Genomic DNA, 55938 nt, shown 5'->3' with positions numbered 1-55938 from the left:
ACGTAGTCCTCCCGCATCCACTGCGAGAGATAGAATACCGGTAGAAAATGATGCTTTTGCGGGTCGTTCATCGGCGCAGTGATAGGCTTCGCAGACATTCATAAAGTCGACTTACACGGCTTCATTTCGAAATAGAGGTTCGCTACATTACACAGTCTGTATTGAATTCCGTCAGTCGTTGTTGAGGGCAAGATGGCCGGCGAATCGAGTTTGACCCCGCTCGAGAAACGTATTGTGAAGGCGCTTCTGGAACGGGGAGAGCGCAGCCAGGACATCCACGCCCTCATCAATTACGAGCGATTGCCCACCGTCAATTTCGGCCGAATTTCAGGGGTCAAGAATGACAAGAAGATAAAGGCAGCCACTGGCGAGGAAGTCGAGTACTTCAAGAGGCGGAAGCAGTCCTTCGACCCGGTTACGGGCCTAAATCTTTACGACGACGAGCGGTTGATACGGGCGCGTGAGGCCATGATTCTCGCGGTGACCATCTTCAACAGCAGCACTTACAAATTCAAAACCGGCATGTTTGCCATTCTGGCGAACATAGCCTGGACGTACCTCATGCACGAGTTCCACCAGCGCAAGGACGGGAACATCCTGAACAGCGACGGCACGACCTTCGCCCTAAGCCATATGCTGAGCAAGCCTGATTGCCCGCTCTCCAAGGGCATTAGGAACAACCTCGAAACCATCAAAGCCATCAGGGACGAGGTTGAGCACAAGCTGTTGGGGCGAAGTGATCCGCGTTGGCTGTCCATTTTCCAGGCGTGCTGCCTCAACTTCGATAAAACCATCGTTGAGTGGTATGGTCCCCGGCTGAGCTTACAGAACGAGATTTCGGTCGCCCTGCAGTTCGGGAAGCTCCAGATCGACCAGGCAGCCCAGCTCCACCAGTTGGACGTGCCCCAGCATATTGCGGCCCTGGACGCCCATCTGACCTCCAAACTCAGCGAAGAGGAGTTGAACGACCTCGAATATCAGTTCCGGGTCGTCTATACCTTTGATAGTGCTTCAAAGGGGAGCGCTCACATCCAGTTTCTGACGCCGGACTCTGCCGAGGGAAAGAGCGTTCACAATGTCCTGCAGAAGTATAAGATTTCCGACGACCTCTATCCCCATAAACCGGGTGAGGTGGCTCAGCTTGTGAGCCGAAAAATCGGCCGGCGCTTTACGATGAGCGATCACACAAGCGCATGGAAGCAGCACAAGGTGCGACCTCCCAAGGGGGACAAGACCAACCGCAAATATTGCATCTACCACAAGGCGTATGACAGTTACACTTACAACGATGCCTGGGTAGACCTACTCGTTACCGAAAACGCGAGGTCACCTCGGCGCTCGAGGCATTTGGAGGCCCCCGATCTTTTCCCGGCGAGTGAGATAGCCGAGACCGTCAACGAAGAGCTCACGGCACACATGGCTCTAGAGCCACCGCCCCCTAAAGCCAAGGCTTAGCGGCGCTTCTTCCGCCATTTATCCTAGCGGCTGCATTGCTACGGTTGAGCTTATGGTAGGTCTCGCCGCCGAATTCGGCTGGCATCGCTTTGGCTTGCTCAGGCTCTTTGAACCGTAAAGCCTGGTACTCTCTATTATTGCGGCTGATGTATTGGCGGCGGCTGGCCATGCCCAACTCAGCGCTGCGCATCTGGGCTTTGTCGTAGGCCCCTCGTCCAACGTCTCCCACGGGATGGCGGCGTGATGCGGCCAACAACGGACCAGGTAGGCATCCGTGGGATGCCTTTTGACGGGGCATGGGATCGTCTCCAGTTCTGCAGGACAGGAACATTTTCCTGCTTTGTTCAGGAGGGTCAACCCGTTCAGTCCTGCAAGTTGTGGCTTGCTAATAAACAGGAACGGAATGGCAACAGATTCTTTCTTCACTATGTCAAATGTAGCAGATAGCCGATTTGCGAAGGCCCATGGTGCCCTGGTCAGCGCCACTGTATGGGCGTCGCTGCTGAGAGCGACCATCATTCTCTCGCCCACCACCAGGGAGGCAGAGAGATGCAAAGGCACCTCAATCAACGCGCTTGTTTCAATCCCGAAGACCTGGACGTGCTGAAGCGCGCGTTCGACGTGCTGTGCGGAGCGTGGTTGTCAGCCAGGCTCACCCGATGCTGAAGCTACGGCGGTCTTGCTGGTCAACCTGTTCGAATCCGGCCGGACGGCCGAGGAAGAACTGCTGGATGCGGCGCGACCGGCCCAGGCCTATCGGCAGGCTAGTTAGCGCAGACGAATCTTGCGCAGCAACCTCTTCGCGTCAGCAGGGATCGTAGGGGATTTGATCCCAAATACGCAGTGTGACCCGTGTGACCCATTTGGTATCGTCAAAAAAGCGGCACCGTCGTGGGCTGCATGACCCTGGGTGAAAGACTGCGAGCGCGCATGAGAAAATGTCACTCATCCCGCCATATCACCCGCTTCTCCCAACGAATCTGAACCAGGCGCGGTAGCGGATCGTGTGCCGAGCGCGCACAATGGTGGATGACTATCCTTGTAGCCGCTGGGCTCATCGGCGGAGCGCTGGCAATCCAGATTGGTCCCGAATTTACCAGCTGTAATATCAAGGCAAAAACATCAGCTACTACGGTAGCCAACACATCTACCATATACCGGGCCAAGAGTGTTACAGCGAGACGCGGATCAACCTGCTTAAGGGCGAGCGCTGGTTTTGCGGCGAAGCCGAGGCGCGAGCGGCCGCCTGGCGGCGAGTTAGGCGATGATGCGCACCCGTGTGTTTAAGCCGAGTGCGCCGACCTGTCACGAGTGTCGTGGCGGGCCTTCAGCCAAACGTCGAATCCTGCGAAGATATTCGGGAGGTGGGGAGACTTCAGTTGGCCGCGCGATCAGCAACCGTTACCATCCCAGATATAGAGGCGATGTCCGATGAAGAATTGGGCGAATTCGCCTTCATGCGAGACGGTAGATGGAGCAGTCAGACGAAGGCTCTACTGCGCCGGTTTAAGACCGAACGTCTGAGTCTGAACCGAGCATGGGCGGCGACTTGGCACGGCTGGGCATGTCCATGCTGCAAGCGCACGAAGCCGCAGATTGCGCGGCTCAATTCGGCCGGGGTGCTCCTATGCGAGCTTGAAGTGCATCACGATCACCTCGCCGATTGGGCGGGGAAGCTGTTCGAGGAATTGAACCCACTCACCGAGGACAGGGAATTCGCCGTTCAACGGTCAAAGGCCAAGACCGCCTTGCTCCAGTTTGTCGAGCGGTTCGAACGGACGCCCGTCTGCATCGATTGCAATCTGGCGGACAACCGGGCGAAGACGCTCATCGGTAAGGAGGTCGATGAGAACTTCACGTTCTCGCCGAAGGAAATAGCGACCTTCATCAATGTCACGAACAACTACGTTCATGGGATCGACGTGGACAAGGCTCGCGTGATTTGGACCCGCGTGAAGCCGGATTTCGACGATCGACTCGACTTCACGGAGCGCATGGCAAAGCGATTTGCCAACGGAAAGAACCGGCGCGAGATTGCACCGGCGCGGGTGAATTTCTGGATGGACGAAACATCGCTCCTCTGGGAACAGTTTTCTCGCGCCACGCCGGGTCGCGGGAATAGCGTCGGCTGGCGATTGATCGAACGATCCATCTCCAGAGAGGCAGTAGGTAAGTCGGCCAAGCGTAAGGTGATCGTTCCGGGCCAGCCGCCTACCGATGAAGAGTACGCGCGGGTCAATATCCAGAACAGGGAACAGAAGCATTGGCCGAAGGTCGGCGATGACTGGAAATGCGGATGCTGCCAGCGATCGAAACGAGAGATATGCCGCAAATCCAGCAACTCCGGGAAATGGACGGCAAGAATCCATATCCTGTACGACTGGGTCGCCGAAGAAGACCCCAGCGCGCTCTATTGGCGTGGGGCTGAGGCCATTGCGCACATGGTCATCGGAAGCCACGTGCTAGTGCTCGTCTGCCAAGACTGCCGGGAGGTTCAAACTCAGGCCAGCAAGCTCACGGGGCTAAGTTCGTGGTCCCTCACCGTACAGGACATCAACGCGGCGATCGCGAGCGTCACGCCTTACCAGCGGCACGAGGTGGATGAAGCGTTGGCGAAGGAGGCCGCAGAAAACAACCGGGAACTGGTCGCTGCCGTCACCGACTACCTCGAACACGAACGACATGCGCGCGCCAAGCTAGGCCGCGCCAAGTGGCTCGCCAAGCTGCACAGGTGTTCGGCTGAAGACATCCTCCCCACGCTTGCATACGAATATGCCGAAGCCGTCGAAGTCGAGATGAATGAAGGCCAAGCCTACATCACTTGGCTTCTCGCAGAAGGGCAACGTTTTGAACGGTTGCGTTCTGCGGAGCAGGTAACCGTCGCGTCGCAGAATGCGACCCGCCTCAGCCGCGCTTCGCGGGCAACCACATCTCCCCAATCAAGCGGCAAGTAAAAGGTACGCGCATCCCCACAATTCACAACTACCCGTAACGCTTGGGAAATTCCCACTTGTTTATGTTTCGTTCCTCATCATGTGATATGTACATTGCATAGCGAACCGAGTCGGAGACTTTGGACCGATGAAGAAGCGTCACGAAGAGTGGTACAAGCTGACAGGTGAAACCAAGCCGAAAGCTGCGAACACGGCATTGCCTCCTATCCGTGTCCTCGACCTGCCCGGCTTTCAGGGAATCGAAGACAAACTTTGCATCTACACCCCGACCCGTGGCGCGCTGTCTCCAGAAATGGACGCCATGATTGATGACCTTTCGACGGCAACGTTCGGCATCACCGCGAACGACACTCTGTTCGCACTTCCTGAGATTTACAGCCGACTTCCTGAATGGTCGGACGAACGGATAGAAATCGAGGACCGCTACTACGACCACGAAGACCAGTACGAGACGGCCGAGGCCGCCGATGATGAGGCGGTTGCGATCTTGCTGTTGCGTGGCTTTGACTTTCGCGATGCGCGGGGTCAGCCTCTCCGGTGCACTCTCCATTTCAGCCGTCAGGCCGAGGCCGTTGCGAAGGGCATCATGGGTAAGATGCCGGATCGTGCGGCTGCTGGGCTGGAATCGTGGACCAAGAAGCTTGAGCAGGAAGCGAAGCTGCACTTGCAGAGGAAGCGAACCGGTTAATCGTCGCAAGTGCTCAGGGCTGCCCTGGTCCAACGAAGGGAATGCGTTTCATACTGTTCCGGTCGCAATCCGACGCCGCACAGAACAATGCGCACCTTTTGAGGGCCTTGACGGCGTCGCCGAAAACAACAGTCGGGGGAAACGGCGTGACCGGAAGCAAATGGCCGCGAGGCGCGGAGTGGCGGAAGTGGGACCTGCACATCCACAGCCCGGCATCGCACGGATTCATCGGCGACTATAACCAGTTCATCATCCAGCTGGGCAATGCCGATTGCGATGTGATCGGCATCAACGACTATTTCTCGGTCGCGGGCTACCGCGAAGTGGTCCGCCGGCTGGCCGATCCTGCCGGGGACACGGAAGGCAACGCGGCCTACCGCGACGCCCTCGAAAAGCTGCGCTGCAAGATCCTGCTGCCGGTCGTCGAGTGCCGCATGACCAACGTGCTGATGAACAAGCAGGGCAAGGGCGGCCAGCGTCTCAACTTCCATCTGATATTCGACCCGGCGCTCGATCCGGAAGATATCGAGATGTTCCTGAAGAATCAGCAGGCGGGCGGCAGCTCGATCGGCGGTCGGTACGCCAACAGCGAGTTCCTGCTGAGCGTGCAAGTCGATTTCAACGAAATCCTGAAGAAGCTGGGCACGGACGGCAGCTTCCGCGGGCGGTATCTCGTCTGGCTGCCCTATGACGAATATGGCGGCATCGACAACATCGACCCAAATACCGATGCGATGCTCAAGCAGCACCTGATCCGCGACGCGGATATTCTGGGTTCGGCCAACAAGGCGCAGGCCGACTTCTTTCTATGGAAAAACACTAAGTACGGCGAGGACTCCTACCGCGAGTGGTTTGGAAACCGGAAGCCGTGCGTCAAAGGCAGCGATTCCCACAACGTCAACGACGAGCTCGGCAAACTCAAGGATCAGGACTCCCGGCCGACCGACAAGTATTGCTGGATCAAGGCCGATCCGACCTTCGCCGGACTGCGCCAGATCATCAACGAGCCGGAGGACCGCGTCTATATCGGCCGCATGCCGCCCAAGCTCGAAGAGGTGCGCGGCAACGCCACACGGTTTATAGACCGGCTTCACATTCGGAAGAACGCCGACGCCGACACGCCGGATACCTGGTTTGACAGCGAACTGTCGCTCAACGCCGACATGGTCGCCATCATCGGCAACAAGGGCAGCGGCAAGAGCGCGCTTGCCGATATCCTCGCGCTGGCCGGCAACACGCACTGCGACCCGGTGCATTTCTCGTTCCTCGTTAAAGACCGCTTTTGCGAGCGCAGCGGGAAGCTCGCAAAGCAGTTCACGGTCCGCCCCGTCTGGGCCGACGGCACCGAAACGGCGCTGCCGCTGAACGCGAAGCCCGACACCACCGGCGTCGAGCGCGTGCGCTACATTCCGCAGACCTATCTGGAGAAGGTCTGCACCGAGACGGAGCCCGGCCAGCAGAGCGAATTCCAGGCCGAGCTGCGCAAAGTCATCTTCTCCCATATCAGCGAAGCCGACCGGCTCGGCCGGCAGACGCTCGACGAGCTGATCGAATACAAGACCGAGGAACTGAAAGGGCAGATCGACAACGCGCGGCGCGAGATCGAGCGGATGAATGGCGAGCTGGTCCGCCTTGAAGAAAAAGCGGCCCCCGCCTACACCGCGCGTATCGAGGCGCTGCTGCGGCAGAAGCAGCAGGAACTGAAGGCGCATAAGGAGATCGAGCCGGCAAAGGTCGAGCAGCCGAACGAAGTAAGCCCCGAACAAAAGGCGGCCTACGACGCCATCGCGGAAAAACTCGCCGCCGAACGGACCACGCTCAACCGGATCGACATGGAGACGGCGGAGAAGACGCAGCAGCAGAAGACGCTGACGGAAAAGATCGCGCTCACCCGAAAAGTCGAGGGCAAGATCGACAATTTCGAGAGCGAGTACGCCCGCCTCGACCGCGAGACTGCCCCCGACCTCGAAAAGCTGGGATTGTCGCTCTCCGCGCTGGTCTCGCTTACCGTCGACAAAGCGGCGCTCACGACCGTGCGCGACAAGCTCATTGCCGAAAAGACGCTCGTCGATGCTGCGCTGGATGATGCCGGCGCCGGCAGCCTTCCCGCGCAGAAAGCAGCGTGCCTGCAACGTATCGCCGGGCTTCAGGGGCAGCTCGATGCGCCGAACAAGCGCTTTCAGGAGTACAACGAGGCCCTGCGATCCTGGCAGGAGAAGGGCCTGCTCATCGAAGGAGCGGCCGACAAGCCCGATACGCTGAAAGGCTATGAAGCGCAGCTCTCATACCTGAAGACGGGCCTTCCCGGCGATATCGAGAAGCTGCGCACGCAGCGCTGGGACATCGCCCGCGGCATCCACAAATGCGTCGCCGCGATCCGCGACGCGTACAAGGAACTATTCTCTGCGGTGCAGGAGCTGATCGGCTCCAGCGTCATCATCAAGGAAGGATTCAAGCTCACCTTCGAGAGCAGCATCATCGAGCGCAACCTCGAAGGTGACCTCTTCGACAAATTCGTTTCAACGGGCGTCGCCGGCTCATTCTACCGAAAGGAAAAGGGCACGGCACTCGAAGAAATCCGTACGGATTTCGACGTAAACGACGAAGACGAGGCGCTCGCCTATGTCGAGAAGATCATCGCCTATCTCGAACGCGACATGCGTACCGCGCAGCAGACGCCCACGGGCGTCGCCGGTCAGCTACGCAAGAACGTCGATGTAAAGGCGCTCTACGATTTCCTCTGGGGCCTCGGCTACCTGGAGCCGGAATATTCGCTGAAGCTGGACGGCAAGGACCTGAGCCACCTCTCGCCCGGCGAGCGCGGCACGCTCCTGCTGGTCTTCTACCTGCTGGTCGATAAGAGCAACAAGCCGATCATCGTCGATCAGCCAGAAGAGAATCTCGACAGCCAGACCGTGTACCGGCTGCTGATCCCGGTCATCAAGGACGTGAAAAAGCGCCGCCAAATCATCATGGTGACGCACAGCCCGAACATCGCGGTGGTCTGTGACGCGGAACAGATCATCCACGCCCATATCGACCGCGCGGCCGGCAATGCTGTCATTTACACGATGGGCGCCATCGAGTCGCCGGCCATAAACCGCTTCCTCGTCGATGTGCTGGAAGGCACACGACCCGCCTTCGACAACCGCGACGCCAAGTATTTCGTTTCGTAGAGCGGCGGTTATGGCAAAGCGGAAGAGACCGGGGAGGCTCTACAAATCGCGCGTTCAGCAACCGCACACTCGACGCGCTGATCGCGGACCAGATATTCCTTGCCGACGCCGGAACCTTCAACGACCCGCTCGACACGAGGCCTACTCTCGATACGGATATCGATGCCGACGCGCTGGCGGCAATCCTCGCGTGGCTCTAGGTGGCGATCTGGCGATGAGCCTGATCGCTGCGGGCCAGGAGATGCGCTTCCCGCGCGGCCGAGCCAAACCCGATGGATTCTGTTGATTAGGACGCGATCCTTTTTGGTCGCGGCGACGTGTGAAAGGACGTACTCGACTGTATATAGACAAGGCGGCGCGCAGCCGCCGATCAAAGTGCGAGCGAACAGGCGGTAGCGATGGATGACGACGACAGTGCTGGCGGCAAGCTCCCCCGCGACAAGCTCTCGAAAATCGCCCGCGGCGAGCCATTGACGGCTGCCGAAGAGATCGCACGCAGCACGCGCGAACTCACGGCCGAGCGCATCGCCCGCGATTATCTGGAATCGCCGTCGCTCAAAATGGCGCGGGCCCTTAACATTGTCCCTCCGGCAAAGCTGGCTCGCGATTATGCCATTTCGCCTGCGCAGCAGGTCGCGCTCGGGCTTAGCTCGGCCTTTGGAGGGGCCGAGGCCGCGCGCATGGAAGCGATGCGCAAGATGCTTGAACCGTCCACGGCGCTGGCCGCGAAGCTCAATGCGATCCAGCCATTGGCAATCGACCATGCCAAGCTCGCCTCGATCGGCGCAATCATCCCGTCGATTGATCCAAAGTTGATTCCGGCGATCCAGGGCGTGCGACCGCTCAAGATTGATCCGTTGTTGGCAAGCACCGTGAGCCAGGCGCAGCGGACGTTCGAAGAGGCAATGCGACCGCTCGGCGACATCGGATCGGCGATCAAGCAGTTCGAAGAGCAGCAGCGTGCCGTCCAGAAATCGCTGCTCGCCGCTCTTGCCGGGCCGTTCGGTGATATCGCCAAGACCTCGCAATGGGCGAGCATGCTCGGCCGGGTCTACCCCTCCGATATCACCAAACTGCTCGGCGAAAGTCTTGGCACGGCTGTCGGCGGCATGCGGAACGCGATCGCCAAGAACTTCGTCCGTTCGGCCGCGATCGATCAGGCCAAGATGAGCACAATGCTCGGGCTGACCGCCCGGTTCGAAGCCGATTTCGCGGCGACCCAGCTCAAGATGTCGGCGCTCGCCGGCATTGGCGAAGTGTTCGACCGGCGCAGTCATTACCAGATCGACGCTTATCATTCGCTCTTTGGTGAGTGGCGCACGCGCGACGATCTACCAGAAAATTTCTGGCGTGACCGGCGTGTGCGCAAGCGCATGTATCGCGAGGCCAAAGTCGATGAAGGGCTGATTGTCGCCCAGCCAGGCATGGCGCTCGAGATTATGATCGGGAGCGGGCTGACCATCGGGCTTCGTTCGGAAGCCAATGCCGTGGCGGTCGTGACTCTTGGCGAAGTATCGATGATCGTGCGGTCGCGCGGCACCAGCAAGGATGCCTATGCGTTAGTCGGGCGGTTCGAGCAGGAGCTGCGCGCTTATGTCGAGCGCAAGCTCGAAGAACGCTTCGGTCCGGACTGGTTCAAGCTGCGCGCGTCGAACCTGATCGGCAAGGCGAAGGAGATTCGCAAGGTGGCGATGGCGCGCGGTGAAGCGTTCGCACCGCTGGTCAACTTTACCGAATTGGGTGAGCTGTCGGGGATCATCCAGAACACGAAAAACTGGGATGAAGTGTTCGGCAGTGTGTTCGTCGAGAAGACCGAATTCGACCATGACATGCAGAAGTTGATTGCAGTCCGGCGCCCGACGATGCACATGCGCCCGATCGACGGCGTGCGCCTCGTAGAGGTGATCTGTGTGATGCAGCGGCTGTCCGAGCAGATGGCGGACGATGGCGCGTGGAAGCTCGCGGCCGAGTCCGATCGCTAGGCAAGCTACTCGGAAGTCCGCCCAGCGTTTGGCGGGCAGGAGTCGCGTTGGCGCTCCTAATTGTACGACCGATTCCGGGGTCGGCGATTTTCCGCCCGAACGACAACAACCGAGGTGCAAAGCTGCCATTCGCGTCATGGAGACGGGCGTCGGCTTCGGGTCGGATTTGCCTCGCCCGCTGGTCTTTGCCAGTTCCTCACGCCCAACACCGGAGGAAATATCGCGGGGTTTCCGAGTGGGAGGAAAGGCGGTAGCGCTCTTGTGCTACCAAATGCTGCAATAGACCGAGAACACTATTCCGGCTTCCGGAGCGGTTACTACGGCGACGGCTCGGGGAACGCTGCCATTGCGTTCGACCCGTCCTGGGATTTGAGGCGCATCAGGCCGCATTTCTTTCCCGCGCGGCATCAGTCGTCTTCGGCGCCAGAGCAGAACACACCAAAACCATGCAAGAGGGCGAGGGTACTTGGTCGGGACGCAAGATGCCGTTGAAGACAGAGATTTGGAGCGGGCGGTTGGCCAAACCGAACATGTCGTGGCAAGAAGCTGCCCCAAGCCTTTCACGTAAGTCCGGAGAGGTGAAAGTCGTCGGTCAACGAGCATGGTCCCCTTACGCCCTGCATTTACACAGGGCGCGATATTCGCACCGCGCATGGCGTTCGTAGTCGAGGAGCAACCCGCATCTTCAATAGGCGTGCCTGCCAGTCGTAAGGCGATAAAGTCTTCAAGAAGCGCCCAAGAGAACAAACCTTGGAAGGAGTTGCCCGACCTCACCGGAGTGCTCGAGTCCGAATTTGTCCGGCCGTTCTACGCCGGTGACAACACGTATCCATACCGAACCGGGGCGCAGCAGATCGTCGTTGTCCCTTGTGGGAGGAGCGGCATAGTCCCAGCAGCCCAAATCGGATTGCATCCAGGGTTGAGCCATTGGTGGGATCGCGCCGAATTGTATTTTTCGATGGGACACCCCGGCCGGATGTCTAATGCCGTCGCATGCCGTCTAAATCAATAGCATCCTGCATGATGGGCGTTTTGGCGGGTAAATTCCGAAAGTTACTATAAGTTTTTGATTTTATTGATGATATGGCGGAGAGAGCGGGATTCGAACCCGCGTTACGGTTTCCCGTAAACACACTTTCCAGGCGTGCGCCTTCAACCACTCGGCCACCTCTCCGTCTTAGCATCTCGCGTCGGCCGGTTTCGCCGCGCGGGTTGGGGAGATGCTCCCGTGGGAAGTCCTCGACGGACATCTGGTGCCTTCAACCGGCGGGCAACCTTCCCGGCACCGCTAGCCGTCTAGGCAAACAGGCGCGGGGCTCATCTAGTCGATCCGAAAGCGAATGCCAAGCCATATTGGCGTTGCCGCGGCTTTTGCCGTGTATGGCGCAAAGGCGGGTTCGGGAGGGCGATGCGTTCGAATGATGTGTACAGGCCGATCGTGGCGCGCCGGTGATGCTTGACTTCGGCTGCGCCCGGCTGTCGACTACCGTTAATCATGCAATCCCGGTGAACGGTTGCGGGCTTTCCTGGGAATTGCCGGTTCGGTTTTGCAATTCCGACGAAAGCCGGCAGGCGGCCTTCCTGGAATTGCTTGGGCGAGGGGCATCGTCCTGACATGGCATCGATCGACCGGCAACCCGCGGGGCGGCCTGACAGCGGGCTTTCCTTGATCCCGGTGGCGTGGCTCGTCATCGTCATGGGGCTGTCGGCCTACGGCCTGATCGCAAACTGGCGGCTGATCGGCGACTTCAGCCTGCCGGAAAATGCATTCCTGCTCGTCTATGGCGGCTTGACCGGCGGTGTGATCACCATCCTGTGGGGATTGTACCTGCTTGGCCTTGCCTTCAACCGCTCGGCCCGCTTCCCGCGCCATTACACGATCTGGCAAATCGCCATCATCGTCTGGCTCGTCGTGCGCCAGGCCTATGTGTTTTACAGCTTCGCCTTCTGGGCCGAAGCGCTGGGCTTCACCGTGGCCGAGATCGCCATCGGCCTGCTCTGCATCTATCTCCTGCGCAACGGGGCCGGCGCGGACACGATCTACGCCAATCCGGAGACCGAGCGGCCGCCGGTCTTCGTCTCGATCCTTGCCGCGCTGCTCGGCATCATCCTTGGCGGCGTGATCGGCGCCTGCGCCGGGTTCTTCGCCGGCTCGCTGATCGCGGACCTGACGCATATGAGCTGCTTCGAGGGCGCCTGCGGATTTTTCGCGGCTTTTGTCGGCCTGGGCGGCCTGATCGTCGGCGCGATCGCCGGCGGTATTTTCGCCGTCTGGCGGGCGAACCGGCGCGGACCGGCGCGGGCTCGCTAATTTCACGGGCCGCGATTGCGCGCGAACCACGCACGCTCTATGTCGATTGCGGGGTAGACGGAGAGCGTCGATGTTGCGTTTCATCTTTCGGCTGGCAGCCATGGTTGCGCTGTCGATCGCCGTCATCATGGCGGTGATCGACACGACACGCTCGGTCGCAGCGTCGTCGCTGGTGATGACGCCGCTCAACGCGAGCTGGCTCGCGGTGTCGCCCGATACCCGCGCGGCTTTCGAGACTTTCGTGCGCGGCAGGGCAAACCCTCTGGTGTGGGACGGCGCGGTCGCCTGGGTGCTCGCGCAACCCGGTTTCGCGGTGTTCGCGGTGCTTGCCTTGCTGCTCTACGCCATCGGTTACCGGCGCAAGCGCCGCGGCGCGGAATTCGCTCCAAGCCCTTGAAGGCTTTTGTTCTGACGCAATTCCGCACGCAAACCGCAGCACATTTTTCCTGAGATTGCTTTTAAGAGACGTGCCGGATCGCCGGTAACCGCTTTTTCCAACAGGTCAAAATTCCACGTGAATTTTGTTTCGCGCCGTGCCAGATTGACCGGGAGCGGGAGGGGTCAAACACTTCCTGCCTGGCGCCGCAAGCCCGCCGGAGAACCGGGCGCGCAGGCGGTGCAAAAACGGAAAAATAACCGACAGGGTGTGGATCACATGAAACGTATCGTTCTCGGCCTTCTGGCCGCAACCGCAATGGTTCTTCCGGCTTTCGCCGCGGACGTGCAGCCGGCCATCCTCTACGATCTGGGCGGCAAGTTCGACAAATCCTTCAACGAGGCCGCCTATAACGGCGCCGAGAAGTTCAAGAAGGAAACCGGCGTCGCCTATGTCGAATTCGAAGTCTCCAACGCCTCGCAGCGCGAGCAGGCGCTGCGCCGCTTCGCCGAGGACGGCCGCAACCCGATCGTCATGGCGGGCTTTGCCTGGGAGGACGCGCTGAAAGCGGTCGCGAAAGATTATCCCGACCTCAACTTCGCCATCATCGACGATGCCGTCGACCTGCCCAATGTCCGCTCGCTGGTGTTCAAGGAGAACGAAGGCTCCTACCTCGTCGGCATCCTGGCGGCGATGGCGTCGAAGTCGAAGAAGGTCGGCTTCGTCGGCGGCATGGACATCCCGCTGATCCGCAAGTTCGAATGCGGCTATGTCGGCGGCGCCAAGTCGGCCGGCGCGACCGATGTCATCCAGAACATGACCGGCGATACGCCGGCCGCCTGGAACGACCCGGCCAAGGGCGGCGAGATCGCCAAGACGCAGATCGATCAGGGCGCCGACGTGGTCTATGCCGCTGCCGGCGGCACCGGCGTCGGCGTGCTGCAGGCGGCGGCGGATGCCGGCAAGCTCGGCGTCGGCGTTGATTCCAACCAGAACGGCCTGCAGCCCGGCAAGGTGCTGACCTCGATGATGAAGCGCGTCGACGTTGCCGTCTACAACACCTTCATGGACGGCAAGAACGGCACCTTCAAGGGTGGTCTGGAGAATCTCGGCCTCAAGGAAGGCGGCGTGGACTACGCCATGGACGACAACAACAAGGCGCTGGTGACCGACGAGATGAAGGCGGCTGTCGAAAAGGCCAAGGCCGACATCATCTCCGGCAAGGTCCAGGTGCACGACTACACCGCCGACAACGCCTGCCCCTATTGATCGGCAGCTGAAGCGGAGCGGTTCAGTGACTGAACCGCTCTAACTTTTGTTTTCACGCAATTCCGGACGGAAAACCGCTACGCACTTTTCCGGGAATTGCTCTGGGGTTCGAACCGCCGGGCCAATGCCCGGCGGTTTTGTTTTGGAGACGGTACGATGCGACCGGCAATCGAAGCGTTGGCCGAACGCGACGTCGAGCCAATGGCGCGGCTTCGGCTCAAGGCTTTCTTTGAGGGTACGGATCGGACCCTCGACGAGGACATGGCCGGGCTGCGCGGGCTGATCGCCGGCGACGGCTTCGAGGCGGCCTTTGTCGCCCGCGACCGCGACCGGCCCGTCGGGAGCTGCCTGCTCGTCCGCGACGAAATCAGTTCGCCGCACGACCTGGCGCCATGGCTGGCCGGACTGATCGTCGAGGAAGCCTATCGAGGCGGCGGTGTCGGCACGGCGCTGGTCAGAACCGTCGAAGCTCGTGCCACTTCGGCCGGTGTCGGCAAGCTCTATCTCTACACATGGCAGGCGCGCGGCTTCTACGAGGCGCTTGGATGGACGGCGGTCGAGACCTTCGAGCAGGACGGCGCGCCGATGCTTCTGATGTCGAAGTCTCTGCTTTGACGCAATTCCGGACGGAAGGCTACGACGAGGGCGCGCCGAGCCAACCGCCCCGCACTTTTCCTGGAATTGCTTTTATAGCGTGCCGGCGAGATAGCCGAGCGCAAAGGCCGCCACCAGGGCAAGCGCGATGACGAAGCCCAGCCTGCCGCCAAGCGAATGCAGGCCGATGCCGTAGGGCTTGCGCTCGAGCCGGTGGATCATCGGTGGCGGCGCTTCCGTCTCCGGGACGGCTACGCCGGCCAGCCGCGTCTGCATCTGCGGCAGTTCGGCAAGGCGTTGCGTGACCAGTTCCTAGCGATCGCCACGCCCTTCAGGCCCCTCGGGATCGAAGGCGCGCAAACGTTCGGCCAGCCGCAGCACCGTGTCGCGAAAGGCGGGATCGATCTCGAGGTCGCGCTCGGCGCGGGCGCGTTCCCTGTCGTTCATCAAGCCAAAGACATAATCGCCGGCTCGAGCGACGCGGTCGCTTTCACTGGACATGGCCGTCTTTCCCCATGGCCTCACCAATGCGGCGGCTTGGTCACCGGCACATCGGAGGCGGTCTGCTCCTCCAATTCCAGGAAGCGGTCGGCCAGGGCTGCGAGCTTGCGCTCCATGCGCTCGATCACCTTCCACTGTTCGGCGATCTGGCCGGACAGCTCCTCGATGGTCTTCTCCTGCTCGGCGGCGCGGATTTCCAACGTCGTCAGCCTATCGTCAGGCATGGCCATGAAAAACCGATCCTTGCGAATGTGTAGCTTCCAGCTAAGCAGATATTCGTGGGATGCCCCACGAATATCTGCTTAGCTCTGTTGGTTTTCGCAGGTTCAGATCGCAAAACCGTGGGGCGCTTTTGCGGAACCTGCTCAGGTTCGAAATTGACAAGGACGCGGGGATTTGTCGAGAGTGAACGGCCGATTGGCATAAGCGGGGCATCATGCTAGGCATTTTGACCAAGCGATAAAAAAATAACAGTGGGAACAGGCTGCATGGCGCAAGCCGCAATCGAGCTCATAGGCATCAACAAGAGCTTTGGCGCGGTGCGCGCCAACCGCGACATCAACCTGGAAGTCGCGCGCGGCACGATCCACGGCATTGTCGGCGAGAACGGCGCCGGCAAGTCGACGTTGATGTCGATCCTCTACGGCTTCTACCAAGCCGATAGCGGCGAGATCCGCGTCGGTGGCAAGCCGGTGTCGATCAACACCTCCAACGACGCAATCGCGCTTGGCATCGGCATGGTGCACCAGCACTTCATGCTGGTCGACAATTTCACGGTGCTGGAGAACATCATCCTCGGCGCCGAAAACGATGCGCTGTTGAAGAGCAGCATCGCCAAGGCTCGCTCCGAGCTTGACCGGCTGGAGCGCGAATACGGCCTCGAGGTCGATCCCGACGCCGTCATCGAAGAGCTGCCGGTCGGCCTGCAGCAGCGCGTCGAAATCCTGAAGGCGCTCTATCGCGGCGCCGAGATCCTGATCCTCGACGAGCCGACGGGCGTGTTGACGCCGGCCGAGGCCGACCACCTTTTCCGCATCCTCAAGCAATTGAAGGAGCAGGGCAAAACCATCGTGCTCATCACGCACAAGCTGCGCGAGATCATGGCGATCACCGACACGGTTTCGGTGATGCGCCAAGGCACGATGGTGGCGACCCGGGTGACGAAGGAAACCACGGTCGGCGAATTGGCCGAACTGATGGTCGGCCGGCGGGTGTTGCTCAGGGTCGAGAAGGGCCAGTCGGAAGCCGGCGCGGTAAAACTCTCGGTCAAGAACCTGACGGTCAAGGATTCGCGCGGCGTCACCATGGTCGACAATGTCTCCTTCGACGTGCGCGGCGGCGAGATCGTCGGCATCGCCGGCGTTGCCGGCAATGGCCAGTCCGAGCTGCTCGAGGCGATCTCCGGCATCCGGCATGCGGTTTCCGGCGAGGTGATGCTCGACGGCAAGCCGATCGACCTTACCGGCAAGGCCGATCCCGGCGAACTACGCGACCGCGGTCTCGCCCATGTGCCGGAAGACCGTCACCATGTCGGACTGGTGCTCGCCTTCGAGGAAAACGAGAACTCGATCCTCGGCTATCACGACGACGAGCGCTATTTGAAGGGGCCGTTCCTCGACATCGATGCCATCATGGCCGACGCCAAGGACAAGATCGAGAAATACGACATCCGCCCCGGCAATCCGCGCCTCAAGACCGCCAATTTCTCCGGCGGCAACCAGCAGAAGATCGTGCTGGCACGGGAAATGGAACAAGACCCCGGCGTGCTGATCGTCGGCCAGCCGACGCGCGGCGTCGATGTCGGCGCCATCGAATTCATCCACAAGCGGCTGATCGCCATGCGCGACCAGGGCAAGGCGGTGCTGGTGGTCTCGGTCGAGCTCGACGAGATCCGCTCGCTCTCCGACCGCATTCTGGTGATGTTTGCCGGCCGCGTCGTCGGCGAGCGCGGCCCCGACGCGACCGAAGGCGAGCTTGGGCTGTTGATGGCCGGCGTCGAGCATCAGGAGGCCGCCGAATGAGCACGCCTTACGCCAAATTGCCGGCCTGGGCCGACTATGGGTTGATTCCGTTGATCAACCTATCGGTCGCCTTCATCGTCGCCGGCTTCGTCGTCATGCTGGTCGGCGAAAACCCGTTCCGCGCCGCCGTCATCCTGGTCGAAGGCGCTTTCGGCAAGGGCACGGGCATCGCGTTCACTTTGTTTTACGCCACGACCTTCATCTTCACCGGACTGTCGGTGGCGGTGGCGGCGCATTGCAGCCTGTTCAACATCGGCACCGAGGGCCAGGCCTATATAGGTGGCCTCGGCATCGCGCTCGTTTGCCTGAGTTTCGACAGCACTTTGCCCTGGTGGGCGATCTTTCCGATCGCGATCGTGGCCGCGGCGGCGTTCGGCGCGCTTTGGGGGCTGATCCCGGCCTATCTGCAGGCCAAGCGCGGCTCGCACATCGTCATCACCACCATCATGTTCAACTTCATCGCCGCCTCGGTGATGGTCTACCTGCTGGTCGGCCCGCTGAAGCCGGCCGGCTCGCAGGCGCCGCAGACGCGCAATTTCCTCGCCGGCGCCGAATTGCCGAAGCTCAACTGGATCATCGAATTGTTCGGCGCCAAGATCCGGTCCGCGCCGCTCAACATCTGCTTCCTGCTGGCGCTGGTCATGGCCTTCCTGGTCTGGCTTTTGATCTGGCGCACCAGGCTCGGCTACGAGATGCGCACCTATGGCCACAGCCCGAAGGCGGCGCGCTACGCCGGCATTTCGGAAACCCGCATCATCATCACCGCGATGATGATCTCGGGCGCGCTGGCCGGCATGATGGCGCTCAACCCTGTCATGGGCGACCAGCACAATGTCGCGATCGATTTCGTGTCCGGCGCCGGCTATGTCGGCATCGCGGTCGCGCTGATGGGCAGGCTGCATCCGGTCGGCATCGTCTTGGCGGCAATCCTGTTCGGCATGCTCTACCAGGGCGGCGCCGAGCTTGCCTTCGAGATGCCGGCGATCAGCCGCGACATGATCGTCATCATCCAAGGGTTGGTCATCTTGTTCGCCGGCGCGCTGGAACACATGTTCAGGCCCTACATCCAGGCGCTGTTCGCCTCGGTCAGTCCGAAATCGGTCGGCATGCAGGCAGTGAACGGGAAGGGGGCCTGAGATGGACATTTTCAACGCCATCGTCCAGGTGCTGGATTCGACCATCCGCCTTTCGGTGCCGCTGCTGCTCGCCTGCCTGGCGGGCCTCTATTCGGAACGGGCCGGCATCTTCGACATCGGTCTCGAAGGAAAGATGCTGGTCGGCGCCTTTGCCGGCGCCGCCGCTGCTTCGGTCTTCCATTCCGCCTTCCTCGGCCTCGGCATGGCCATCCTGATTTCCGTCGCCTTTGCGATGGTGCATGGATTTGCGTCGATCACGCATCGCGGCAACCAGATCGTGTCCGGCGTGGCCATCAACTTCATCGCCGCAGGATCGACCATCATCCTCGGCCAGGCCTGGTTCCAGCAGGGCGGGCGCACGCCGGCGCTGCAGCCGGGCGAACGCTTCGCAGCAATCACCTGGCCCGGCGCCGACGCGATCAAGGATGTGCCGATCATCGGCCCGATCTATGCCGAGCTGATCTCCGGCCACTCGATCCTGGTCTACTTCGCCTTCGCCATGGTGCCGTTCACCTGGTGGGTGCTGTTTCGCACCCGCTTCGGGCTGAGGATGCGCGCCGTCGGCGAAAATCCGGCCGCCGTCGACACCGCCGGCATCTCGGTCGCGTGGCTGCGCTATCGGGCGCTGATCTGCACCGGCGTGCTTACCGGCGTCGCGGGCGCCTATCTGTCGATGGTGCAGAATGGCGGTTTCGTGAAAGACATGACCGCGGGCAAGGGCTATATCGCGCTTGCCGCGCTGATTTTCGCCAAATGGAAGCCGGTCAACGCCATGTTCGCCTGCCTTTTGTTCGGCTTCCTCGATGCCGCGGCGATCCGCCTGCAGGGCTCGCCGCTGCCGATCATCGGCAAGGTCCCTGTACAATTCATGCAGGCGCTGCCCTATGTGCTGACCGTCATCCTGCTCGCCGGCTTCATCGGCAAGGCTATCCCGCCGCGCGCCGGCGGCGTGCCTTATGTGAAGGAACGCTGAGGTTGGGGACGCTGGGGCCGGATTCGTCCGGCGGCGACCGGCATTTGAACAAGATCGTGGGAGAGAAGAACCGGATGTCGCATGATCTGTTCGAGGCGGCGAAGACGGCGATGGCCAAGGCCTATGCGCCCTATTCGAAATTCCCGGTGGGTGCGGCGTTGCGCACCGAAGACGGGCGCGTCTTCACCGGCGCCAACATCGAGGTGGCGTCCTATCCGGAAGGCTGGTGCGCCGAGACGACGGCGCTCGGCCACTACATCATGGGCGGCGGCGGCAGGATCGTCGAGATCGCGGTGATCGCCGAACGCATGGCCAAATGCTCGCCCTGCGGTGGCTGCCGGCAACGGCTGGCGGAATTCTGCCGGCCGGACACGAAGCTCTATCTGTGCGACAACGCCGGCGTGGCCGAGACCGTGACCATGGGCGACATGCTGCCTTACGGCTTCAGGGGCGACATCTTGAAATGATGGAAGCGCTGGATCATCTGGTCGAGAAGCTGGACGGGCTGGCGCCCGCGGCCGCGCTTGTGCTGGGCTCAGGCCTTGGCGGTCTGGTCGACCAGGTCAAGGATGCCAGGCGCATCTCCTATGCCGAACTGCCGGGCTTCCCGCGCAGCGGTGTTTCCGGCCACGCCGGCGAGGTGGTTGCCGGGCATTTCGCCGGCACGCCGGTACTCATGCTGTCCGGGCGCGCGCATTATTACGAGCATGGCAATGCCGCGGCGATGCGGCCGGCGCTTGAGGTGCTTGCCGGCATCGGCATCTCGCGCCTCATCCTCACCAACGCCGCCGGCTCGGTCGATCCTGAAATGGGGCCGGGTTCGGTGATGCTGATCACCGACCACATCAATTTCTCCGGCTCCAACCCGCTGATCGGCGAGCCGAGCGACCGCCGCTTCGTCGGTCTCACCGAGGCCTACGATGCCGGCTTGCGCGGCGCGATCGAGAAGGCGGCGAAGGCGACCGGCACGGCATTGCACCAGGGCGTCTATATGTGGTTTTCCGGACCCTGCTTCGAGACGCCGGCCGAAATCCGCATGGCGCGCGTCATGGGCGCGACGGCGGTCGGCATGTCGACCGCGCCGGAGGTCATCCTCGCCCGCTTCCTCGGCCTCAAGGTCGCCGCCTGCTCGGTGATCACCAATCTGGCGGCAGGCATGACCGGAGCGGAGCTCTCGCACCAGGAAACCAAGGACATGGCGCCGGTCGGCGGCGCGCGGCTGGCGACGATCCTGCGGCGCGTCTTCCAGGACGGCTTACCCGACTGATGCTGCCGCAGGAGATCATCCGCCACAAGCGCGACGGCCACAAACTCTCGGCCGACGAGATCGCGGCCTTCGTCGCAGGGCTGACGGCCGGCACCATCTCCGAGGGCCAGGTCGGCGCTTTCGCCATGGCCGTGTTCCTCAACGGCATGAGCCGCGAGGAGGCGGTGGCGCTGACGCTCGCCATGCGCGATTCCGGCGACGTGCTCGACTGGTCCGACCTGCCGGGGCCGGTCACCGACAAGCATTCGACCGGCGGCGTCGGCGACAATGTCTCGCTGATGCTGGCGCCGATCGTCGCCGCCTGCGGCGCCTATGTGCCGATGATCTCGGGCCGCGGCCTCGGCCACACCGGCGGCACGCTGGACAAGATGGATGCCATTCCCGGCTATGCCACCCAGCCGGACGTGGCGCTTTTCCGCAAGACGGTGCTGGAAGCGGGCTGCGCTATCATCGGCCAGACCGCCGATTTGGCACCCGCCGACCGCAGGCTCTACGCGATCCGCGACGTGACGGGGACCGTCGAATCGATCCCGCTGATCACCGCCTCGATCCTGTCGAAGAAACTTGCGGCGGGCTTGGGCTCGCTGGTGCTCGACGTCAAGGTCGGCAACGGCGCCTTCATGGAAAAGTCGCGCGATGCGGTCGCGCTGGCGAACAGCCTGGTCGAGGTCGCCAATGGCGCCGGCCTGAATGCATCCGCGCTGGTGACGGGCATGAACGAGCCGCTGGCTTCGGCGGCTGGTAACGCGGTCGAGGTGCGAAATGCCGTCGATTTCCTCACCGGCCGATATCGCGACCGCCGGCTGGAGGACGTGACGCTGGCGTTGGCGGCCGAGATGCTGCAGTCGGCGGGGCTCGTCTCGTCCCACCAGGACGGTATCAGGCGCGCCACCGAGGCGCTTGCCGGAGGCCGTGCGGCAGCCGTCTTCGCGCGAATGGTGGCGGTGCTTGGCGGTCCCGGCGATTTCATCGAGAAACCGGAAAAGTATCTGCCGACGGCGCCGGTCGAATTGGCCGTGAAAGCGGAACAGGATGGGTTCGTGACCGGCATCGCCACGCGCGATATCGGGCTTGCCGTCGTCACGCTCGGTGGCGGGCGTTCGCATCCCGACGACAAGATCGATCATGCCGTCGGTCTGACCAGGCTGTTGCCGGTCGGCGCCGAGCTGCGCCCGGGCGAGGCACTGGCGCTGGTGCATGCCCGCACCGACGCCCAGGCCGGGGCGGCAGCGGCCGCCGTGCGTGCCGCCTATACGATCGGGGGTTCCAAGCCGCCCGCCGAAAAGACCGTGCTCAGGCGGATATTGCCTCGCTGATCGGCCTTACTGAACGAGCAGCAGCGAGCCGTCCTGGACCTGGTATTTCTGCAGGCGCTGCAGGAAGCTCATGCCGATCAGGTTGGTCTGCAGCGCCCTGTCGTCGAGCACCATCGCCTGGACGTTGTCGACCGATATCTTGCCGATCTGCAGGCGCTCGACCGTCACCACGGCGGCCTTGATCGCCCCGTTGGCGGTGTTCACCTGGCGATTGAAGTCGGACGGGTTGAGCGAGATGCCGATCCTGCGGGCGGTCGAGGTGTTGATGGCGACCAGCGTCGCGCCGGTGTCGATCATACCGTCGATCTGACGGCCGTTGAACTTGAACTGCGACGTGAAGTGACCGCGCCCGTCGGCATTGACCAGCACCTGACGGCCGAGCGGCATCGGCGTCGCCGGCTTGTCCGGGACCGAAGCGAGATTGACCTGCGGCTCTGCTTTCGGCGCAGCCGGCCGCGAGGCGACGGTCGATTTCAACAAGCCGTCCACCAGATGCGGATTCGCCTGATAGACGATCGGAATCGAGGCCGAGGTTCCGGCAAAGATGCCAAAGATGAGAAGCTTGCGCAGCATGGATGCCCCTTAAATCGAGGCCGCATCCTTACGCCGGCATGGTGGTTTCCGCTTTAACGTGCGCCGGAACCGCGCGGTTGTGTAAACGCGTGGTAAACGGATGCGCTCATTTTGTCCCGTACATGCGGTCGCCGGCGTCGCCGAGGCCGGGCATGATGTAACCTTTGTCGTTCAACTGCCGGTCTATAGAGGCGGTGAAGATCGGCACGTCCGGATGCGCCTTGGTGAAGCGCTCGATGCCTTCCGGGGCGGCAAGCAGGCAGAGGAAGCGGATGTTGGTGGCGCCGCGGCCCTTCAGCTTGTCGATCGCGGCGATCGCGGAATTGGCGGTCGCCAGCATCGGATCGACGACGATCACCAGGCGGTCGGCAAGATCGCTCGGCGCCTTGAAGAAATACTCGACCGCTTCCAGCGTCTCATGGTCGCGGTAGAGGCCGATATGGGCGACGCGTGCCGCCGGCACCAGGTCGAGCAAGCCTTCGAGCAGGCCGTTGCCGGCGCGCAGCACCGAGGCGAAGACCAGCTTCTTGCCTTCCAGCGTCGGCGCTTCCGTCTCCTCGATCGGCGTCTCGATCATGGTCGTGGTCAGTTCGAGATTGCGGGTCACCTCATAGCCGAGCAGAAGTGAAATCTCGCGCAGCAGCCGCCGGAAACCTGCCGTGGAGGTCTCCTTCTTGCGCATGATGGTCAGCTTGTGCTGGACGAGGGGGTGGTCGACGACGGTGACGCCCTGCATGATGTGCTCCGACTGGTTCGGGGTAGTAGTCAGTAGTGAGTAGTGAATAGTGAGCCGATTTGCGAGTCCTCGCCTCGGGGAAAGCTCTGGCCTTCAACCGATCTATGCGCGCTCGGCCAAATCCATAACTACTGACTACCGACTACTCCCTACTCACTCACCGCACCTTCACGTCCAACCGGCCCAGCAGCATCGCCTTGGTCTTCTTGTCCACGAAGGCCGCCTCGATGGCCGTTCTGGTGATCCCTGCGAGCGCCTTGTCGTTCATGGCGAAATGCTCGGCGGCGATATCGTATTCGCGCTTCAGCGAGGTCCAGAAGTAGGGCGGGTCGTCGGAGTTGAGCGTTACCTTGCAGCCGGCGGCGCGCAGCGCCGGGAAGGGATGGTCGGCGAAGCTGTCGAACACTTTCAGCGCGATGTTTGAGCCTGGGCAGCATTCCAGCACCACGCCTTCGGCGGCGATGCGGCGGACAAGGTCCGGGTTTTCGATGGCGCGAACGCCGTGGCCGATGCGTGACGGGCGGATGTGGTCGAGCGCCGCCTTGACACTTTCCCAGCCCATCAGTTCGCCGGCATGGATGGTGATGCCGAGGCCCGCCTCGCGCGCGATCTCGAAGGCGCGCACATAGTCCTCGAAATCGCCGATGCGCTCGTCGCCGGCGACGCCGAAACCGGTCACCAGCGGATGGCCGCAGCGCGCCGCGAAGCGCGCCGCCTGCTCGATCGCCTCAACCCCGACATGGCGCACGCCGGTGACGATCATGCGGCCCTCGATACCGGTCTTGGCCTTGGCGCGGGTCATGCCTTCGCCCAGCGCGTCCGTATAGGCTTTTGGCGACAGGCCGGCCTTTTTGGCATGGTCCGGCGAGGTGAAAACCTCGGAATAGATGGCGCCGTCGCGGGCGAGGCTGGTCAGGTAATGGTCGGCGAGGCGCGCATAGTCCTCTTCCGTGCGAAACAGGTCGGAAGCGAAATCGTAAGCGGCGAGAAACGAGGTGAAATCGTGCCAGACGAAAGAGCCGTTCCGGATGTAGGGCGAAGGGTCCTCGCCGTATTTGCGGGCCTGGCTGACGACGAGCTCGGGCGCCGCCGCCCCTTCGATGTGGCAATGCAGTTCGGCCTTCAAAATCATGCGGTCATCTCGTCCGATATGCTGCTCTCGCGCAGATTCTGGCCGGAAAATCATGCGTGACCTTTCCCTGCGGGGTTTTGAAGGCGCGGCCGAAAACCGCGCCTTGGACAATAGCGTCGGCACCATCGATCGGCTATGGTCCCGCCGGTTTTATGACGGATCAAAATAATGTCAGTTGAGAGAACCACGGCCGCGGGCGGCATGGAAACTTCCTATGGTTTCAGGACGGTCGGGGAAGGCGAGAAGCAGCCCCTCGTCAACGACGTCTTCCACAAGGTGGCCAATCGATACGATCTGATGAACGATCTGATGTCGGCTGGGTTGCATCGGTTGTGGAAGGACGCGATGGTCGCCTGGCTGAACCCTCCCAAAAAAGTGGGCTGGAAGGTGCTCGACGTCGCCGGGGGCACCGGCGATATCGCCTTCCGCATCGTCGAGGCCAGTCAGCGACAGGCCCATGCCACGGTGCTCGACATCAATGGCTCGATGCTGGCTGTCGGCCGCGACCGCGCCGAGAAGCAGGGTCTTGCGGCAAACACCGACTTTGTCGAGGCCAATGCCGAGGAATTGCCTTTCGAGGATGAGTCCTTCGACGCCTATACGGTCGCGTTCGGCATTCGCAACGTGCCGCGCATCGAAGTCGCCCTTGCTGAAGCCTATCGCGTGCTGAAGCGCGGCGGGCGGTTGCTCTGCCTCGAATTCTCCGAGGTCGATATGCCGCTGCTCGACAAGGCCTATGAGGCTTGGTCGTTCAATGCGATTCCCAAGATCGGCAAAGCGGTCACCGGCGATGGCGAGCCCTATTCCTACCTTGTCGAATCCATCCGCAAATTCCCCAACCAGCAGAATTTCGCGGCGATGATTGCCCGCGCCGGCTTCGACCGCGTCACGTTCCGCAACTATTCGGGCGGCATCGCCGCCCTTCATTCCGGCTGGAAGCTTTGAGGCGCGGCCCCTTGCAGCAGGCCCCTTTGACACAGGCAGGGCTATGAGCAGCGTCGCCGCCGCCTTTCGGCTCGCCAGGGCCGGCTGGGTGTTGGTCCGCGAGGGCGTCGTCGCGGCGTTGCCTGGCGAAGAACTCTCCGGCATGCCGAAATTCGGCTGGCGCGTGGCGCGGCTTTTTACCCGCCGCCGGGCGCTGAGCTATCAGCGCGGCGACAGGCTGGCGCGAGCGGTGGTGCGGCTCGGACCCTCCTACGTCAAGCTCGGCCAGTTCCTGGCGACGCGGCCCGATGTCGTCGGCAACGACATGGCGCTGGACCTCGCGCTGTTGCAGGACAAGATGCATACCTTCCCGAAAGCGGAAGCGATCCATGCGATCGAAGCCTCGCTCGGGCGCAGGATCGACGATCTCTATGCCAGGTTCGGGGACCCCGTTGCCGCCGCCTCGATCGCGCAGGTGCATGGCGCCGACGTGGCTCGTGACGGAACGACGTCGCGCGTGGCGGTGAAGGTCATCCGGCCCGGCGTGCGGCGCCGCTTCTTCCAGGATCTCGAAAGCTATTTCCTTGCGGCCCATCTGCAGGAAAGATACATCCCCTCCTCGCGCCGGCTGCGTCCGGTCGAGGTGACCCAGACGCTGGCGCAGACCACCAAGGTCGAGATGGACTTGAGGCTCGAGGCGGCCGCACTTTCGGAACTCGGCGAGAACACCAAGGACGATCCGGGCTTTCGCGTGCCCGCGGTTGATTGGGAGCGCACCGGCCGCGACGTGCTCACCATGGAGTGGATCGACGGCACCAAGATGAACGACATCGCCGGCCTTGCCAATGCCGGTCACAACCTCAAGGCGATCGCCGCCAATCTGGTCCAGTCGTTCCTCAGGCACACGCTGCGCGACGGCTTCTTCCATGCCGACATGCATCCGGGCAACCTGTTCGTCGAAGCCAACGGCACCATCGTTGCCGTCGATCTCGGCATTGCAGGCCGGCTCGGCAAGAAGGAGCGGCGCTTCCTCGCCGAAATCCTCTACGGCTTCATCGTGCGCGACTACCAGCGCGTCGCCGAGGTGCATTTCGAGGCGGGCTATGTGCCGCGCCAGCACAATGTCTCGGCCTTCGCGCAGGCAATCCGCGCCATCGGTGAGCCGATCCACGGCCAGTCGGCCGAGACCATTTCGATGGCGAAGTTGCTGACGCTGCTGTTCGAAGTCACCGAGCTGTTCGATATGGCGACGCGGACCGAGTTGGTGCTTTTGCAAAAGACCATGGTGGTGGTCGAAGGCGTCGCCCGCACGCTCGATCCGGCCTTCAACATGTGGAAGACTTCCGAGCCTGTGGTCAGCGACTGGATCGCGGGCAATCTCGGCCCGCGCGGCATGCTCACCGACGCGCGCGACGGCGCCAAGGCGCTATTGACGCTGGCACGGCAAGCGCCGGACCTTGCCGCCCGTACCGACCGGCTGTCGCGGGAGATCGACCTGATGGCCGAGAACGGCCTGCGCTTCGACGAAGCGACGGCCCGCGCGATAGGTAGGGCCGAAGCGCGCCACACCCGCTCCGGTCGGGTGGCGCTGTGGGTGATCGCGCTGACGCTGATCTACATCGCGTTGAAATTGCTCTGAGTCCCATGCGGCTTGCGATTAACTGACTGCATTGCTATCATTGCAGGCGCGCTATCTGAGCGAGTGCAATCACACATGGCCAGCATCACGATCCGCAATCTGGATGACGCGGTCAAGGACCTGCTGCGGCAGCTCGCCGCCGAAAACGGCTGCTCGATGGAAGAGCAGGCACGGGCAATGATACGCGCCGCGGTCGAAGGAAGGGCAGGGCAGGCTGACCGCATTGGCGAAATCGAGAAGACGCTGCGTGCGCTGACAGGCTCCAAGGAGCAGGCGGCGCCGGTTGTCGCCGCGTCCGCCAAATCAATTTCTCGGGGTTCTCTCTCCGGCAAGCGCATCCTGCTCATCATCGGCGGTGGCATCGCCGCCTATAAATCGCTCGACCTCATCCGGCGGCTGCGCGAACGCGGCGCGTCGGTGCGGGTGGTGATGACGTCGGCCGCGCAGGAGTTCGTCACCAGGCTGTCGGTCGGCGCGCTTTCGGCCGACCATGTCTTCACCGAGCTGTTCGACCGCAAGGACGAGCACGATGTCGGCCATATAAGGCTGTCGCGCGAAGCCGATTTGCTGGTGGTGGCGCCGGCCACCGCCGATTTGATGGCGAAGCTCGCCAATGGCCATGCCAACGACCTTGCCTCGACCGTGCTTCTTGCCACCGCCAAGAAGGTGCTGATGGCGCCGGCGATGAACCCGAAAATGTGGGCCCATCCGGCAACGCGCCGCAATCGGGCGACGCTTCAGAAGGACGGCATCGCCTTTGTCGGTCCCGCCAAGGGCGAGATGGCCGAAAGCAACGAAGCGGGCGAGGGCCGCATGGCCGAGCCGCTGGAGATCGTCGCCGCGATCGAAGCCGTGCTCGACGAGAAGCCGAAGCCGCTTGCCGGCCGCAGGATCATCGTCACCTCCGGGCCGACGCATGAGCCGATCGACCCGGTGCGCTACATCGCCAACCGCTCCTCGGGCAAGCAGGGCCATGCGATAGCGGCCGCGCTGGCGAAGCTCGGCGCCGATGTGCGGCTGGTTTCCGGTCCGGTCACCATCGCCGATCCGGCCGGCGTCGCGACTACGCATGTCGAAACAGCTGCCCAGATGAAGGACGCGGTCGAGCGACTGTTGCCGGCGGACGCCGCCGTGTTCGTTGCCGCCGTTGCCGACTGGCGCACCGCCAACGCCGCCGGCGAGAAGATCAAGAAGGTGGCTGGCGAGGGGTCGCCTTCGCTGCAGATGGTCGAAAATCCAGACATCCTGGCCGGCATCGGCCATCACGCGCAGCGGCCGGGCCTCGTAGTCGGCTTCGCCGCCGAGACACAGGATTTGATCGCCAACGCCGAGGCCAAGCTCAGGAAAAAGGGCGCCGACTTCATCGTCGCCAACGACGTCTCGCATGAAAGCGGCATCGGCCCGTCCGGCGTGATGGGCGGCGACCGCAACAAGGTGCGCATCGTCTCCAGGACCGGTGTCGAGGAATGGCCGGAGATGGGCAAGGACGAGGTGGCGGCGCGGCTCGCCGCGCTGATTGCGGAGCGGCTGCAGACCGTCGTGGTTTAGCCGGTCGCTTGCTGAGGCCGCGGCGTCGGCAGCGCGATCCTCAGCGCGGCGATGCACCCTAGGATAGCTAGAGGCACGAAGGCGAGGAACAGCCAGCCGGCAACGCCTGCGGCGGCTTCACGGGTCAGGCCCTCCGAGAAGCCGCTGGCATTGGCGACGATGCCGGCAAGTGCCGCGCCCACCGCATAGCCGATGCGCTGCATGGTCGGCACGGCCGCGGAGGCGATCGTCTGCTCGCCGTCGCGCGCCGAAGCGACGATGACGCGCGTGAGGAAGGGCCAGCAAACGCCGAAGCCGCCGCCCTGCAGCAGGGCGCAGAGCAGGATGAGCGGGATCGAGCCTGCCGGGATCGTGTAGGCGAAGCCGGCGAGGCCGGAAGCGATCATCAGCGCGCCGACGACGATGATCAGCCTCTCGCGCTCCAGCGGGGCATTGGCGATGAGGATCGACAGGATCGACCAGGCGATCGATTCTGCGGCGATGATGTAGCCGGTGGTCAGGATCGGAATGCCGTGCAGGGTGGTCAGAAGCAGCGGCCCGTAAATGGTGAAGGTGCAGGTCGCCACGGAGAATGCCGCAACCATGGTCATGCCGCTGCCAAGCGGCGAGCGCCATGAAAACAAAGGTGACGGAAAGAGCCGCGATTGTGGCCTAAGGGCATCGATGCGAAAGAACAGCGACAGGCCGATCAGGCCGAGGAAGAGCAGCAGTGACGAGCGCAACAGGGCAATGTCGATGCCGGCAGCGGCGATCAGCACGACGCTGAGGGCGAGACAGGCGAGCGCCGGATAGGGGAAAGGTGGTGCCCTGCCGCTGACCACCTGCGGCTTCCTCGCCTCGGGCGTGTCGAGCACGATGAAGCTTGCCAACGCCATCGCCGCCCCGCCGACCGTGAAGATGCCGAAAGCCCAGCGCCATGACAGGAACTCGGTCATGAGCGCGCCGAGCATCGGGCCGCTGAAGGCCGCGACGCCCCAGATCGCGGACATGATGACGAAGAGCTGCGGCCAGATGTTGCGCGCAAAGAGGCGCTCGACCGACACGAAGGCGAGCGACACAAGTGCGCCGCCGCCAAGCCCCTCGACCAGGCGCCCGGCAAGGAACAGCGGCATGGAGGGCGCTGCGGCGCAGATCAGCGCGCCGATCGCGTAGAGCAGCGCGGCGACCATCATGTTGGAGCGCAGGGCGACATAGCTGACCAGCCGGCCGGCCGCGGCACCGGCGACGATCGCGCCGAGCTCATAGATCGCCAGCGACCAGCCGACCAGCTGCACGCCCGCGAGATCGCCGACCATGGCCGGCATCACCGTCGCCACCATCGTCTCGTTGGTGGCATGCAGCAGGATGCCGAGGCTGACGAAGCAGAAGCGCGCCAGGTCGCCGCTCGCCCACAACGCCTGCCAGTCGACCTTGTTCTCTGATTCCGTATTCAAGACGCTCACCGATCTTTAGAGCAGTTCAGCGCTCGTAGAATCGCCGACCTGCTCTAACTCCTTATTTTTCGCGCAATTCCGGACGGAAAACCGCAGCGCATTTTCCTGGAACCGCTCTGCCGGGCATGTCTCTAGAACCTCAACCGGGCTTGAGCTCAAGCGAATTCTTTTGCAGCAGCGAGGCCGTCAATTCGCCGTGGACCCGGGATGTGGTCCGGAAATCAGTGAATGGGGTCCGGCTCGGTTTCGGATTCACGCCGGCAGCCGTCGATGACGGGGTGTATGGTCCACTGGTTTTCCGGATCCTGCTGGGCTGCGACGGTCAGCGGCGAGCCGGCCGAATTCACGGCTTCGCACCAGCGGGCAGGGCTGCCGTCCGGAACCGGAGATTCATTCCAGCTGCCGTTCCAGGTGCCGATCTTCTGACAGTGCTTGATCGGATGGATCTCGTTCCAGCCCTCGTGGGCGGAATCATAGACCCACGTCCCCTTGACGAACAGGATGTCGGCGCCTCGCCTTGTCGGATCATTGACGTGAAGGTCGCCGAGATTTTCGTCGATATCGGTTGGATTGGCTGTGTCGAGAATCCCCACGATGCCCCCGACAAGGACAATTGCGGCCGCGATGACCGTGAGGATCGCACAGGCGATCCAACCGAAGAAGGGAATGGCGCAAGCCACCGCCGCGGCGGTGGCCACGGGGATCGCGGCAAGGCATGCGATCATCAGATCGTAGACGCCGGCTCCTTCGAATTCGCAGTGAAGCACCGCGGTAGGGTCGTCGTTGGCCCACTGACGAGCCTCCAGTCCTTGCCAGTCGAGGCCCGCATTCTTGATCGCGGGCGTGTTGGCGATCAGCCGCCCGAACGGCGTGATCTTCTCCGCCTCGGCCTGCGGCGTGAATTCGAAGACGTTTCCCGGAACCAGATTGAGACTGTAGTCAGTGTCGAAGCGATCAAGACCGGACTTCTCCTGGGGCGGATCGATCTTGAGCAGCCAGCCGACTGCGCATTCATCGCCGCCGAGGCAGACCAGCCGGTCGTAGAGCCACCAGCGGCAGTATGCGAGGATGGCCGCGAGCGCGACCAGCATGACCGCCGGTCCGGCAACGACGCCGACCAGGATCAGCGGAAGCGCAACCACGGCAGCAGCAACGATCACCTGCGCATATTGCTTGCCGATATGATTTCCGACCGAGATGCATCTTGTGTAGTGCCGGTAAGCCATGGTGGTTCCTACCGTTCGACATAAAGCGTCACGCCGCCGGCAAGTCCGCGCGCCGAGAAGGCATGGACGTTGACCGCCTTGCGGCCGGTGAAGCCGGCAGGTGGCTCGACATTGACGGCGACGGAAATCTCTTCTCCGGGACCGAGGGCGGCTTGCGCCGGGTCGAAGGTGACGAGCCAACCGGCAGGGATGGGATGTGCCCGGCGGGTATGGCCGGCAGGCACCGCCGCTATGGTGCCGGGAAAGGTGCGCAGCGGCCGGCGGGAGGGCCTCGGGCGGGGCCGCTCGCCGCAGACCGGCAATTCAGGCAATGCATAGGTGTCGGCTTCAAGCCGAAACTCGGCCCTTTCCCGTTCGCCGTTGCGCAAACGGAATTCGAACTTTGCCGGGGAATGGGCGACGCCGACGGTGGTGTTGTCCTGCCCGAGGTTGTTGTTGGGGTTCACGTCGTCCAGCCAATCGAGCAGCACCTGGATGCAGTAATGACCCGGTTCGGCCGGCGTGCGCCATTTGACCGAAGCAAAGGCCGGATGATTTGCGCCGCCTTTGACTCCGAGATCGGTCTTTGTCTCGTCTATCCAGGTCGAGGTGGTCCCGATGCCGAAACTCAGATAGGAGAACTTCACTGGCAGGTCGACGACCGGCGCCTCGGTCGAGTTGTTCCAGATACGCGCGACGACCTCATATTCGGTATCTGGCTCCAGCATATGCGGCGGTACGGTGACGCCACCGCGCTTGATCTCGATATCCGGATTGTCCCAGGTGACAGCCAAGCCCTGGCCCATCAAATAATACTGAGCATAGATCAAAGGGTCTGGCCGCTTGTAGGCGGGATCGCTGATCTTGACGCAGCGTTGCGGCCCGCTCCGATCGAGCCGGCTGGGAAGCTTGGCTCTTTCGCAGATCAACCTGATGAGCGCGCAAATCTGCCCGGCTATCCGGCGCAGATTGTCTGGCCAATGCCTGAAGGCGTCAACGATCGCCTGCAGAAATTCCAGTATTTTGGGGACCGGGGTCACGGCCTGTCTCGGGCCGTCAGCGTCGTTGCCGACGCATATAGAACCAGATCGCAGCGACTAGGAACGGAGCAAGGATCAAAAGAAGTTCGAAAGATCCTGAGCCATCGTCAGGCGAAAAGCCGAATAACTTCTCGATGAAATCCACCACAGCCTCCCCGGCCTGCAACAAGAATTGCAGTTAACGATGTCTTTGCATCTGTTGGGCGGCTGCCCCTCTGCCGGCGATTGCCACCAACACCTCGGCTTGATAACACAAGATAAGCAAAGCTGCCACACGCAATTGACATTCTCGCGGGCGCTTGTGTTTCCGAACTATGTTCGGGGGCTCCATATATGCGAAGGCCGCGCCCTTCGTAGAAGGCGCGGCCCTGCGGAGTACCGTGGTTCCGCGGCGGCTACTTGTAGGAGTGGACCAGATCCAGCGACGCAACCGCGACGGCCAGGTTGAGGCCCGTCTGTGCCTGGACGCTGAGTGGCTCCAGCATGAAGGCGCCGTCAAGGCCGCCGACCAGGAGGTTGGCGCCGCCGCCGGTCACGACGCTCGCCTCGGCGTTGACGCCGTAATAGCTGCCGGCGAGGTCGCCCGCGTCGTGATGACGCGTGGCGGCAAGCACCGCCCAGACGAGCTGGCCCTGATGCGTCTGGCCGAGGTCGACGCCGAGCTTGGAGATCATGCCGGTGTACTGCTCGGCAGGACCGTGATGATAGGGGCGAAAGGTGCAGGAGACGCCCTTGTTCGACGTGATGACGTAGCCGACGCCGCCGTCGATCGTGCAATCGAGCGTACCGAGCTGGAGCGTGCCGGCGCTGACCGGAGAAGCGAGGACCGTGGCGGCAAGCGCGGCAGCGGCACAGGCAAGTGTTTTGATCATTGGAAAGGTCCTTTCGCGAAATCTTGGCCCCGGCTTAAACGATCGAGGTGCACGGAGCGTTCCGCTGAAAACTTGGCGCGAACATGGCAAGGGTTAACGCATTGGCCTGGGCGGTTAACGGATCGCTATCGGCGTCTCCGCGGCGCAACACTGCGCTCGCAGGCGGACCCGTGGGCCGCGCAAGATACCTTACTTTCGGCGCCAGCTTCCGATCAGCTGGCGTTGCCACCGGTGCGCGACAGGCCGTCCTTGGCCGGCTGATAGTTCGGGTCGAGGTGGATGGCCTCACGGTAGGACTTGGCTGCCCTTCCCTTGTCGCCGCGCTTTTCGTAGATCAGCGCCTGGTTGGCCCAGGCCTCGGCGTTCTTGCCGTCGAGCTTGATGGCCATGTTGAAGTCGGAGAAGGCGTTGTCCTCGTCACCCGTCGCCAGATAGGAGAGGCCGCGGCCGTTGTACGGCTCGGCGGCGTCCGGCGCCAGCGAGATGGCGGTCGAGAAATCCTCGATGGCGAATTTGTGCTGGCCCTGGCTCTGATAGATCAGGCCTCGATTGTGGTAGGCGCGGGCATCGGTGGTGTCGAGCTGGATCGCCTTCTGGAAGTCGTTGAAGGCATCCTGGGTGCGACCTGCCTTGCGGTAGAGATTGCCGCGGCCGATATAGGCGGCGTCGTAGTTGGCGTTGATCTGGATCGAGCGGTTATAGTCGGCCAAAGCGGCTTCCTGATTGCCGAGGAAGCGCTGGATCAGGGCGCGGTTCGAATAGGCCTGGTAGAAGTTCGGGTTGAGCTGGATGGCCTGGTTGAAATCCTTGAGCGCCGCCTGGTACTGGCCGCCGCGACCATAGGCCGAACCACGCACATTATAGCCCTCGGGATCCTGCGGATTTCGCTGGATGACCGCCGAAAGCGAGGAGATGTTCTCGCTCGACCCTTGCGCCTTGTCGATCGAGTTGAACTCACCCGTCGGGGTCGTCTGGCATGCTGCAAGCGTCAGACCCGAAAGCAGGGCCGCCGTCAGGGCGAAGCCGCGAAAAGCGGTTTTGCGCTCCACGGAAATTGCGTTCATCTTTGTCCTCACTGCCGCAGCGCCGTCAGTCCGTTCCCTCTCCGAACCGGCTCCTATGCATAAACAAAAAGGTGGCGGCGATTCCGCATCGCGCCACCCTCGGTATCCTTCGAAAAGGACGAAAAATAGGCGTTATGAGCGCGGCGAGCGCGATGCGCCGGCAGCACCAGCCGGAGCCGGGCGCGGGGTCATCGGCAGCAGGCCTTCGCGCTGGGCGCGCTTACGGGCCAGCTTGCGGGCGCGGCGCACGGCCTCGGCCTTCTCGCGGGCACGCTTCTCGGACGGCTTCTCGTAGTGACCGCGCATCTTCATTTCGCGGAAAATACCTTCGCGCTGCATCTTCTTCTTCAGCGCGCGAAGCGCCTGATCAACGTTGTTGTCGCGGACGAGTACCTGCACGGGCAATCCTGTCTTCGGGTTTGATATCGATAGGCATACAGCCATAGCCGCCATGCCTCCGCGGCGGGTTGCACCGCGAATTGTGGGCGGCTGATAGCAGAATCATGCCGCCCTGTCCACCGCTGATTGCACGAAACCGCGATCAAAAGCCCACGTGTCCCGGCGTGACGGCTGAAGCACTATGCGGTCGCCAGATGCAGGCGGGCGAAATCCTCGAAAAACTCGCCATAATCGCAGGTGATTTCCTCGCCGGCGGCGATGTCGCGAATGGCGGTGGCGCCGCCATATTGCGAGAAATCCGTGTTCGGTCGCTCGGAATGGTTCATGAAGCGGCCATTGTCGACCTCGTAGACCATGAAGCCGGGTTTGTCCGGACTCGGATAGGCGTAGCGGTCGAGCAGTTCCTTGAGATGCGGGGGTGCGGCTTCATATTTCTCCATCGGGATCAGCCGGTCGAAATCGGGATCGAGGCGCCAGATCGAGGCGCCTTTGCGGATCGGTTCGGCGGCGAAAACGCCGACGCCTTCGATGGCGCTCTGGGCGACATAGGTTCTGATCAGCAGCATCGTTCCGGTCCGTTTTTCGACGGAAAACGAAAATCGTCAAAACAGACCGGAATGCAAGGGTGCAGTCGCAAGATTTTAGCGGATGAAGCATGTCTGCCGTCCGCCAAACGGATCACGTCCGGTTGATTGACACGCCGCCATCGGCAAACAGCGCGGTTCCGGTGGTGAAACTCGACGCATCCGAGGCGAGATAAAGCGCCGAACGGGCAATCTCTTCCGGTTGCGCCATGCGTTTCAAGGCATGGATGCCTTCGACGAAGGCGCGCGCCTCAGGCGTGGTCGTGGTCGCGCCGGGCGTGTCGGTGCCGCCGGGCAGCAGCGCGTTGACGCGCAATCCCCTCGGTCCGTATTCGGCGGCCAGCACCTGCGTCAGCCCGATCAGTCCTGCCTTGGCGGCGGCGTAGGCCGCCATGCCTGGCATGCCGGCGGTGTAGCCGACGAAGCTCGAGGTGAAGATCAGCGAGCCGCCGCCGCGCTCCAGCATCGCCGGTATCTGGTGCTTCGCGGCGAGGTAGGCGCTGGTCAGGTTGGTGTCCATCGTCTCCTGCCAGATCGCCGGCGCCATGTCGGTCACCGGTCCCATCACGCCGACGGTGCCGGCATTGTTGAAGGCGATGTCGAGGCCGCCGAACCTTTCGACCGCGAGGTCGACGAGCGCCTTCGCGTAGGCCTCGTCCCTTACATCGCCGGCAAGCTTAACCGCTGTGCCGCCGGCATCCTCGATCTCGCCGACGAGCGCGTCGAGTTCGGCCTGGCGGCGCGCCGCGACGACGAGGCTCGCGCCCTGGTCGGCGAACAGCCTGGCTGTGGCGCGGCCGATACCGGAGCTGGCGCCCGTCACGATGGCGACCTTATCTGTGAGTGCGAACATTCTCGTCATCCTTCCGTTGTGCCGAGCTTGCCGGCGGATGGATGTGAGGTCGCAAATCGGGGTGGCCGCGGCCACCCGAAACCCGCAAGGACCGCGGTTGGTCTACTGCCGCAACAGCCAACCCAGTCGGTCCCACGAGAAGGCGTAGCTGAAGGCAATCAGCAGCGCCATGGCAATGCCCGCGGCCGCGTGATCGGCAAGATAGAATCCAGCGGCGCCGCCGAACAGTATGACAAGTTCCAGCACCAGCCTGACGACGCCAGGCACCGGCACCGGCGCGCGGCCTGACCGGCTTGGGTCGTTCAGCACCGCGAAGGTTCCCCACAGCACAGCAGCGACAAGCGGCAGGGCCAGGGCGAGGACCCAGCGCCACCATACGTTGGAAAGACTCCAGCCCGCGATGCCGAGGCCAAGCAAAGCTGCGACTTCCAGCAGGAAGCGCAACGTCAGATTCCACCAGGCGTTGCCCATATCCATCCTCCAGGTCTCACGGTAGTCGGGTATGGCCGAACGCAACCATGGCTGCCAGCCCGGACGCGTCTTTTTCGCCACGGCGCAAAACGGCAAGCGCCGTCGCAAACAGCGCAAGGATGACAGCGCGGTTTCGCTAGTGATACACCTCGCGCGCCGAGGCGGGGATGCCCGGCCGCAAATCCGCGAAAGCTACTGGCGCGAGGCCTGAAACGTGAAGAAATACTCGGTATTCGCCATTGCCCGGGAGGCCATGCGCGGCCACAAGGGCTGGGAAGAGCAGTGGACGTCGCCCGAGCCGAAGAAGGAATACGACGTCATCATCGTCGGCGCCGGCGGGCATGGCCTGGCGACGGCCTATTATCTGGCGAGCAAGCACGGCATCACCAACGTCGCGGTGCTGGAAAAGGGCTGGCTCGGCGGCGGCAACACCGGCCGCAACACCACCATCATCCGCTCCAACTATCTCTATGACGAAAGCGCCGGCATCTACGACCATGCGCTGAAGCTGTGGGATGGGCTGAGCCAGGAGCTCAACTACAACGTCATGTATTCGGCGCGCGGCGTCATGATGCTCGCGCACAACGTCCACGACGTCCAGGTGTTCAAGCGCCACATCCATGCCAACCGCCTCAACGGCATCGACAATGAATGGCTGACGCCGGAGCAGGCGAAGGAATTCTGTCCGCCGCTCAACATCTCCAGGGACGCGCGCTATCCGGTGATGGGCGCCGCGTTGCAGCGGCGCGGCGGCACGGCGCGGCACGACGCGGTCGCCTGGGGCTATGCGCGCGGCGCCTCGGCGCGCGGCGTGCACATCATCCAGAACTGCGAGGTCACCGGCATCAAACGTGCGGCCAATGGCGCGGTCAGCGGCGTGGAGACGACGCGCGGCTTCATCGGCGCCAAGAAGGTCGGCGTGGTCGCGGCTGGCCATTCCTCCGTTATCATGAACATGGCCGGCGTGCGCATGCCGCTCGAAAGCTATCCGCTGCAGGCGCTGGTGTCGGAGCCGATCAAGCCGGTCGTGCCCTGCGTGGTGATGTCGAACACCGTGCACGCCTATATCTCGCAGTCGGACAAGGGCGAGCTGGTGATCGGTGCCGGCACCGACCAGTATGTCTCCTATTCGCAGACCGGCGGCCTGCACATCTTGCAGCACACGCTCGACGCCATCTGCGAGATGTTCCCGATCTTCACGCGCATGAAGATGCTGCGCTCCTGGGGCGGCATCGTCGACGTGACGCCCGACCGCTCGCCGATCCTGGCCAAGACGCCGGTCCAGGGCCTCTACGTCAATTGCGGCTGGGGCACCGGCGGCTTCAAGGCGACGCCGGGCTCGGGCAACGTCTTCGCGCATACGATCGCCAAGGACGACCCGCACCCGATCAATGCGCCGTTCACGCTCGAGCGCTTCCGCACGGGACGCCTCATAGACGAGGCCGCCGCGGCCGCGGTGGCGCACTGATGTTGGCTCAGCCGCTTTGCTTTCACTCGGCCGGTGCGCGCGCCGGTCACGGCAAGTTCTAGGATCACCCAGATGCTTCTCATCCGCTGCCCCTATTGCGAGGAAGATCGCCCGGAACTCGAGTTCCGCAATGCCGGCGAGGCGCATGTCGTGCGCTCGGCCAACATTGCCGGCGAGAGCGACGACGATTTCGAGAAATTCTTCTTCATCCGCGCGAACCCGAAGGGCGTCATCTATGAGCGCTGGCGGCACATCCATGGCTGCGCGCGCTTCTTCAACGCGGTGCGCGACACCGTCACCGACAAGTTCGTCATGACCTACAAGGCCGGCGAGCCGAAACCGGCGAAGCTGCCTGGAGCCTCGAAATGAGCGCCGCATTCCGTATCTCCGGCGCCGGCCGCCTGAAGCAGGCCAAGACCGCGTCCTTTAGCTTCGACGATAAGTCTTATTCCGGCATTGAGGGTGACACGCTCGCCTCGGCGCTGCTTGCCAATGGCGTGCATCTGGTCGGCCGTTCGTTCAAATATCACCGGCCGCGCGGCTTCCTCTCGGCCGGCGCGGAAGAGCCCAACGCGCTGGTGCAGATCGTGCGCGACGATGCGCGCAAGACGCCCAATGTGCGCGCCACCGTGCAGGAGCTCTATGACGGGCTGACCGCCAATTCGCAGAACCGCTGGCCGTCGCTTGCCTTCGATGTCGGCGCCGTCAACGACATCGCCTCACCGATGTTCTCCGCCGGCTTCTACTACAAGACCTTCATGTGGCCGAAGTGGGCCTGGAAGGATCTCTACGAGCCGAAGATCCGCGCTGCGGCGGGCCTCGGGGTTTCACCGGAGAAGCCGGATCCGGACCATTATGCCGCCCGCTACGCGCATTGCGAGGTGCTGGTGCTGGGAGGCGGCGCCGCCGGCATTGCCGCTGCCCTTGCCGCGGCCGAGGCTGGAGTCAGGGTGATCCTCGCCGACGAGCAGGCCGAATTCGGCGGCAGCCTGCGCTTCGAGAGCGGCGCCAGGATCGACGGCCAAGACGGTTATGCATGGGCTCAAAGCGCGATCGCCAAGCTCAGGGCGATGGACAATGTGCGCGTGCTGTCGCGCACGACTGCCTTTGGCTATTACGCGCAGAACTTCGTCGGCCTGGTCGAGCGGGTCAGCGACCATCTCAAGAACCCGGGACGCGAGCTGGCGCGCGAGCGCTTGTGGCAGGTTCGCGCCAAGCGCGTCGTCATCGCCACCGGCGCCATCGAGCGCCACATGGTGTTCGCCAACAACGACCGTCCGGGCGTGATGCTCGCTTCGGCGGCGCGCACCTACCTCAACCATTATGGCGTGGCGGTCGGCAGGAATGTCGGCGTCTATACGGCGAACGATTCCGCTTACGCCGCCGCGATCGATCTCAAGAAGGCCGGCGTCAATGTCGCGGCCATCGTCGACCTGCGCGACAATCCCGCCGGTCCGGTGATCGACGAGGCGAGGGCGCTTGGCATCGAGATCAATTTCGGCCGCGCCGTTGTCAGCGCCGGCGGCAAGCTGCGCGTGTCGTCGATGACGGTGCAGCCGAAGAATGGCGGTGGCGAACGAACGATCCCGGTCGACGCGATCCTGATGTCGGCAGGCTGGACGCCGTCGGTGCATCTGTTCTCGCAGTCGCGCGGCAAGGTCGCCTTCAACGACGAGACCAGACGCTTCGTGCCCGGCACCTATGCGCAGGACTGCGTCTCGGTCGGCGCCTGCAACGGCACGGACGGGCTGGACGCGACGATCGACGAGGCCTACGCGGCCGGCGCCAAGGCGGCGAAGGAGGCCGGCGGCAAGGTTGGCAAGGGCGCCAAGCCGAAGGTCGACGCCGGCGAGAGCTGGTCGCGCGGCATGCTGGGCGCTGGCCCCGGCGCCGGGCCGGGCACCACGGTCAAGGCCTTCGTCGATTTCCAGAACGATGTCACCGCCAAGGACATCCGCCAGGCGGTGCATGAAGGCATGCACTCGATCGAGCACGTCAAGCGGTTCACCACGAACGGCATGGCGACCGACCAGGGCAAGACGTCGAACATGCATGGCTTGGTGATCGCCGCCGAGGAACTCGGCAAGCCGATCCCGCAGGTCGGCCTCACCACATTCCGCGCGCCCTACACGCCGGTGACGTTCGGCTCGATCGTCGGCCACGCGCGCGGCGCGCTGTTCGACCCGACGCGCCGCACGGCAACGCATGGCTGGGCGGCGTCGCAAGGTGCTGTGTTCGAGGATGTCGGCCACTGGAAGCGCGCCTGGTATTTCCCGAAGCCCGGCGAGGACATGCATGCCGCCGTCGACCGCGAATGCGTGACGGTGCGCAAGGTCGGCGGCCTGTTCGACGCCTCGACGCTCGGCAAGATCGAAGTGGTCGGGCCGGACGCGGCGAAGTTCATGGAGCTGCTCTACACCAACCCGTGGGAGAAGTTGGAAACCGGCCGCTGCCGCTACGGCATCATGCTGCGCGAGGACGGCTTCATCTATGACGACGGCGTCGTCGGCAGGCTGGCGCCGGACCGCTTCCATGTGACGACGACGACCGGCGGCGCGCCGCGCGTGATGAACCACATGGAGGATTATCTCCAGACCGAGTTCCCGCATTTCAATGTCTGGCTGACCTCGATCACCGAGCAATGGGCGGTCATTGCCGTGCAAGGGCCGAGCGCGCGGAAAATCATCGAACCGTTGGTTGAAGGTATCGACATGTCGGACGAGGCGATGCCGCATATGTCGGTGCGCGAGGGCAAGATCTGCGGCGTGCCGACGAGGCTGTTCCGCATGTCCTTCACCGGCGAGCGCGGTTTTGAAGTGAACGTGCCTGCCGATTACGGCGAGGCGGTCTGGGAAGCGCTGTGGGCCGAAGGCCAGAAACATGGCGCGACTGCTTACGGCACCGAAGCGATGCATGTGCTGCGCGCCGAGAAGGGCTACATCATCGTCGGCCAGGACACGGACGGCACGGTGACGCCGAACGATGCCGGGCTCGACTGGGCGGTCGGCAAGAAGAAGACCGATTTCGTCGGCATTCGCGGCCTGACCCGGCCGGACCTCGTGGCCAAGGGCCGCAAGCAACTCGTAGGCTTGAAGACCAAGGATCCGAAGGTCGTGCTGGAAGAGGGCGCGCAGATCGTCGCGGATCCGAAGCAGCCGATCCCGATGAAGATGATCGGCCACGTCACCTCCAGCTACTGGTCGGAGAATTGCGGCCGCTCGATCGCGCTAGCGCTGGTCGCCGGCGGTCGCGACCGCATGGGTGAGACGCTCTACGTGCCGATGCCGAAGGGCACGATCGAGGTGGAGGTCACCGGCATGGTGTTCGTCGACGAGAAGGGAGAACGCCTCAATGGCTAAGGCCGCCGCCAAGACAAAAGCCGCCGCCGCTTCCGCTTCCGTCGAGCGGCGGCCGGCACTCGCCGGCCGCACGGTCTCGGCGCCAGGCGTGAAGGTGGAGATGCTGCCGCCGGCCGAACGCATTTCGCTGCGCGCGCCGCAGGCTTCGGCCGCAGCACTTTCCAAGGCGCTCGGTGTGACGCTACCGGCCAAGCCGAAGACCTCGGCGACCAAGGACGGACGCACTGCGCTGTGGCTTGGGCCGGACGAATGGCTGATCATCGACGAGGCGGACAACGATCCGCTCGCCGACTGCGCCAAGGTGACGGCGCTGCATTCGGCGGTCGGCATCTCGCACCGCAATGTCGCAATCTCGGTCACCGGGCCAGCGGCCTCGATGACGGTCAATTCGGGCTGTCCGCAGGACCTGTCGCTCGAGGCGTTCCCGGTGGGTGCTGCCTCCCGCACCATTCTCGGCAAATCCGAGATCGTGCTGTTGCGCACCGCGGCCGATGCGTTCCGTGTGGAGTGCTGGCGTTCCTTCGCGGACTATGTCTTTACTCTACTGTCGGAAGCGGCGAGCGACGCGGCGAACTAATCTTTGCGCCACGCTATCCGAAGGGATGCGGCGTGGCAGGAACCATCGCCGATCCAGCCCGTTCTTGCGACTTGAGGGAGACCGCGATGCCATCCAAATCCGCGCCGAAATCGCCCAGGAAGAGTTTGGCCGTCCGTTCGCTGGAGCGCGAGCAGCATCGCGAGGTCGAAGAAGAGGAACTCGAGGAAGGCCTCGAGGACACGTTTCCGGCCAGCGACCCGGTGTCGATCACCAGCAGCGCCATCCCCGGCGCGCCGGCAAAGCCGGGCAAGGCCAAAACCGTGGCTGGAACGAAGCCGCGCAAGAAATAGGCCGGGGTAGATTTCTCAAGGCGACAGGTAAAACGAAAAGGGCGGCCAAGTGCCGCCCTTTTCGTTGATTGTGCCAATAGTGCTTACAGGCCGGGCACGAACCACGGGCTGACGTCGATGCCGAGGCGCGGGCTCTTGGTCTGGGTCTTGCTGGCGTCTGCCTTTTCGACCGAGCCGGTCGCGGTGCAATCAAGAACCACATTGGCGTTGGTCTGGGCGCAGGCAGCCGGGGCATGCTTGACCGGCTGGTTCGTGCCGGCAAAAGCGGCGCCCGAGAAAGCCAGAACGGCGGCGAGGGTAAGAATGGTCTTCTTCATTTTCCGTCTCCAGTCATCTCTTTTCGTACGCGTACAATGAAGCGTACACATACGGCGCCCGGAAACGGAATTCAAGAGGAAATCTGTACGCGTACGACAACTTTTTTTGAACATGGGAGCTCGCCATGGCGAATCAAGCCGATGGTGGCGCAGAAAACAGCTGTGGCGATCAGCAGCCGACCGGGGTTTCGGTGAGCGGCGGGATTTCCTGCTGCGACAGCGAGGCCATCATGAAGTTGCACATGCGCTTCACGTAGGTCTCGGGGTCGCCGAAAGGATAGAAGGGAAAGGTGATCAGCAACGAAATCGTGCCATGGCCGACCGTCCACAGCATAGTGGCAATAGCGCGCGGGTCGCCCTTGAGCCTGCCGGCGGCAACGCAGGCCTCGACGCGTTTGATCAGCACTTTCATGGCCGGGTTGCCCTCTTCCATGTCCTCGTAGCTGCGTCCTTCGGGCAGCTTGGTCTTTTCGGTCATGAAGACGGTGCGGTATTCGTTGGGATTGCCGAGCCCGAAAGCCGCATACTCGGTCATCACCGCCTGCAGCGCCTCGATCGGGTCGTCCGCGGGGTGCTCCTCGATGCGGCGGGCGAGCGTCTCGAAGGCGTCCTCGGCCAGCGCGAAGAGAATGTCCTGCTTGTCGGCGAAATAGGAATAGACCGACATCGGCGCGTAGCCGACGCGCTTGGCCAGCTTGCGGATGGTGAGGCCCTCATAGCCCTCTTCCTGCACCAGCTTGTGAGCCGCCGCGACCAGTTCGGAGCGAAGCTCCGCCTTCTGTTTTTCGCGGCGTTTCTGAACGCTCAGCGTCAATGTCCGCTGCCTTTGTCGTTGGTTGCCCGACGAAATTATATACGCTGTACGGAAACGGGCAAGAGAGCGTTCCGGTTCCGCAACGTCCGTTCAAGCTCTTCGGTTAACGCGATTGCGGACGCAAGCCGTTCCCCGGCATGCTCAAATGGCGCCAATGCCGCCGTCGAGCGCCAGCGCGTGACCGGTCATGAAGGAATTGGCAGGGTCGGCAAGGAACAGGACACCGGTGGTGATCTCGTCGACCTCGCCGACACGCTTCATCGGCACGCCGCGCGTGAGCTCGGCAAGCGCTTCGGCTTCGGGTGCTCCTGTGAAACGCACGAAGCCGTCGACCATCGCCGTGCGGGTGTGGGCCGGGCAGACGGCGTTGATGCGTATCCCTTTGCTGGCATATTCCACGGCGGCCGAGCGCGTCAGCCCGACGACGCCATGCTTGGCGGCGGCATAGACCGAAAGTTTCGGCGCGCCCGATAGACCGGCGACCGAGGCGATGTTGACGATGACGCCGCCCTTGCCGCTTTCCCTGAACTGCCGTTCCAACTGAGGAATCTGGTGCTTCATGGCATAGAAGACGCCGAGCAGGTCGACCTCGACCACGCGGCGCGCTTCCTCCGAGGTGACCTGCGGCAGGCGCACGAAGTTGTGTACGATGCCGGCATTGTTGACGGCGATGTCGAGCCGGCCGAATTTCTCGACGGCCAGTTGCACCAGATCCTCCGAGAGCTTTTCGTCGGTGATGTTGCCGGCAAGGTGAGCGGTCTCGGCGTCGAGCGTTGCCGCAAAATCGCCGAGCGCCGCCTCGTCGAGATCGGAGAGCACCAGCCGCGCCCCTTCGGCGGCGAAGGCCTTTGCCGCGCCGCTGCCAAGGCCGCCGGTCGCGCCGGTGACCAGCACCGTCATCCCATCGAAACGGCCCATCGCTCAGCTTTCCTTTCTTCAGTTCTTCCCGCCGCTCAGCTCCGCCGCGAGTATCGCGATCAGCTTAACCGCTTGCCCGTAGGTCTTTGCCTTTTCCGGATTGGAGGCGTTGCCGTCCAGCGCGCGGCGATAGACGCCCTGGCAGATCGCCGCCAGCCGGAAGAATGAGAAGGCGAGGAAGAAGGTCCAGTTGTCGATCTTCCCGATGCCGCGCCGTTTGCAATAGGCTGCGACATAGGCCTCCTCGGACGGCAGGCCGGCAGCGGCGCGGTCGACGCCGCCAAGGCCGCGAAAGCCCGAGGCATGCGGCAGGCGCCATTGCATGCATTGATAGGCGAGGTCGGCGAAGGGGTCGCCGAGCGTCGACAGCTCCCAGTCGAGCAGCGCGATGACTTTCGGCGCATCGAGCGCGAACATCATGTTGTCCAGCCGGTAGTCGCCATGGACAAGCGAAACGCGGCCGTCATCGGCCGGTATGTGGGTTTCGAGCCACGCAATCAGCCTGTCGATATCGGCTATGGTTTCGGTTTCGGAGGCCCGGTATTGGCCCGTCCAGCGCGCGAGCTGGCGCTCGAAATAGCTGCCGGGCTTGCCGAAATCGCCAAGGCCGGCGGCGCCGATATCGACATCGTGCAGGGCGGCAAGCGTCGCGTTCATCGCATCGTAGATCGCGGCACGCTCTTCATTGCCGGAAACGTCAGGCAGCGACGGATCCCAGAAGATGCGGCCGTCGAGATATTCCATGACGTAGAACATGCGGCCGGTCGGGGAGTCTTCGCCCGACAGATGCAGCATGCGCGGCACCGGCACAGCCGTGCCGGCAAGCGCCTGCATGACCCGGAATTCACGGTCGACCTGATGCGCCGATTTCAGCAATTGCCCCGGCGGCTTGGCGCGCAGCACATAGCGGCCGCTGGCGGCGGTCAAAAGATAGGTCGGATTGGATTGCCCGGATTTGAATTTTTCAATCGCGGACAGGCCGGTAAAACCCGGGATATGCGCCTCGAGATAGGACGCAAGCGCCGCCTGGTCTATGGCACCCGCCCCGCCGCTCATGCGTTCTCGGGCTGGCGCTCGATCAGCGTCAAGGTCAGCCAACGCGCCGTCAGCGCCGGCTTCTTCGAGCCTTCGATCTCGATGGTCACATCATGCGCCGTCTGCACCCAGCCGGACGGCCGCACCTTGACGTCCGCCAGCACGAAGCGGGTGCGGATGCGCGAGCCCGTCTTCACCGGCGCCAGGAAACGCAGCGTGTCGAAGCCGTGGTTGACGCCCATCTTGGTGTTTTCCAGCGGCGGCATGGTCTCGAAGGTCATTGCCGACAGAAGCGACAGCGACAGGAAACCATGCGCGATGGTACCACCGAAGGGCGTTTCGCGCTCGGCACGCTCCGGATCGCAATGGATGAACTGGTGGTCGTCGGTCGCATCGGCGAACTGGTCGATCATGCGCTGCGTCACCGTTCGCCAGGGCGAGACGCCGACCTCCTTGCCGACGCTTGCCACAAGCGTATCGAGACTGATCGGTTCCACGCTGATGTCCTCCGCACCCCCGCCCGGATTACGATTCCTCGAACCGGGCACCTTATTCCTTGAACAAAGTCATTCCATGCTGCACCGACTGGCCGCCGTCGATCGGCAGGATGGCGCCGGTGACATAGCTGCCGGCTCGGCTGCACAAATAAAGCGTTGCGCCGGCAATGTCATCCGCCACGCCGATGCGGCCGAGCGGTACATGGTTACCAACATGTTTCGCCTGCTCCTCGGTCGCGGTGGCAAACGCCGTCATCCGGCTCTGGAAAGGACCGGGCGCAAAGGCGTTGACGGTGATGCGGCGGGCCGCGAACTCGATCGCCAGCGTGCGCGTCAAATGATGCACCGCCGCTTTCGAGGCCGCGTAGGAATAGGCATCGTCGGCCAGCGGCTGGGTACCCATCACCGAGCCGAGATTGACGACGCGGGCAGGATCCTCGCTGCTCGCCGCGGCATCGAGCAACGGCAAGAGCTCCCGCGTCAGGTGGAAGACGGCGGTGACGTTGACGCCGAACACCTTGGCCCAGGCGTGGTAAGGGAAATCCTGCAGCGGCGCGCCCCAGGAAATGCCGGCATTGTTGACCAGGATGTGCAGGCGCTCCGTGTGCGCCTTGACCTCGGCGACCAGAGCGGCGATGCCCGCTTCGCTGGACACGTCGCCGGCAAAGCCCTCGGCGTGGCCGGAGCCGCCGAGCGCGTTCAATTCGTTGGCGACTTTGACGCAATCCTCGCCCTTGCGCGAGGCGATCATCACATGGGCGCCGGCGCGCACCAGACCGGTCGCCACCATGCGGCCGATACCGGTCGCAGCACCTGTCACCAGCGCGGTCTTGCCGGCGACCGAGAACAGCTTGTCCAGATAGCTCATCGTGTTTCTCCGCATCCTGCCCGGCCGAGGACTCGCGTTGACAAGGCTAGCCGAAGTACGGTCATCCTTGCCACGGGTAAAGATTTATCTTCGGAAAGGCCGGAAGCGATGACGGACATGAATCTCGGTATGACCGAGCGGCTGAAGCCGATCCACCAGCGCGTGGCGGCGATGGTGCGCGACGAGATAGCGCCGCTCGGCGAGGAATTTCTCGCCGAGATCGGCAAGGGCGGCGACCGCTGGTCCTATACGACCAGGCAGACGGAAATCCTCGAAGGCTTGAAGAAGACGGCGCGCGAACGCGGCCTGTGGAACTTCTGGCTGACCGATTCCAAGCGCGGCTATGGCCTTTGCACCGTCGAATACGCCTATCTGGCGGAGGAGATGGGCAAGGCGCATCTCGGCGCCGAGACCTTCAACTGCTCGGCGCCCGACACCGGCAACATGGAAGTGCTGGAGCGCTACGGATCGGAAGCGCACAAGCGGGACTGGCTGGAGCCGCTGTTCGAGGGCAAGATTCGCTCGGCCTATCTGATGACCGAGCCTGACGTCGCCTCCTCGGATGCGACCAACATTTCGATGCGCTGCGAGCGGCACGGCGACGACTATGTGCTGAACGGGGAGAAATGGTGGGCTTCCGGCGCGGGCGATCCGCGCTGCGCCATCTATATCGTCATGGTCAGGACCGGATCGGACGAAGAGCCGCAGCATCGCCGGCATTCGATGATCCTGGTGCCTTCCGACAGCAAGGGCATCACCAGGCTGCGGCCCATGCAGGTCTATGGCGACGATGACGCTCCGCACGGCCATATGCATCTGAGATTCGAGAATGTGCGGGTGCCGGCGGCGAACCTGATCCTCGGCGAGGGCAGAGGTTTCGAGATCGCGCAGGGGCGCCTGGGGCCTGGCCGCATCCATCACTGCATGCGCGCCATCGGCCAGGCCGAGATGGCGCTGGAGATGCTGTGCCAGCGTTCGGTGCGTCGCGAGGCCTTCGGCCAGTCGCTGGCCAAGCTCGGCGCGAATTTCGACATCATCGCCGAATGCCGGATGGAGATCGAGATGGCGCGGCTGCTGTGCCTCAAGGCCGCCTGGATGATCGACCAGGGCGACGCGCGCGCCGCCGCGCCCTGGATCAGCCAGATCAAGGTGGTGGCGCCGCGCGTCGCGCTGAAAGTCACGGACGAGGCGGTGCAGATGTTCGGCGCGCAAGGCATCAGCCAGGATACCCCGCTCGCCCGCTCCTGGACGCATCTGAGGACGCTGCGGCTGGCCGACGGGCCGGACGCGGTGCACCGGCGGCAGGTGGCGCGCACGGAACTCAGGAAATACACTCAGGAAAAAGTCTGACGATCATGACGCTTCCATCGCAAATGCGGGGGTTGCTGCTTGTCGGCGACGGTTACACCAGGACGCCTTCGGCCGCAGCGCTCGAAGTGATGGAGCCTTACCTCCAGCCCGGCACCTTAGGCGTGCCGGCGCCTGGTCCGACCCAGGCGCTGATCAAGGTCAACCTCGCTTCGATCAATCCGTCCGACATCGCCTTCATCAAGGGCCAGTACGGCCAGCCGCAGGTCAAGGGCCGGCCGGCGGGTTTCGAGGGCGTCGGCATTGTCGTCGCCACGGGCGATGATCCCTATGCAAGGAGCCTCGCAGGGAAACGCGTCGCCTTCGCCACCGGCGTGTCGAACTGGGGCGCCTGGGCGGATTATGCCGTCGCCGAGGCGGCGTCCTGCATCCCGCTCATCGATACGGTGCGCGACGAGGACGGCGCCGCGATGATCGTCAATCCGTTGACGGCCTTGGCCATGTTCGACATCGTCAAGCAAGAGGGCGAAAAGGCCTTCGTCATGACCGCTGGCGCCAGCCAGCTCTGCAAGCTGATCATCGGGCTGGCGAAGGAGGCGGGTTTCCGGCCGATCGTCACGGTGCGTCGCGACGAGCAGATCCCGCTTTTGAAGGAGCTCGGCGCCGCCCATGTGCTCAACGAGAAGGCGGCGGATTTCGAGGCGGCGCTGCGCGAGGCGATGAAGGCTGAGCAGCCGCGCATCTTCCTCGACGCCGTCACCGGCCCGCTGGCTTCCGCCATCTTCAACGCCATGCCGAAACGCGCGCGCTGGATTGTCTATGGCCGGCTCGACGCCGAGCCGACGGTGATCCGCGAGCCCGGCCAACTGATCTTCCAGCACAAACGTGTCGAAGGTTTCTGGCTGGCCGAATGGATGCGCCAGTTCCGCGACAGGCTGGGTCCGGCGGTGCTGGAAGCGCAGAAGCGCTTTTCCGACGGACGCTGGTCGACCGACGTCACGGCGGTGGTGCCGCTGGACGAAGCGATGGCGCGGCTGCCGGCCGAGCTCGCCAAGCCCAGCGGAAAGGTGTTCATCAAGCCGTAGGCACCCCCCAGGCGCCGATCGCAGCTGTTCAGGCCACGGCGGCCAACGCCTTGAACACAAAGCTGTGATCGACAAGGTGGCGGCGGAAAAACGCCGCTGTTGCGCCGTCCTTTGCCCCGGCGCCGGTAACAGTCACGCTCGTATGTTCTATTTCATTTCGATGTGATATCTCGCCGGCGCTGAAGGCCAGGCGGCGATGGGAACGCCATCCTGGTCGGAACGCGGGGTGCGCTATGACGGAAACCAAGCCGGTTTTCGACCGTTTGGGGTTTTGGCTGTGGATCGGGTCGTTTCTGATTGTGCTTGGCCTGGCGCTATGGTCGCCCGATACCCGTTCGGTGGTCTATATCTACAGACATGGCAGCGAAGCTTTCCTGAGCCGTGAACCGCTGTATCACGTCCAGGCCGCGATGGGGTATCTCTACGCGCCCGCCTTCGCCGCCCTTTACGTTCCCCTGGTGAAGCTCGGGCCGCATCTGGGCAGCGTTTTGTGGCATGTGCTGGGCTTCGGCGCGCTGACTTTCGCCGCAATGCGTCAGGTGCGCAAGGTCGACGGCCAGGAGCAGACATGGCTGGTGTCCTTCGGCCTGTTCCTTGCCTTGCCGATGGCGCTGGCGGCGCTTCGCAACGGCCAGGCGACGATCCTGCTCACCGGGGCGTGCTGGTTTCTCACGCTCTCGGCGCTCGAGGGGCGCCGAGCTGAAAGCTTCTTCTGGGCCACGCTTGCGGTCATAGCCAAGCCCACGGCGATCATCATGCTGCTTCTGGTGGGAGCGCTGCGTCCCCGGCTGATACCGGTGCTGGTGCTGGCGGTGCTCGTCGTGCTCGCCGTCCCCTACGGCTTTGCGCCCGCGGACTACATCAACGCCCAGTACCACGATTTCTTCCGCATGCTGACGTCGATGACGATCGACCCAACCGGTCCCTTCGTTCCGGCCGACTTCACAGCGCCTTTCACGCGGTTTGGGATGCCGCTGTCCGAAGCCGAGGCGACGATCGTGCGCGTCGTCGCGGGGTTGCTTACGCTTTGGGCGGTGCTCCAGTTGGACCGCAGGCTGGACTCCAACATCGGCGGACTGGCCATATTCCTCATTGCGGCGTTCTACATGTGCGTCTTCAATCCGCGGGTCGAGCAGAACACCTATGCCATGGTGGCGGTGCCAGCCGGCCTTTCCATCGCCCTGGTGTGGCGGGAGAAGGAACACGCGGTCATGCGCTGGTTGCCGGCGATACTCCTCTTCGTTACCGGACTGACCAGTGTCGATCTTCGGCTGCACGCTCTTTTCCACTTGTGGCTGTGGCCAATCAGCACCAGCATAGTCGCCTGCATGCTTGTCGCCTGGTTCTGGGGGCGAGGCAGGGACAAAGTGCCGACCCCCGGAGCCGTCGCGCATGGCTGAGATGCTCGACGTTATCGCGCCGTTTTTCAACGAGGCCGAATCCGCGATCGCCTTCGTCGAGTTGCTCGACAGGCTGGAAGCGGCCGTGGCCGAGCGCTTCGGCATGACCGTCCGCAAGATACTGATCGACGACGGCAGCCGCGACGGCAGCGCCGAGACATTCGCTGCGGCGTTGTCGGGCTCGTGGGAGATCGTGCGGCTCAGCCGCAATTTCGGCAAGGAAGCGGCGGTGCTCGCCGGCCTCGATCATTCCCGCGGCGACATGGTCCTGATCATGGACTCCGACCTCCAGCATTCCATGGATATCAGCCTGAGGATGATCGGCGAGCTGGTCGAGAATCCCGAAATCGATGTCGTCTACGCGCAGAACGACCGGCGCGAGGGCAGCTGGCGGCGCAGCCAGCTGGCGCGGCTCTTCTACAGGCTGATCAACAGCAGCCAGCGCTTCGATATTCCCGAGAATGCCGGAGACTTCCGTGTCATGCGCGGCGCGGTGGCACGTGCCTTGACCAGCGTGCGCGACAAGCGGCGTTTCAACAAGGGCCTGTTCGCCTGGGCCGGCTTCCGCCAGAAGGCCGTGCTTTACTCGCCGGAAAACCGCTCCGGCGGCACGTCGAAATGGACCAGGTTCAACCTGATCGCGTTCTCGCTTGAAGGGTTCACCTCGTTTTCCGTGATCCCGCTGCGCGTCATCAGCCTCATCGGATTGCTCGCGGCATTCGCAGGTCTCGCCTATGGCGTGAAGGTGCTGTTCGAGGTGCTGTTCTACGGCATCGCCGTGCCAGGCTACCCCAGCATCATGGTCGCCGTCGTGCTTTTTGGAGGCCTCAACCTGGCGCTGCTCGGCCTGATCGGCGAGTATGTCTGGGTCACGCTCAGCGAAAGCAAGGACCGGCCCGTCTACATCGTGCGCGACGTGTTGCATGGCAATGCCGCCGAGCAGGTAGTCGCCGACAAATGACCAGGTCGATCCGTCTGATCGCCGACGACTACGGGCTGGCGCCGGGGGTATCGGGTGCGATCCTCGACCTCATCGAGCGTGGCCGCTTGACCGGAACCAGTTGCATGACCGGCTTTCCCGAATGGGAAGACGCGGCGGCGCGTATCAGGCCGTTCCGTCGAAGCGCGGCCGTCGGGCTGCACCTGACCCTGACCGATCAGATAGCCGTGACCGGATTGTCCAGCCTGGCGCCGGACGGCAAGTTGCCCGGGCTTGCCTCTCTTGCGTTGCCGGTGCGGCGCGAGCGTATCGACGAGCGGGATGTTCATGCCGAGCTCGACGCCCAGTACGACCGCTTCGCCGAAGCGCTGGCCGGCCCGCCCGACCACATCGACGGACACCAGCACGTGCACTTCCTTCCGGCGGTGCGGAATTGGCTGCTTGCCCGTTTTGGGGAAAGTGCGCGCAGGCCGGCGCTGCGAGGCGCGCCGGGACTTCCCGGCCTGGACGCGGCGGCGGCCAAGATCGCGGCGATCGCGACGCTGGCCGTGGGCTTCAACAGATCGATGCAACGGGCGGGCTTCAGCCTCATGACGCCGCTTTCCGGCATCTATGACTGGCGGAAGCCGGAGAAATTCGCTTCGACGCTGCACGCCGCGATCGACACGTTGCCCGAACAAGGGGTGTTCATGTGCCATCCGGGCCGTGTCGATGACATGCTGCGCGCTCGCGACCCGATGCAAAGCGTGCGCGAGGTCGAATTTGACTTTCTAACGTCAGACGATTTCGGCATCAGCCTCAAGCGGGCCGAAGCCCGTGTCATGGACGGCAATACATGAGCGGGGCCGGCCAGCCGCGGCGTTCGACCGGCAACAAGATCGTCCGTTTTGCCTTGGTCGGGCTGGTGAACACCGGCATCGACCTTGCCGCTTTCTTCCTGCTGCTCGAGCTCGCGGTGCCGGCTTTGGCCGCCAATGTCGGCGCCTGGTTCATCGCCGTGCTCTTCTCCTTCGTGGCGAACGGCTTCTGGTCGTTCGAGCGGGACCCGAATATCCGGCTGCACCATTCCTTCCTGCGCTTCGTCTCGCTTGGAGCGCTGATTTCGCTTGGCGTCTCCAGTCTCTCGATCGCCGTCCTGGCCGGGGCCATCGGCGTGTCGCCGGCCAAGATCATTGGCGTCGTGGTGGCGGCGGTGCTGAACTTCCTGGCGGCGCGCTGGTCGATCGAAGGCCGGTTGTCGAGGTAGTCTACTCGGCCGGCTCCGCACCGGGACCTGATCCAACCACGATCTTTCCGAAAGCCGGTTCCCACTTTTCGGGATCATGGTCGATGTAGGCGGCTTCCTCGAGCTCACGCTTCAGGCGCGCTTCCTCGTGCGCTTTCGGCGTGACGAAGCGGCCAAGCAAGAGATAAGCGACAGGGGTCAGGAACAAAGTCGAGACGGTGGCGAGCCCTAGGCCGCCGACGATGACCCAGCCCAGCGCGACGCGGGCTTCCGCACCGGCGCCGGCGGCGAGCACCAGCGGCACGCCGCCGAGCACCGTGCAGATCATGGTCATCATTACCGGGCGCAGCCGAATGGTCGAAGCCTGTTCGATCGCTTCGCGCACGCCGAGCCCACGGTCGCGCAACTGGTTGGCGAACTCGACGATCAGGATGCCGTTCTTGGCCATGACGCCGACCAGAAGGACCAGTCCGATCTGGCTGTAGGCATTGAGGCTGGTGCCCGACAGGAGCAGCGCGAAAATGGCGCAGGCGAGCCCGAGCGGCACCGTCGCCATGATGATGACGGCGCTGACGAAGCTCTCGAACTGGGCCGCCAGCACCAGAAGGATGATGACCAGCGCGAAGCTGAAGACGGCGATCATGGCGTTGTTGCTCTCGCCGAGCGTGGCGGCTTCGGCGAGCGGCAGGATGCGCGCGCCGGGCGGCAGCAGCGGCGTCGCGATCTCCTCGGCTCGGGTCAGCGCCTCGCCGAGCGCGAAGCCGCTGCCGAGATTGGCGGTGATTGCGACCGAGGGCTGCTGCTGCTCGCGCGTCAGCGACGGCGGCACGGCGCGCTCGGTCAGCGTGGCGATGGTCGACATCGGTACGAAACGGCCATCGGACGTCTTCAGGAAGATGTTTTCCAGGTCGGTCGGGTCGTTGATCGGGTTGGTGGTCGAGACCAGCTTCACGCCATAGCTGCGGTCGGCGATGTAGACGTCGACAACATCGTTGCCGTCGAGCATGGCCTGCAGCGTGTCGGCCAGCCCGGTGATGTCGATGCCGAGATCGGAGGCGCGTTCGCGATCGATGGCCACGGCAAGCTGCGGCTGCGTCGGGTCGACGGAGAGGCGCGGCGTCTGGAAGCGCGGATCCCGACGCATCTCGTCGACGATCTTCACCGCCGCCTCGCTCAGCGCCTTGCGGTCGTTGCCGACCAGCGCGAATTGCAGGCCGTTGCCGGCGCCGCGAATGCCGAGGCTGTTCGGCTGCACCGGAAAGACGCGCACGCTCGGCACCTGCCTGGTCAGGCGGCTGATGTCGGCCATGATCTCCTGCTGGCTGCGGCTGCGCTCGTCCCAGGGCGCCAGCGTCATCACCATGAAGCCCGAATTGTAGGAGCCGTTGTTGCCGGCATTTTCGAAGGTTGAGCGGATCTCGCCGGAATCGCGCAGCGGCTGGATCAGCCGCTCGATCTTGCGCATCTGCTCGGTCGTGTAGTCGAGGCTGACGCCTTGCGGCGCGCTGATGCGCAACAGCACCACGGCACGGTCTTCCGTCGGCGTCAGTTCCTGGCGGATGGTGCCGAACAGCGTGAAGGCGGTGCCGGCGAAAATGAGCGCGACCAGGACAACGATCCAGGGTGCGTCGAGGCAAAGACGCAGGCAGTGCTTGTAGAGCCCGTGCAAGGCGCCGCCGATCCGCGCGCCGATGCCGGTACCGCCTTCATGGTGAAGCGATGCGCTGGTCAGCATGCGCGAGGCAAGCATGGGGCAGAGCGTCAGCGCGACCATGCAGGAGAGCAGCACGGACATCGCCAGCACGAAACCGAATTCGCGGAACAGGCCGCCTGTCTGTCCCGGCAGGAAGGAGATCGGCACGAAGACGGCAACCAGGGTCAGCGTGGTGGCGACGACGGCGAAGAACACTTCCTGCGTGCCCAGCACCGCCGCGGCGCGCGGCCCCATGCCTTCGTTGCGGCGTCGCACGATGTTTTCGAGCACGACGATGGCGTCGTCGACGACAAGGCCGGTCGCCAGCACCAGCGCCAGCAGCGTCAGTATGTTGACGGAGAAGCCGGCGAGATAGATCGCGGCGATGGTGCCGATCATGGCGACGGGCATCGCCAGGCCGGGGATCAGCGTGGCGCGCCAGTCGAGCAGGAAAGCGTAGATGACGACGAGCACGATCGAGACCGACAGCGCCAGCGCGATCTCGACTTCGTGCACGGCGCCGTTGACGAAGACGGCGTCGTCGCTGGTCACCTTGATGGACATGCCGGCGGGCAACGTCTCTTGCAGCTTGGCGACGGCGGCCCTTACGCCGGTCGAGATGTCGAGCGTGTTCGATTCCGCCTGGCGTATGATGCCGAGGCCGATACCGGTCTTGCCGTCGGAGCGCAGCGAAGTCTGGCCGATATCCGGCCCGAGCGTCACGGTGGCCACGTCGCGGATACGGGTCGCGCCGCCGATGACGATGTTCTCGAACTCCTCCGGCGTGGTCACGTCGGCGGTCGTGCGAACGATGAGGTCCTGATTGGTCGTGGTGATCGAGCCGGCCGGGGAATCGAAGGCGACCGAGGCAAGAGCCTTTCGAAGGTCGGCGACGGTGAAGCCCAGGCTCGCCAGCTTGTTCTGGTCGACGTCGATGCGGAAGATCTTGTCGCGGTCGCCGGAAACCTGGACGTCGGCGACACCCGGCACCGCGGCGAGCTCGTCCTCGATGCGGTCCTGCACGAACACCGTCATGTCCTGCACCGACATGGTGTCGGAGGTGACGGCCAGCCGCATCACCGGGTCCGAATTCGCGTCGGCCTTGACGATGCGCGGCGCGTCGGCAGTCTCGGGCAACTGATTGGTGATCCGGCTGACGGAATCGCGCACGTCGGAGGCCGCGACGTTGAGGTCGACGCCGTCGTTGAATTCGATGGTGACGCGGCTTTGGCCGAAGGAGGAGGTGGACGAGATCGACTTGACGCCGGAAACGCGCGCGACGGCGCCTTCGATCGCGTCCGTCAGCTCACGGTCGACGGTTTCGGCGGCCGCGCCCTCGAAGGTGGTGTTGACGGTGATGACGGGGCGGTCGACATCCGGCAATTCGCGGATCTCGACGCCCCAGAATGCGGCAAGCCCGGCAACCGCGATCAGCGTGTTGAGCACGAAGGCCATGACCGGTCTGCGGATGAAAAGCGCCGTCAGGCCAGATCCCGCGGCGGCGTCGCCGGCGCCGCTCATGAGCCCTCGGTCCCGGCGGCGCGATCCTCGCCGGCGATGCGGACATCGCCGCCTTCGCTGACGCTCTGCGTGCCTTCGGTCACCACCATGTCGCCGCTCACGACCGGAGC

54 protein-coding genes and 1 tRNA gene (2 of these 55 running past the window's edge) are annotated in these 55938 nt (G+C 63.4%); 30 read left to right on the top strand and 25 right to left on the bottom strand.

What is annotated here, in order from left to right:
• Positions 1 to 98 carry the beginning of a DUF4238 domain-containing protein gene (locus tag FJW10_RS20820; RefSeq protein WP_140901455.1) on the bottom strand. 874 nt of this gene lie to the left of the window's left edge, so the window shows 98 of its 972 coding nt (coding positions 1-98); the start codon lies at positions 96 to 98; its stop codon lies off the left edge, out of view.
• A gap of 94 nt (positions 99 to 192) precedes the next feature.
• Here FJW10_RS20820 and FJW10_RS20815 point away from each other — a divergent pair, with 94 nt between their 5' ends.
• From FJW10_RS20815 to FJW10_RS20790, 5 genes are all read left to right on the top strand, one after another.
• Positions 193 to 1455, top strand: coding sequence for a DUF3644 domain-containing protein (locus FJW10_RS20815; RefSeq protein ID WP_181177611.1), 1263 nt, complete (start codon positions 193 to 195; stop codon positions 1453 to 1455).
• Between the two features lie 1379 nt (positions 1456 to 2834).
• The gene (locus FJW10_RS20805; RefSeq protein ID WP_140901454.1) at positions 2835 to 4409 is read left to right on the top strand and encodes a hypothetical protein; all 1575 of its coding nucleotides are present in this window, start codon (positions 2835 to 2837) and stop codon (positions 4407 to 4409) included.
• 127 nt (positions 4410 to 4536) lie between these two features.
• Positions 4537 to 5097 carry a hypothetical protein gene (locus tag FJW10_RS20800; protein WP_140901453.1) on the top strand — a complete coding sequence of 187 codons (561 nt, stop codon included), beginning with the start codon at positions 4537 to 4539 and terminating at the stop codon, positions 5095 to 5097.
• A gap of 146 nt (positions 5098 to 5243) precedes the next feature.
• Complete coding sequence (locus FJW10_RS20795; protein ID WP_140901452.1) at positions 5244 to 8273, top strand: TrlF family AAA-like ATPase; 3030 nt, start codon at positions 5244 to 5246, stop codon at positions 8271 to 8273.
• 398 nt (positions 8274 to 8671) lie between these two features.
• Positions 8672 to 10255 carry a hypothetical protein gene (locus tag FJW10_RS20790; protein WP_140901451.1) on the top strand — a complete coding sequence of 528 codons (1584 nt, stop codon included), beginning with the start codon at positions 8672 to 8674 and terminating at the stop codon, positions 10253 to 10255.
• A gap of 1084 nt (positions 10256 to 11339) precedes the next feature.
• On the opposite strand, the gene FJW10_RS20785 is transcribed toward FJW10_RS20790, so the two are convergent.
• Positions 11340 to 11429 (bottom strand) — tRNA-Ser (locus FJW10_RS20785).
• Between the two features lie 441 nt (positions 11430 to 11870).
• Here FJW10_RS20785 and FJW10_RS20780 point away from each other — a divergent pair.
• From FJW10_RS20780 to FJW10_RS20765, 4 genes are all read left to right on the top strand, one after another.
• Positions 11871 to 12566 carry a DUF2569 domain-containing protein gene (locus FJW10_RS20780; RefSeq protein WP_140901450.1) on the top strand — a complete coding sequence of 232 codons (696 nt, stop codon included), beginning with the start codon at positions 11871 to 11873 and terminating at the stop codon, positions 12564 to 12566.
• Positions 12567 to 12636: 70 nt separating this feature from the next.
• On the top strand, positions 12637 to 12963 hold the full coding sequence (locus FJW10_RS20775) for a hypothetical protein (RefSeq protein ID WP_140901449.1): 327 nt from the start codon (positions 12637 to 12639) through the stop codon (positions 12961 to 12963).
• Between the two features lie 258 nt (positions 12964 to 13221).
• Positions 13222 to 14211, top strand: coding sequence for a BMP family ABC transporter substrate-binding protein (locus FJW10_RS20770; protein ID WP_140901448.1), 990 nt, complete (start codon positions 13222 to 13224; stop codon positions 14209 to 14211).
• A gap of 156 nt (positions 14212 to 14367) precedes the next feature.
• Entirely contained in the window at positions 14368 to 14826 is a 459-nt protein-coding gene (locus FJW10_RS20765) for a GNAT family N-acetyltransferase (protein WP_140901447.1), read from the top strand.
• A 72-nt stretch (positions 14827 to 14898) separates the two neighbouring features.
• On the opposite strand, the gene FJW10_RS30845 is transcribed toward FJW10_RS20765, so the two are convergent.
• The 3 genes from FJW10_RS30845 to FJW10_RS20755 are packed head-to-tail and all read right to left on the bottom strand — an operon-like array spanning position 14899 to position 15536.
• A complete protein-coding gene (locus FJW10_RS30845; RefSeq protein WP_246674328.1) occupies positions 14899 to 15081 on the bottom strand; it encodes a hypothetical protein in 183 nt (60 codons plus the stop codon).
• A 36-nt stretch (positions 15082 to 15117) separates the two neighbouring features.
• Positions 15118 to 15306 carry a hypothetical protein gene (locus FJW10_RS30840; RefSeq protein WP_246674327.1) on the bottom strand — a complete coding sequence of 63 codons (189 nt, stop codon included), beginning with the start codon at positions 15304 to 15306 and terminating at the stop codon, positions 15118 to 15120.
• Between the two features lie 20 nt (positions 15307 to 15326).
• Positions 15327 to 15536 carry a SlyX family protein gene (locus tag FJW10_RS20755; RefSeq protein WP_140901446.1) on the bottom strand — a complete coding sequence of 70 codons (210 nt, stop codon included), beginning with the start codon at positions 15534 to 15536 and terminating at the stop codon, positions 15327 to 15329.
• Positions 15537 to 15794: 258 nt separating this feature from the next.
• On the opposite strand from FJW10_RS20755, the gene FJW10_RS20750 reads away from it, so the two are divergent.
• From FJW10_RS20750 to deoA, 6 genes are all read left to right on the top strand, one after another.
• A complete protein-coding gene (locus tag FJW10_RS20750) occupies positions 15795 to 17327 on the top strand; it encodes an ABC transporter ATP-binding protein (protein ID WP_140827196.1) in 1533 nt (510 codons plus the stop codon).
• Positions 17324 to 18463, top strand: a complete 1140-nt coding sequence (locus FJW10_RS20745; protein ID WP_140827197.1) for an ABC transporter permease — start codon at positions 17324 to 17326, stop codon at positions 18461 to 18463. Before FJW10_RS20750 ends, FJW10_RS20745 begins: the two co-directional genes overlap by 4 nt.
• 1 nt (position 18464) lies before the next feature.
• The gene (locus FJW10_RS20740; RefSeq protein ID WP_140901445.1) at positions 18465 to 19436 is read left to right on the top strand and encodes an ABC transporter permease; all 972 of its coding nucleotides are present in this window, start codon (positions 18465 to 18467) and stop codon (positions 19434 to 19436) included.
• Between the two features lie 74 nt (positions 19437 to 19510).
• Positions 19511 to 19903: a cytidine deaminase gene (gene cdd / locus FJW10_RS20735; RefSeq protein ID WP_095766692.1), complete on the top strand. Its 393-nt coding sequence runs from the start codon at positions 19511 to 19513 to the stop codon at positions 19901 to 19903.
• Complete coding sequence (locus tag FJW10_RS20730; RefSeq protein WP_140901444.1) at positions 19900 to 20703, top strand: purine-nucleoside phosphorylase; 804 nt, start codon at positions 19900 to 19902, stop codon at positions 20701 to 20703. Before cdd ends, FJW10_RS20730 begins: the two co-directional genes overlap by 4 nt.
• The gene (deoA, locus tag FJW10_RS20725) at positions 20703 to 22019 is read left to right on the top strand and encodes a thymidine phosphorylase (RefSeq protein ID WP_140901443.1); all 1317 of its coding nucleotides are present in this window, start codon (positions 20703 to 20705) and stop codon (positions 22017 to 22019) included. Before FJW10_RS20730 ends, deoA begins: the two co-directional genes overlap by 1 nt.
• 6 nt (positions 22020 to 22025) lie before the next feature.
• On the opposite strand, the gene FJW10_RS20720 is transcribed toward deoA, so the two are convergent.
• From FJW10_RS20720 to FJW10_RS20710, 3 genes are all read right to left on the bottom strand, one after another.
• The gene (locus FJW10_RS20720) at positions 22026 to 22592 is read right to left on the bottom strand and encodes a TIGR02281 family clan AA aspartic protease (protein WP_140901442.1); all 567 of its coding nucleotides are present in this window, start codon (positions 22590 to 22592) and stop codon (positions 22026 to 22028) included.
• A 106-nt stretch (positions 22593 to 22698) separates the two neighbouring features.
• The gene (gene upp, locus FJW10_RS20715) at positions 22699 to 23328 is read right to left on the bottom strand and encodes a uracil phosphoribosyltransferase (RefSeq protein WP_140901441.1); all 630 of its coding nucleotides are present in this window, start codon (positions 23326 to 23328) and stop codon (positions 22699 to 22701) included.
• A gap of 157 nt (positions 23329 to 23485) precedes the next feature.
• Positions 23486 to 24460, bottom strand: a complete 975-nt coding sequence (locus FJW10_RS20710; RefSeq protein WP_140901440.1) for an adenosine deaminase — start codon at positions 24458 to 24460, stop codon at positions 23486 to 23488.
• Between the two features lie 168 nt (positions 24461 to 24628).
• Between FJW10_RS20710 and ubiE the strand changes: the two genes are divergently transcribed.
• The 3 genes from ubiE to coaBC all read left to right on the top strand — a co-directional run bounded on the left by ubiE (position 24629) and on the right by coaBC (position 28571).
• Positions 24629 to 25405, top strand: coding sequence for a bifunctional demethylmenaquinone methyltransferase/2-methoxy-6-polyprenyl-1,4-benzoquinol methylase UbiE (gene ubiE, locus FJW10_RS20705; protein WP_140901439.1), 777 nt, complete (start codon positions 24629 to 24631; stop codon positions 25403 to 25405).
• Between the two features lie 43 nt (positions 25406 to 25448).
• Positions 25449 to 27023, top strand: a complete 1575-nt coding sequence (gene ubiB, locus FJW10_RS20700; RefSeq protein WP_140827212.1) for a 2-polyprenylphenol 6-hydroxylase — start codon at positions 25449 to 25451, stop codon at positions 27021 to 27023.
• Between the two features lie 75 nt (positions 27024 to 27098).
• Positions 27099 to 28571, top strand: a complete 1473-nt coding sequence (gene coaBC, locus FJW10_RS20695; RefSeq protein ID WP_210239813.1) for a bifunctional phosphopantothenoylcysteine decarboxylase/phosphopantothenate--cysteine ligase CoaBC — start codon at positions 27099 to 27101, stop codon at positions 28569 to 28571.
• Here the strand turns inward: coaBC and FJW10_RS20690 are convergent.
• From FJW10_RS20690 to FJW10_RS20650, 9 genes are all read right to left on the bottom strand, one after another.
• Positions 28568 to 30004 carry an MFS transporter gene (locus FJW10_RS20690; RefSeq protein ID WP_140901438.1) on the bottom strand — a complete coding sequence of 479 codons (1437 nt, stop codon included), beginning with the start codon at positions 30002 to 30004 and terminating at the stop codon, positions 28568 to 28570. The two genes, coaBC and FJW10_RS20690, sit on opposite strands and share 4 nt — an antisense overlap.
• A 221-nt stretch (positions 30005 to 30225) precedes the next feature.
• Positions 30226 to 31095, bottom strand: a complete 870-nt coding sequence (locus FJW10_RS20685; RefSeq protein WP_181177610.1) for a hypothetical protein — start codon at positions 31093 to 31095, stop codon at positions 30226 to 30228.
• Positions 31096 to 31238: 143 nt separating this feature from the next.
• Complete coding sequence (locus FJW10_RS20680) at positions 31239 to 32249, bottom strand: hypothetical protein (protein WP_140901436.1); 1011 nt, start codon at positions 32247 to 32249, stop codon at positions 31239 to 31241.
• Between the two features lie 395 nt (positions 32250 to 32644).
• Entirely contained in the window at positions 32645 to 33121 is a 477-nt protein-coding gene (locus FJW10_RS20675) for a DUF992 domain-containing protein (RefSeq protein WP_140827228.1), read from the bottom strand.
• Positions 33122 to 33333: 212 nt separating this feature from the next.
• On the bottom strand, positions 33334 to 34185 hold the full coding sequence (locus tag FJW10_RS20670) for a tetratricopeptide repeat protein (protein WP_140651413.1): 852 nt from the start codon (positions 34183 to 34185) through the stop codon (positions 33334 to 33336).
• Between the two features lie 132 nt (positions 34186 to 34317).
• Positions 34318 to 34584 carry a 30S ribosomal protein S21 gene (gene rpsU, locus FJW10_RS20665; protein WP_027165252.1) on the bottom strand — a complete coding sequence of 89 codons (267 nt, stop codon included), beginning with the start codon at positions 34582 to 34584 and terminating at the stop codon, positions 34318 to 34320.
• A gap of 179 nt (positions 34585 to 34763) precedes the next feature.
• Positions 34764 to 35150 carry an SET domain-containing protein-lysine N-methyltransferase gene (locus tag FJW10_RS20660; RefSeq protein WP_140827231.1) on the bottom strand — a complete coding sequence of 129 codons (387 nt, stop codon included), beginning with the start codon at positions 35148 to 35150 and terminating at the stop codon, positions 34764 to 34766.
• Between the two features lie 112 nt (positions 35151 to 35262).
• Complete coding sequence (locus tag FJW10_RS20655) at positions 35263 to 36021, bottom strand: SDR family oxidoreductase (protein ID WP_140901435.1); 759 nt, start codon at positions 36019 to 36021, stop codon at positions 35263 to 35265.
• 102 nt (positions 36022 to 36123) lie between these two features.
• Positions 36124 to 36492 carry a YrdB family protein gene (locus tag FJW10_RS20650; RefSeq protein ID WP_140901434.1) on the bottom strand — a complete coding sequence of 123 codons (369 nt, stop codon included), beginning with the start codon at positions 36490 to 36492 and terminating at the stop codon, positions 36124 to 36126.
• 31 nt (positions 36493 to 36523) lie between these two features.
• Here FJW10_RS20650 and FJW10_RS20645 point away from each other — a divergent pair, with 31 nt between their 5' ends.
• From FJW10_RS20645 to FJW10_RS20620, 6 genes are all read left to right on the top strand, one after another.
• A complete protein-coding gene (locus FJW10_RS20645) occupies positions 36524 to 36703 on the top strand; it encodes a hypothetical protein (protein ID WP_140901433.1) in 180 nt (59 codons plus the stop codon).
• 3 nt (positions 36704 to 36706) lie between these two features.
• Complete coding sequence (locus tag FJW10_RS20640) at positions 36707 to 37960, top strand: sarcosine oxidase subunit beta (RefSeq protein WP_140827234.1); 1254 nt, start codon at positions 36707 to 36709, stop codon at positions 37958 to 37960.
• Positions 37961 to 38032: 72 nt separating this feature from the next.
• The gene (locus FJW10_RS20635; RefSeq protein ID WP_140827237.1) at positions 38033 to 38329 is read left to right on the top strand and encodes a sarcosine oxidase subunit delta; all 297 of its coding nucleotides are present in this window, start codon (positions 38033 to 38035) and stop codon (positions 38327 to 38329) included.
• On the top strand, positions 38326 to 41319 hold the full coding sequence (locus FJW10_RS20630; RefSeq protein WP_140901432.1) for a sarcosine oxidase subunit alpha: 2994 nt from the start codon (positions 38326 to 38328) through the stop codon (positions 41317 to 41319). The genes FJW10_RS20635 and FJW10_RS20630 overlap by 4 nt, the downstream gene beginning before the upstream one ends.
• A complete protein-coding gene (locus FJW10_RS20625; RefSeq protein WP_140901431.1) occupies positions 41312 to 41896 on the top strand; it encodes a sarcosine oxidase subunit gamma in 585 nt (194 codons plus the stop codon). Before FJW10_RS20630 ends, FJW10_RS20625 begins: the two co-directional genes overlap by 8 nt.
• A gap of 86 nt (positions 41897 to 41982) precedes the next feature.
• Positions 41983 to 42207 (top strand): hypothetical protein, encoded by a 225-nt coding sequence (locus tag FJW10_RS20620; protein WP_140827249.1) that lies wholly within the window; start codon positions 41983 to 41985, stop codon positions 42205 to 42207.
• 83 nt (positions 42208 to 42290) lie between these two features.
• On the opposite strand, the gene FJW10_RS20615 is transcribed toward FJW10_RS20620, so the two are convergent.
• The 6 genes from FJW10_RS20615 to FJW10_RS20590 all read right to left on the bottom strand — a co-directional run bounded on the left by FJW10_RS20615 (position 42291) and on the right by FJW10_RS20590 (position 46656).
• Positions 42291 to 42524, bottom strand: coding sequence for a DUF680 domain-containing protein (locus tag FJW10_RS20615; protein WP_140827253.1), 234 nt, complete (start codon positions 42522 to 42524; stop codon positions 42291 to 42293).
• A gap of 169 nt (positions 42525 to 42693) precedes the next feature.
• A complete protein-coding gene (locus tag FJW10_RS20610) occupies positions 42694 to 43338 on the bottom strand; it encodes a TetR/AcrR family transcriptional regulator (protein ID WP_140827257.1) in 645 nt (214 codons plus the stop codon).
• A 141-nt stretch (positions 43339 to 43479) separates the two neighbouring features.
• Positions 43480 to 44256, bottom strand: a complete 777-nt coding sequence (locus tag FJW10_RS20605; RefSeq protein ID WP_140901430.1) for an SDR family oxidoreductase — start codon at positions 44254 to 44256, stop codon at positions 43480 to 43482.
• Between the two features lie 18 nt (positions 44257 to 44274).
• Complete coding sequence (locus FJW10_RS20600) at positions 44275 to 45312, bottom strand: phosphotransferase family protein (protein ID WP_140901429.1); 1038 nt, start codon at positions 45310 to 45312, stop codon at positions 44275 to 44277.
• Positions 45309 to 45794, bottom strand: coding sequence for a MaoC family dehydratase (locus tag FJW10_RS20595; RefSeq protein ID WP_281405136.1), 486 nt, complete (start codon positions 45792 to 45794; stop codon positions 45309 to 45311). Before FJW10_RS20595 ends, FJW10_RS20600 begins: the two co-directional genes overlap by 4 nt.
• A 46-nt stretch (positions 45795 to 45840) precedes the next feature.
• Positions 45841 to 46656, bottom strand: coding sequence for an SDR family oxidoreductase (locus tag FJW10_RS20590; RefSeq protein ID WP_140901428.1), 816 nt, complete (start codon positions 46654 to 46656; stop codon positions 45841 to 45843).
• A gap of 108 nt (positions 46657 to 46764) precedes the next feature.
• Between FJW10_RS20590 and FJW10_RS20585 the strand changes: the two genes are divergently transcribed.
• The 6 genes from FJW10_RS20585 to FJW10_RS20560 all read left to right on the top strand — a co-directional run bounded on the left by FJW10_RS20585 (position 46765) and on the right by FJW10_RS20560 (position 52635).
• Positions 46765 to 48006 (top strand): acyl-CoA dehydrogenase family protein, encoded by a 1242-nt coding sequence (locus FJW10_RS20585; protein ID WP_140901427.1) that lies wholly within the window; start codon positions 46765 to 46767, stop codon positions 48004 to 48006.
• 5 nt (positions 48007 to 48011) lie between these two features.
• Positions 48012 to 49049: a zinc-binding dehydrogenase gene (locus FJW10_RS20580; protein WP_140901426.1), complete on the top strand. Its 1038-nt coding sequence runs from the start codon at positions 48012 to 48014 to the stop codon at positions 49047 to 49049.
• Between the two features lie 233 nt (positions 49050 to 49282).
• Positions 49283 to 50449, top strand: coding sequence for a glycosyltransferase 87 family protein (locus FJW10_RS20575; protein WP_140901425.1), 1167 nt, complete (start codon positions 49283 to 49285; stop codon positions 50447 to 50449).
• Positions 50442 to 51410 carry a glycosyltransferase family 2 protein gene (locus FJW10_RS20570; protein ID WP_140901424.1) on the top strand — a complete coding sequence of 323 codons (969 nt, stop codon included), beginning with the start codon at positions 50442 to 50444 and terminating at the stop codon, positions 51408 to 51410. Before FJW10_RS20575 ends, FJW10_RS20570 begins: the two co-directional genes overlap by 8 nt.
• A complete protein-coding gene (locus tag FJW10_RS20565) occupies positions 51407 to 52228 on the top strand; it encodes a ChbG/HpnK family deacetylase (protein WP_140901423.1) in 822 nt (273 codons plus the stop codon). The genes FJW10_RS20570 and FJW10_RS20565 overlap by 4 nt, the downstream gene beginning before the upstream one ends.
• Positions 52225 to 52635 carry a GtrA family protein gene (locus FJW10_RS20560; protein ID WP_140901422.1) on the top strand — a complete coding sequence of 137 codons (411 nt, stop codon included), beginning with the start codon at positions 52225 to 52227 and terminating at the stop codon, positions 52633 to 52635. Before FJW10_RS20565 ends, FJW10_RS20560 begins: the two co-directional genes overlap by 4 nt.
• A 1-nt stretch (position 52636) precedes the next feature.
• Here FJW10_RS20560 and FJW10_RS20555 read toward each other — a convergent pair whose 3' ends face one another.
• Entirely contained in the window at positions 52637 to 55828 is a 3192-nt protein-coding gene (locus FJW10_RS20555; protein WP_140901421.1) for an efflux RND transporter permease subunit, read from the bottom strand.
• Positions 55825 to 55938, bottom strand: partial view of an efflux RND transporter periplasmic adaptor subunit gene (locus FJW10_RS20550; protein ID WP_140901420.1) — the 3' end only. The gene runs 1044 nt beyond the window's last position; only the last 114 of its 1158 coding nucleotides appear in the window; its start codon lies beyond the right edge, outside the window; it ends in the stop codon at positions 55825 to 55827. The genes FJW10_RS20555 and FJW10_RS20550 overlap by 4 nt, the downstream gene beginning before the upstream one ends.

This window comes from Mesorhizobium sp. B4-1-1 (genome assembly GCF_006439375.1).
Taxonomy (GTDB): Bacteria; Pseudomonadota; Alphaproteobacteria; order Rhizobiales; family Rhizobiaceae; genus Mesorhizobium.
Note: the sequence above shows the minus strand (reverse complement) of the source record. Positions and strands in the feature narration are given on the sequence as shown.

What these genes read in the sequence shown, in the direction of transcription:
- FJW10_RS20815 (WP_181177611.1), top strand. Translation starts at nt 193, where the DNA reads ATGGCCGGCGAATCGAGTTTGACCCCGCTCGAGAAACGTATTGTGAAG.
- FJW10_RS20800 (WP_140901453.1), top strand. Translation starts at nt 4,537, where the DNA reads ATGAAGAAGCGTCACGAAGAGTGGTACAAGCTGACAGGTGAAACCAAG.
- FJW10_RS20790 (WP_140901451.1), top strand. Translation starts at nt 8,672, where the DNA reads ATGGATGACGACGACAGTGCTGGCGGCAAGCTCCCCCGCGACAAGCTC.
- FJW10_RS20780 (WP_140901450.1), top strand. Translation starts at nt 11,871, where the DNA reads ATGGCATCGATCGACCGGCAACCCGCGGGGCGGCCTGACAGCGGGCTT.
- FJW10_RS20775 (WP_140901449.1), top strand. Translation starts at nt 12,637, where the DNA reads ATGTTGCGTTTCATCTTTCGGCTGGCAGCCATGGTTGCGCTGTCGATC.
- FJW10_RS20770 (WP_140901448.1), top strand. Translation starts at nt 13,222, where the DNA reads ATGAAACGTATCGTTCTCGGCCTTCTGGCCGCAACCGCAATGGTTCTT.
- FJW10_RS20765 (WP_140901447.1), top strand. Translation starts at nt 14,368, where the DNA reads ATGCGACCGGCAATCGAAGCGTTGGCCGAACGCGACGTCGAGCCAATG.
- FJW10_RS30845 (WP_246674328.1), bottom strand. Translation starts at nt 15,081, where the DNA reads ATGCAGACGCGGCTGGCCGGCGTAGCCGTCCCGGAGACGGAAGCGCCG.
- FJW10_RS30840 (WP_246674327.1), bottom strand. Translation starts at nt 15,306, where the DNA reads ATGTCCAGTGAAAGCGACCGCGTCGCTCGAGCCGGCGATTATGTCTTT.
- FJW10_RS20755 (WP_140901446.1), bottom strand. Translation starts at nt 15,536, where the DNA reads ATGGCCATGCCTGACGATAGGCTGACGACGTTGGAAATCCGCGCCGCC.
- FJW10_RS20750 (WP_140827196.1), top strand. Translation starts at nt 15,795, where the DNA reads ATGGCGCAAGCCGCAATCGAGCTCATAGGCATCAACAAGAGCTTTGGC.
- FJW10_RS20745 (WP_140827197.1), top strand. Translation starts at nt 17,324, where the DNA reads ATGAGCACGCCTTACGCCAAATTGCCGGCCTGGGCCGACTATGGGTTG.
- FJW10_RS20740 (WP_140901445.1), top strand. Translation starts at nt 18,465, where the DNA reads ATGGACATTTTCAACGCCATCGTCCAGGTGCTGGATTCGACCATCCGC.
- cdd (WP_095766692.1), top strand. Translation starts at nt 19,511, where the DNA reads ATGTCGCATGATCTGTTCGAGGCGGCGAAGACGGCGATGGCCAAGGCC.
- FJW10_RS20730 (WP_140901444.1), top strand. Translation starts at nt 19,900, where the DNA reads ATGATGGAAGCGCTGGATCATCTGGTCGAGAAGCTGGACGGGCTGGCG.
- deoA (WP_140901443.1), top strand. Translation starts at nt 20,703, where the DNA reads ATGCTGCCGCAGGAGATCATCCGCCACAAGCGCGACGGCCACAAACTC.
- FJW10_RS20720 (WP_140901442.1), bottom strand. Translation starts at nt 22,592, where the DNA reads ATGCTGCGCAAGCTTCTCATCTTTGGCATCTTTGCCGGAACCTCGGCC.
- upp (WP_140901441.1), bottom strand. Translation starts at nt 23,328, where the DNA reads ATGCAGGGCGTCACCGTCGTCGACCACCCCCTCGTCCAGCACAAGCTG.
- FJW10_RS20710 (WP_140901440.1), bottom strand. Translation starts at nt 24,460, where the DNA reads ATGATTTTGAAGGCCGAACTGCATTGCCACATCGAAGGGGCGGCGGCG.
- ubiE (WP_140901439.1), top strand. Translation starts at nt 24,629, where the DNA reads ATGTCAGTTGAGAGAACCACGGCCGCGGGCGGCATGGAAACTTCCTAT.
- ubiB (WP_140827212.1), top strand. Translation starts at nt 25,449, where the DNA reads ATGAGCAGCGTCGCCGCCGCCTTTCGGCTCGCCAGGGCCGGCTGGGTG.
- coaBC (WP_210239813.1), top strand. Translation starts at nt 27,099, where the DNA reads ATGGCCAGCATCACGATCCGCAATCTGGATGACGCGGTCAAGGACCTG.
- FJW10_RS20685 (WP_181177610.1), bottom strand. Translation starts at nt 31,095, where the DNA reads ATGCTGGTCGCGCTCGCGGCCATCCTCGCATACTGCCGCTGGTGGCTC.
- FJW10_RS20675 (WP_140827228.1), bottom strand. Translation starts at nt 33,121, where the DNA reads ATGATCAAAACACTTGCCTGTGCCGCTGCCGCGCTTGCCGCCACGGTC.
- FJW10_RS20670 (WP_140651413.1), bottom strand. Translation starts at nt 34,185, where the DNA reads ATGAACGCAATTTCCGTGGAGCGCAAAACCGCTTTTCGCGGCTTCGCC.
- FJW10_RS20660 (WP_140827231.1), bottom strand. Translation starts at nt 35,150, where the DNA reads ATGCTGCTGATCAGAACCTATGTCGCCCAGAGCGCCATCGAAGGCGTC.
- FJW10_RS20655 (WP_140901435.1), bottom strand. Translation starts at nt 36,021, where the DNA reads ATGTTCGCACTCACAGATAAGGTCGCCATCGTGACGGGCGCCAGCTCC.
- FJW10_RS20650 (WP_140901434.1), bottom strand. Translation starts at nt 36,492, where the DNA reads ATGGGCAACGCCTGGTGGAATCTGACGTTGCGCTTCCTGCTGGAAGTC.
- FJW10_RS20645 (WP_140901433.1), top strand. Translation starts at nt 36,524, where the DNA reads ATGGCCGAACGCAACCATGGCTGCCAGCCCGGACGCGTCTTTTTCGCC.
- FJW10_RS20635 (WP_140827237.1), top strand. Translation starts at nt 38,033, where the DNA reads ATGCTTCTCATCCGCTGCCCCTATTGCGAGGAAGATCGCCCGGAACTC.
- FJW10_RS20630 (WP_140901432.1), top strand. Translation starts at nt 38,326, where the DNA reads ATGAGCGCCGCATTCCGTATCTCCGGCGCCGGCCGCCTGAAGCAGGCC.
- FJW10_RS20625 (WP_140901431.1), top strand. Translation starts at nt 41,312, where the DNA reads ATGGCTAAGGCCGCCGCCAAGACAAAAGCCGCCGCCGCTTCCGCTTCC.
- FJW10_RS20620 (WP_140827249.1), top strand. Translation starts at nt 41,983, where the DNA reads ATGCCATCCAAATCCGCGCCGAAATCGCCCAGGAAGAGTTTGGCCGTC.
- FJW10_RS20615 (WP_140827253.1), bottom strand. Translation starts at nt 42,524, where the DNA reads ATGAAGAAGACCATTCTTACCCTCGCCGCCGTTCTGGCTTTCTCGGGC.
- FJW10_RS20605 (WP_140901430.1), bottom strand. Translation starts at nt 44,256, where the DNA reads ATGGGCCGTTTCGATGGGATGACGGTGCTGGTCACCGGCGCGACCGGC.
- FJW10_RS20600 (WP_140901429.1), bottom strand. Translation starts at nt 45,312, where the DNA reads ATGAGCGGCGGGGCGGGTGCCATAGACCAGGCGGCGCTTGCGTCCTAT.
- FJW10_RS20590 (WP_140901428.1), bottom strand. Translation starts at nt 46,656, where the DNA reads ATGAGCTATCTGGACAAGCTGTTCTCGGTCGCCGGCAAGACCGCGCTG.
- FJW10_RS20585 (WP_140901427.1), top strand. Translation starts at nt 46,765, where the DNA reads ATGACGGACATGAATCTCGGTATGACCGAGCGGCTGAAGCCGATCCAC.
- FJW10_RS20580 (WP_140901426.1), top strand. Translation starts at nt 48,012, where the DNA reads ATGACGCTTCCATCGCAAATGCGGGGGTTGCTGCTTGTCGGCGACGGT.
- FJW10_RS20575 (WP_140901425.1), top strand. Translation starts at nt 49,283, where the DNA reads ATGACGGAAACCAAGCCGGTTTTCGACCGTTTGGGGTTTTGGCTGTGG.
- FJW10_RS20570 (WP_140901424.1), top strand. Translation starts at nt 50,442, where the DNA reads ATGGCTGAGATGCTCGACGTTATCGCGCCGTTTTTCAACGAGGCCGAA.
- FJW10_RS20565 (WP_140901423.1), top strand. Translation starts at nt 51,407, where the DNA reads ATGACCAGGTCGATCCGTCTGATCGCCGACGACTACGGGCTGGCGCCG.
- FJW10_RS20560 (WP_140901422.1), top strand. Translation starts at nt 52,225, where the DNA reads ATGAGCGGGGCCGGCCAGCCGCGGCGTTCGACCGGCAACAAGATCGTC.
- FJW10_RS20555 (WP_140901421.1), bottom strand. Translation starts at nt 55,828, where the DNA reads ATGAGCGGCGCCGGCGACGCCGCCGCGGGATCTGGCCTGACGGCGCTT.